This is a genomic window from Rossellomorea sp. NPDC077527 (genome assembly GCF_044542955.1).
Lineage (GTDB): Bacteria > Bacillota > Bacilli > Bacillales > Bacillaceae_B > Rossellomorea > Rossellomorea aquimaris_E.
Genome location: NZ_JBITVL010000002.1, coordinates 402,267 through 459,937, shown reverse-complemented (window position 1 = coordinate 459,937; position 57,671 = coordinate 402,267). Strand labels below are relative to the sequence as shown.

Sequence of the window (57,671 nt, the reverse complement as noted above, 5' to 3'; positions counted from 1 at the left end):
ATGAGGGAAACCATTAAGGATCTTGATTTTATTCTGTCAACAGAACACCCTCATAAAGTGAAAGAGGAACTGCTTAAATTGCCGAATATCGTTGAAACCATTGCGGCAGGGGATACGAAAGTTTCATTGACCCTTTCGTACCAATGGGACGTAAGCATTGATTTTCGGATCGTACAACCGGAAGAATTTGCGACGACCCTTCACCATTTTACCGGATCAAAAGACCATAATGTCCGTATGCGTCAGCTCGCGAAAGAACGTGGAGAGAAAATCAGTGAGTATGGTGTGGAAAATAGTGAAACAGGGGAAGTGACAACTTTTAAAACCGAAGAAGAATTTTACCATCACTTTAACCTTCCTCTGATTCCTCCAGAACTGAGGGAGGATGGAAGAGAAGTGGAAAAGTTCAGTAAGGACTATCCGCTGCTTACCTTAGAGGATATTAAGGGAGATCTTCACATGCACTCTACTTGGTCCGACGGTGCCTACTCCATTGAAGAGATGGTGGAAGCGTGCCGCGCCAAAGGATACCGGTATATGGCCATCACAGATCATTCCCAGTATCTTCGCGTGGCGAACGGACTTACAACAGAACGATTATTGAAGCAAATCGAGGAAATAAAAGAAATCAATGAGAAGTATGATGATATAGAAGTGCTGTCAGGTATCGAGATGGACATCCTTCCTGACGCTACCCTGGACTATGAAGACGACATCCTTGAGAAGGTGGATCTGGTGATCGCCTCGATTCATTCGAGCTTTTCACAGCCCCGGGGGAAAATCATGGAGAGACTCTCTACAGCCTTGGAAAGTGCCCATGTGGACATCATCGCTCACCCGACTGGCCGTATCATTGGCAGACGGGAAGGGTATGACGTCGATATGGATCTTCTTATCCAGCTGGCGAAAGAAACCGGAACGGCACTTGAGTTGAATGCAAATCCAAATCGTCTCGATCTGTCTGCTGACAACATCCGAAAAGCCCAGGAACAAGGTGTGAAGCTCGTAATCAACACCGATGCTCACAGTATCGATCACCTGGAATTTATGGAAGTCGGTGTCGGGACGGCCCGTAAAGGATGGATCAAGAAAGACACGGTCATCAATACGTGGGATACCAATGAGTTATTACAATTTATAAAGCGAAACTGATAAAAGGTGGAATACATTCCGTGAATTCTAAAGTATTAAAGACATTAGAGTTTGATAAAATCAAAGAACTATTAAAGCAATTCGCCGCTTCTGCGCTGGGGCATGCAAGGGTAGCTTCCCTTATGCCGTCTGTCGATTATGAAGAGATTACAGCTCTTCATGAAGAGACGGATGAAGCGATGACGATTCTGCGCTTAAAGGGTCATGCACCATTAGGCGGGATATTCGATATACGTCCTCACGTAAAGCGTGCTCAAATAGGCGGTATGCTTTCCCCTTCTGAATTCGTCCAGGTGGCGAGTACGATTCGGGCAAGCAGGAAACTGACCCTTTTTGTAGAAGAACTGTTGGAGGAAGAAGTGGATATTCCTCTGTTGCAAGAGAAAATGGGAACGGTCATTCCGTTGCCACAACTTGAACAGGAAATACGTAAAGTGGTGGATGATAACGGAGAAATCCTGGATTCAGCCAGTGAGACCCTTCGTACGATCCGGACGCAGCTCCGGGCCAATGAAGGAAGGATCAGAGAGAAGCTCGAAAGGATGATCCGTTCTTCGAATGCTCAAAAAATGTTATCCGATGCCATCATCACCATCCGGAATGACCGGTACGTTATACCGGTCAAACAGGAGTACCGGGGACAATATGGCGGGATCATCCATGATCAGTCTTCTTCAGGTCAGACATTATTCATCGAGCCTGAAGCGATTGTTCAGCTGAATAACCAATTGCGTGAGTTCCGGTTGAAGGAACAAACGGAAATCGAAAAGATTCTACAGGAACTCTCTGAACATGTTCAGGAGTCTGGAGAAGAACTGCTACTGATTGTCAACGTCCTGTCAGACGTGGATTTCATGTTTACAAAAGCGAAATTCGGACGGTCGATCAAGGGATCAAAACCGACGATCAATAATGAACGCCGTGTGAAGCTGAATAAAGCACGACATCCCCTTCTCCCTATCGAGGAGGCGGTGGCGAATGATATCGAACTTGGAAATGAGTTTTCTTCCATCGTGATTACCGGTCCGAATACCGGTGGTAAAACCGTTACCCTTAAGACACTGGGTTTAACAAGCCTCATGGCTCAGGCAGGACTTCCGATTCCTGCACTCGATGGATCGGAAGTCGGCGTATTCCGGACCATCTATGCCGATATCGGGGATGAGCAATCGATTGAACAAAGCTTGAGTACCTTCTCTTCCCATATGGTCAACATCGTCGACATCCTGAAAAAGGTCGATCATGATAGTCTTGTGCTGTTCGATGAATTGGGAGCAGGGACCGATCCTCAAGAAGGGGCGGCATTAGCCATTTCCATTCTTGATGAAGTCCATGGTACAGGGGCAAGAGTCGTCGCGACCACCCATTACCCCGAATTGAAGGCGTATGGCTACAATCGGGACGGCGTCGTGAATGCAAGTGTGGAATTCGATGTGGAAACATTAAGTCCAACCTATAAGCTCCTGCTTGGGGTCCCGGGAAGAAGTAATGCCTTTGACATTTCCAAGCGTCTTGGATTGTCCGATGGGGTCATCCAACGTGCAAAGTCCCATATTGGCACAGATAGTAAAGAAGTCGAGAATATGATTGCCTCGCTAGAAGACAGCAGACGTCAGGGTGAACGCGAGCTTGAGGAAGCCCATGAGCTGCTGAGGCAGGCAGAGAAGATGCATAAAGATATGCAGAAGCAAATGATGGAGTATTACGAGAAGAAAGATACACTCTACGAAAAGGCACAGCAAAAAGCCAGTGAAGTCGTTGAAAAGGCGAAGGCGGAAGCTGAGCAGGTGATCAAGGATTTACGGAAAATGCAGCAGGAAAAGTCGGCTCAGATCAAAGAACATGAATTGATCCAGGCGAAAAAGCAGCTTGAGGATGCAACACCTAAGCTAAAAACGGGTCAAAAGAAGAAAACCTCTCAAGTGAAACACGAATTGAAGCCCGGCGATGAAGTCAAGGTGTTAAGCTTTGATCAAAAAGGTCATTTGGTCGAAAGGGTGTCTGCGAAGGAATGGCAGGTTCAGATGGGTATCATGAAGATGAAAGTGAAGGAGTCCGACCTTGAATTCATCCAATCCCAGCAAAAGGTGGAAACCAAACCTCTTGCAACAGTGAAAGGGAAAGATTTTCATGTCAGCCTCGAACTTGATTTGCGCGGCGAGCGTTTTGAAAATGCCTTATCAAGAGTAGAAAAATACATCGATGACGCCTTGCTTGCAGGATACCCACGCGTTTCCATTATCCATGGAAAAGGGACGGGGGCATTAAGACAGGGAGTGCAGGAGTATTTGAAAAATCACCGTTCAGTGAAAAATATCCGTTTCGGTGATGCAGGTGAAGGTGGAACGGGCGTAACGGTCGTACAATTCAAGTAAATGAAAACGGAATAAAGGGAGCTTTACAATGGAGAACTTTTGGGAAAATGAATTTGTTCAAACGGCGGGGAATTATAGTGTGGTCATCCTTTGCCTGGTATTGTTCTTATCGATATTTGAACTGGTGACTAAATATCGAAATTGGGAGGAAATCAAAAAAGGGAATTTAGCTGTGGCGATGGCAACAGGCGGGAAGATATTTGGGATAGCCAATATTTTCCGCCATTCCATCAGTCATAATGATACCATCCTGACGACCATTGGATGGGGTGTGTTTGGCTTTGTTCTCTTGTTGATCGGATATTTCATATATGAATTTCTGACGCCAAAATTTAGAATCGATGAAGAAATTGAAAATGATAACCGGGCAGTAGGTTTCATCTCACTGGTCATTTCAGTTGGATTATCCTATGTCATAGGAGCCGGTATATCGTAAGGAGAGGGAAAATGGAAACATTGGCAAAGGTTCTGCTCACTTTGTGCGGACTGTTCATTGTGGTCGGGGTCATCTATATGCTATTCTTTACCTGACTAAAATGGGCAGAGAGATAACAATCCCAAAATAATAATATTGTACAAACAGACTGTCATATGGTGGATTAGGCAGTCTTTTTTCTTTTTATGAAACGTCTACAAGGAAGGTCAAGCCTTACGGATAGGAAGAAAGTATGGTCGACATTTATTTCAAATTGTAACTGAAGTCCCCTTATATTATAATAATGAATAGAAGAAATTTTCAAAAAATTAATAAGGAGGGATTACAATGAATAAACCATGGCTTGCTGAATATCCGGCAGAAATTCCGAAGGAGCTCGATCTTGTCGAGAAACCGTTACAGTCCTATTTGACTGAAGCCGCTTCTCTTTATGGAGAGAAAGCCGCGATTCATTTCATGGGGAAAGAAATGAGCTATAGCGAACTGTATGAATCGGCTCTCAAATTCGCCAACTACCTTAAAACACTAGGGATCAACAAAGGTGATCGGGTCGCCATCATGCTTCCGAATACTCCTCAATCTGTCATTGCCTATTATGGCATTCTATATGCAGGTGGAGTGGTGGTACAAACCAATCCATTGTATATGGAGAGAGAAATTGAATATCAAATGAAAGATTCCGGTGCCAAGGTGATACTCACATTAGACATCCTCTATCCAAGAGTATCGAAAGTCATGAAAAACACCGACCTTGAGCATATTGTTGTAACCGCTATCAAAGATTACCTGCCTTTTCCGAAGAATCTCATTTACCCATTTATCCAGAAGAAGCAATATGGTATCGTCGTGAAAGTAGATCATTCTGGTCAGAATCACTTATTCACGGAAATCATGAAAACGGCGGAGCCTGAAGTGATTCCAGAAGAAGGATTCGATTTTGAAAATGATCTTGCCCTGCTTCAATACACAGGCGGCACTACAGGCTTCCCTAAAGGAGTCATGCTGACCCATAAGAATCTTGTAGCGAATGCATCCATGTGTGATGCCTGGCTTTACAAGTGTAAAAAAGGGGAAGAAAAGATGCTCGGGATCCTGCCTTTCTTTCATGTGTATGGGATGACTGCCGTACTGATTCTGTCTGTCATGCAGGGATATAAGATGATCCTGCTTCCTAAGTTTGATCCTGAAACAACCTTGAAAACGATACAGAAGCTAAAACCAACTTTATTCCCGGGTGCCCCAACGATCTACATTGGCCTCCTAAATCATCCGGAATTAAAGAATTACGATCTGTCATCCATTGATTCATGTCTAAGTGGAAGTGCACCATTACCAGTGGAAGTACAGCAACAATTCGAGGAAGTCACAGGTGGGAAGCTCGTGGAAGGATACGGATTAACTGAATCGTCACCTGTCACTCACTCCAACTTTCTTTGGGATAAGGTGAGAATAAAGGGAAGCATAGGCGTACCTTGGCCGAGTACAGAAAGCGCAGTATTTTCATTGGAAACGGGAGAACCACTGCCACCAAATGAAATCGGCGAAATCGTCGTCAGAGGTCCACAGGTGATGAAAGGGTACTGGAACCGTCCCGAGGAAACGGAACAAACGTTAAAGGACGGCTGGCTGTTAACGGGAGATTTAGGGTATATGGATGAAAAGGGTTATTTCTATGTAGTAGACCGCAAGAAAGATATGATCATTGCCGGTGGCTTTAATATTTATCCACGTGAGATCGAAGAAGTGCTATATGAACATCCTGCCATTCAAGAGGTTGTCGCAGCAGGGGTTCCTGATGCCTATAGAGGTGAAACCGTCAAGGCATATGTTGTGTTGAAAGAAGGAGAATCCCTCACAGAGGAAGAACTCAACGAATACTCTCGTAAATACTTGGCCGCGTATAAAGTACCGAGAATATACGAATTCCGGAAAGAACTGCCTAAAACAGCTGTCGGGAAGATCCTGCGGAGAACCCTGGTAGAAGAAGAGCGGCAAAAGGTTGAAAACGAACAAAAAACAAGTTAACCTGAATTTCATTGAGCTTTATCCTTTTGACTCTGAATGGGACAAGGATCGATTCTTGACATTCGGTGCGAAACCTTTTATTATTGAAATATGAATGAATGGTCATTCATATTTTGTTAAGGCAGGTCAAAACTTATGAAACGAAATAAACCTAAATACATGCAAATTATCGATGCAGCTGTTATTGTTATAGCAGAAAATGGCTACCATCAGGCACAAGTCTCAAAGATTGCTAAACAGGCGGGTGTCGCAGATGGAACTATTTACCTTTATTTTAAAAACAAAGAAGATATCCTGATATCATTATTCAAGGAAAAAATGGTTCTCTTTGTCGAAAAAATCGAGGAAGTTATTGCAGGAAAACAGACAGTTTCAGAGAAATTATTAGTGATGATTGAAAATCACTGTAGGATTCTGTCGGATGATCATCATCTCGCTATTGTCACTCAACTGGAGCTCAGGCAATCGAATAAGGATATCCGTATGAAAATCAATGATGTACTAAAAGGCTATCTTGAATTAGTCGATAAAATCCTGATCAGCGGAATTGAATCAGGTGAGTTTTCAAGTGATCTCAATGTTCGTCTGGCCCGCCAAATGATCTTTGGCACTCTGGATGAAATGGCGACAACTTGGGTGATGAACGATCAGAAATATGATTTAGTCGATCAAGTCCCTGCTATTCACAAGCTATTGCTTCATGGCTGTGGAGGCGGGAACTAAATTAGTTTAGGAGGATATGAAATGGAAAGTTTATCATGGTCATTAGAAGGAAAGGTTGCAACAATTCTTATTCAAAGACCTCCTGCTAATGCATTAGCCAGTGGACTCATCAAGGAAATCGATGCCGTTCTTGATGAACTCGAGACGAATTCTGATGTACGGGTGATCTTACTGAAAGGTGAGGGACGCTTCTTCTCAGCAGGCGCAGACATCAAAGAATTCACAACGATTGAAAGTGGAGAAGAATTCTCTAAGCTTGCCAAAAAGGGCCAGGACGTGTTCGAGCGGATGGAGAATTTCCCGAAACCGATCATTGCAGCGATTCATGGAGCCGCTTTAGGCGGTGGATTGGAACTTGCCATGGGCGCTCACATCCGATTGGTCAGTGAAAATGCCAAGCTTGGATTACCTGAACTGCAATTAGGACTGGTTCCAGGATTTGCAGGTTCACAGCGCCTTCCGAAACTGGTTGGACGAGCGAAGGCGGCAGAAATGCTGCTGACGAGTGAACCAATCAGTGGGACAGAAGCTGTACAATGGGGACTCGCCAATAAAGCTTACCCTGAAGACCAGCTTTTTGATAAAGCAAAGGAAATGGCTGATAAGATTGCGAAGAAGAGCCCGGGTGCCATGAAGGCTGCCATTGATCTGTTAAGCTATACGAAAGATGACCGTTTCTATGAAGGCGTAAAGAAAGAATCGGATCTATTCGGTGAAGTATTCGTATCCGCTGATGCCAAAGAGGGTATTTCAGCGTTCATTGAAAAGAGAGAACCACACTTTAAAGGCTAGAATACATTCTAGTAATATAGTAAACTCTTATTGAGGGGCAGTATTGAATAACAATGCTGCCCATTCAAAGGGGTTAAATTGTCGAAATCTTTTTAAGGGAAAGAATGTTTACATTATTAGGAGGGACTTACGAATGAACATCTATGTACTTTTGAAAAGAACGTTTGATACTGAGGAGAAAATTTCGATCCAAAACGGTCAAATTGCCGAAGACGGAGCTGAATTTATCATAAATCCTTACGATGAATATGCAGTCGAAGAAGCCATTCAAGTCCGCGATGCACACGGCGGGGAAGTAACTGTCGTGACGGTCGGTGGAGAAGAAAGCGAAAAGCAATTGAGAACGGCTTTAGCCATGGGTGCTGATAAAGCAGTTCTGATCAATACAGAAGATGACCTTGATCATGGAGATCAGTTTACGACAGCGAAAATTCTTTCTCACTATTTAAAAGAGCAGGAAGTAGACTTGATCCTTGCAGGTAATGTTGCCATCGACGGTGGATCTGGACAAGTCGGACCACGTGTTGCAGAGCAACTTGATATTCCTTATGTGACAACGATCACAAAACTGGAAATCGACGGTGAAACAGTAACGGTTACGCGTGACGTAGAAGGGGATTCAGAAGTCATTGAAACTTCTCTTCCACTATTGGTGACGGCTCAACAAGGATTGAACGAACCTCGCTATCCATCCCTTCCAGGAATCATGAAGGCAAAGAAAAAGCCTTTGGATGAATTGGAATTGGATGATATCGATTTAGACGAAGATGATGTAGAAGCGAAGACCAAAACAATTGAAATTTATCTTCCACCGAAGAAGGAAGCCGGTAAAGTATTAGAAGGCGAATTGGATGCTCAAGTATCAGAGCTTGTTTCACTTCTTCGCAACGAAGCGAAAGTCATATAAGGCGGAATCACAGTAATAACTAACATTCAGGGGGTAATTTAACATGGCGAGAAAAGTATTAGTACTTGGAGAAGTTCGAGACGGATCATTACGTAATGTTTCCTTTGAAGCGATTGCGGCAGGTAAAACAGTATCTGAAGGCGGAGAAGTCGTTGGCGTTCTTATTGGCAAAAGTGTAAGCGCTTTAGGTGAAGAGATGATTCAATATGGTGCGGACAAAGTAGTAGTCGTGGAAGATGATAAGCTGGAACAATATACATCTGACGGTTATTCACAAGCGATCCTTTCTGTCATTAATGAAGAGAAGCCAGAAGGCATCATTTTCGGTCATACAGCACTAGGAAAAGACCTGTCTCCTAAAGTAGCAAGTAAACTTAGCACAGGATTGATTTCCGATGCAACGGACCTTGAGGAAGCGGGCGGTAACCTTGTTTTCACAAGACCTATTTATTCAGGAAAAGCGTTTGAAAAGAAAATCGTCACTGACGGAGTGATTTTCGCGACGATCCGTCCGAATAACATCGAGCCTCTGGCGAAAGATGAGTCTCGCTCGGGTGAGGTTACGTCCCTTTCAGTGGATATCAAGGATTTACGCACTATCATTAAAGAAGTCGTACGCAAAGCAAGCGAAGGGGTGGACCTTTCAGAAGCGAAAGTCATCATCGCCGGCGGACGCGGAGTGAAGAGCGAAGACGGATTCAATCCTCTTAAGGAACTTGCAGATGTTCTTGGAGGAGCTGTCGGGGCATCGCGTGGAGCGTGTGACGCAGACTACTGTGATTATTCATTACAGATCGGTCAAACCGGGAAAGTCGTAACGCCTGACCTGTATATTGCATGTGGTATCTCTGGTGCTATCCAGCATTTAGCCGGTATGTCAAACTCTAAGGTCATCGTGGCCATCAATAAGGATCCTGAAGCCAATATCTTTAACGTTGCTGATTACGGCATTGTCGGGGACCTGTTCGAAGTGGTACCGATGTTAACGGAAGAGTTCAAGAAACTAAAAGTATCCTCTTCTTAATCTGTTCCTATGTTTATAGGAACGATTATCGGGTAAAAGAATAATATGGATTATAAATAGGGACGTAGCTGAATCACAGGCTGCGCCTTATTTTTTCTTCCCGAGTATATTCCGTTTTCAAACGGGAATATTACCTACGAGCAGAAATATAGCATCCATAAAAAAACGGTGATATACTTACGTTACATTCAAAGATTTTAGGAGGCGCATATATATGGCTATTACACATGCTACTGATCAATCATTCACAACTGATACAAACTCTGGACTGGTACTTGCAGATTTTTGGGCACCTTGGTGTGGACCTTGTAAAATGATCGCTCCAGTACTAGAAGAGCTTGATAGTGAAATGGGCGACAAAGTGAAAATCGTTAAAGTTGACGTTGATGAAAACCAGGAAACAGCAGGGAAATACGGGGTTATGAGTATCCCAACTTTAGTTGTCCTTAAAGACGGCGAAGTTGTAGACAAAGTAATCGGTTTCCAACCTAAGGAAGCACTTGCTGAATTATTAAACAAACACGTATAAGAAGATACACGAAAACACCGGGGCTGGTTGGTCAGCTCCGGTGTTTTTTTGTTTCGATTAGAATGAGGAAATGGTTATGGTGGGGCTGTGGTAGTGTTGTTCACAATTTGGCCCAATACATTGTGGAAGTGGCCCAATAAACTGTTGGAGTGGCTCAATAACTGCTGAAAGTGGCCCAATAAACCTCGGAAGTGGCTCAATAAAAGGAAATAATCTTAGAATCTAACTGAAAATACCCATGAATTCCTCGATTCTCTCCCATTCAACTTACATTATTGACGTCATTCCTTTAAATCATCTAATACTACCCCAAAACACATGTTAATTTATACTAATCGGACCTCTTCAAGTGCTCTAACCATTTAGAAGTCATATTTTTCGTAAGAAACCGTTGACTATGAGAATCATTCTCGCTATAATTTAAATGGAATTGAAAATCATTATCATTTAAACAGTCGGGGGTTTATACATATGAGAAAGAGAGATTTAACGAAGATCTTTGCTGCATTTTTATTAACGGGTTCTGTCCTGGCAGGATGTGGAACCGATGAGAAAAGCAGTGATACAGCTGCATCGGATGAATCTAAACAAGTAGAAAAAGAAGATGAAAGCGAAGAAATGGATTTTTCTGCGTCATTTGAAGAAGCCAAGGCTGAGCTTTCAAAAGCGAAGCAAGACAAAGATGTTGATTTTGATAAAGTGACTTCCATCTATAAAGATGATCTGCAAGAGCTTGTGCAAAAACGTGATCAGGAATTTGAAGATACGGTTGATGAGCATATTTCTACCGCTCTAGAAGCAGGTAAGGATGGTTCCCTTGATCAAGTGGTTGTGGCACAATTATTCGATAAATTAATGCAAAAAGTATTCTATACAACAATGAAACATGAATTCACGGAAGTTGCCGAAAACTGGGGCAACACGGAAGAAGTGAATGAAGAAATAGAAGAAGCGAAAGAATTCTATGAAATCCTTGAGCCGACTGTCGAGAAGAGGGATCAGGCATACGGGACTAAGATGATGGATGCCATAAATGGTGGATTTGCCGAAATGGAGAAGGCGGTCGAAGAGGATGATGAACTCGGCTTCCAACTGGGGAAACAGGTTGTGGATAAAACGCTTATGAAGACGTTTTACCTTGCTGCAGGTGCTCTTCCGAACGGATATGCGATGAAAGCATCTGAAGAAGCAAAGGAAAATGCTGAAGCAGCAAAAGCTGAACAAGCAGAAGGATGGGCTTTCTATCAATCTCTTGAAAGCTATCTATCAGGAAACGCTCCTGAAGAAGCGGACAAGATCAACAAACAATTTGACCTGCAAACGGAAGTGACATCCATCGATCCTGAAGCAGTGAACCATGCATTTGTTCGTGGATTCTCTAAAATTGCGTTACACGAATATGAAGAGAGTGAAGAGTACTGGGGAGAAGATAAGTCAGCTATCACTGCATTGGAAGGTGCGCTGTTTATTGATCTGATCTCTTCCGATATTAAGAATCTGATGGATGATGCATCATATGAATCACTATCAACAGATGCTCAAAGCTACTTAGAAGCTGTTAAGTCACAGGATAAAGAAAAAGCAGAAACGCTAAGATCTAACATTGAAAAAATGTTGAATGATGTGATTGCGAAAGCGAATAAATAGTCATTTGGGTTGACCCTGTAAAGTGTTAAGTCCTCCTTCAAGTACATTGAGGGGTGGTGCTTTTTGAACACATGGGGGTCAACCCTTTTTCACTTTCTCTTCAAGGTAAGGTACAATATAGAGATGATTAAATCGTAATGGTTCGAGGTGTGAGGAATTGAAGATAATTGTTACAGGCGGTGCCGGGTTCATCGGATCCCATCTGTCGAGAAAGCTTATTGAAGAAGATCATGAGCTATTGATCATAGACAGTTTTCACCCCTATTATTCACCTGAAAGAAAAAAACGACAACTATCGTTTGTAAGGGAAGTGGGTTCTTTCAGCTTCTCTCAAAAAGATTTGTTAGTGGATGAAGAAGAGTTACAAGAGGTGTTTCGCGATTTTAAAGGCGACTGTGTCGTTCATTTGGCAGCGATCCCAGGGGTATCCCACTCTTTACAGGTTCCAAATGAATACGTCGATTATGATATCAAAGCGACGATCAATACCCTTCGACTGGCGGGGGAGAGCGGTGTCCGGAAATTTATCTTTGCTTCTTCTTCCTCTGTTTATGGAAATCAGAGTGACAAGCCTTCCAAAGAAGATGATTCAACGGGTGCGGTGATATCGCCGTATGCTGCGGCAAAGTATAGTGCCGAATCGTTTTGTAAAGCATACGCGTCCATTTACGGTCTGGACTTGACGATCCTCCGCTTTTTCACCGTATATGGACCGTGGGGAAGACCTGATATGGCTATCTATTCATTTATCCTGAAGCTTATGAACGGTGGGAATATTCCTATTTACGGATTGGAGAATAGTAGAGATTATACGTATATTGATGATATTGTGGATGGTACGTATAAGGCCATCATGAGTGATCAGTCTGGAACGTTTAATCTTGGAAATGGCAGGCCGATTTCCATGGACAGGCTGATCAGTGAACTAAGGACTCATTTTCCATCGTTGGAGTTACACGTTACCGACAGAAGGGTTGGGGATGTGACATCGACATGTGCGGATATTACGAAAGCGAAAGACGTTTTAGGCTATTCACCAGCTGTCTCCTTTGAAGAAGGAATCAAAAGAACCGTTCAATGGATGAAAGAACATGAACAAAACGTCCTATAAATTCGCAAAGAATGCTGTAAGAATCTTATTATTGGGTCTGTTTTTTATTTTGCTCTATTTCTATTTTGATAAAGAGTTTATGATGAAAGCCATACAACAGATGGTTGTGCATCCTATTATCATTTTAACGGTACTGGGAATGTATTTTTTGTCCTTTTTCCTGAAAGGAATCGCATGGAAACTATACCTGAATGCGAATGTGAGATTATCAAGCTGTTTGATCGGATTGTTTTATAGTTTACTGTTTAATCATTTGTTTCCTTTAAAAGTGGGGGACGGACTTCGGGTCATGGTGATGAACCAGCGTGAAAAGCAGGTAAGTGTTGAACAATCGTTTCATTCAGTGTTTGTTTTGAGAGTGATGGACACATTATTGCTCATGATCCTTGTAGGGATCGGACTGCCATTTTTTCCACTTTCACTAGAGATGCCCGCTCTGTTCTCCATCGGATTGTTTATCTGTTTCCTATTGGCAGGAGGATTTATCCTTAGGTATGTTCCTTCCGTATTCCTCTCCCGACAGGTAAGTATGCTGAAAAATGCCCTTTCTGGTGGCAGGGGACTCGTGGTCATCAGTCTAATCTTTCTTAGCTGGGTATTGGAGGGAGCGATTCTCTTTGGAGTTGCCGTCATCAGTTTAGAGCCGTTATCCATGGGAGCAGCGATTTGGGTCAATAGTGTGACGATCATCGGTCAGTTGTTTCAATTTGCCCCTGGAGGACTGGGTACCTATGAATCTGTTATGAGTTATACTCTGCTCACAGCGGGTATTCCCCTTGGAAAAGGGCTTTCCATGGCTATTTTGAGTCATGGGTTAAAGTTTGTTTTCTCTTTTGTAGTTGGAGGAATCGTAATCGCCGTATCCCCGGTTTCACTCAAAAACGTGAAACGGTGGAGCGGGATGAAAGGATGAATGAAATTGAAGAGCGCATCAAAATTCGAAAAAACGGCGGCCAGATGCTGGAATCTCCTGAATGAAGGAAAACCATTCACCCCTATTTTTGTCATTGGGACCATGATGATCTTTCATTTTCAGGAATTGCTTCATGGAGAATGGTTCCCATTCCTTATAAGCTTGTTATTTACCCTGCCGCTGTTTATTTTATATTTTTATTATGACTTTCCATTGTTCTTGCGGAACTATTTATGGATTCCGGTGATAGGGTATCTCCTACTCTTCGAATCACCTAATTTAGCTCTATGGGGATTTGGGATCGGTCTTTATTTCTTCTTTACCGTCTTTTTCTGGGGAACATTCTATTATCACCTGCGGATCGGAACGGACTGGCTGAATTTCACCCGGTTCTGGAAACTGGTATTGAAGAATAGTGACTCAACGAGCGGAAACGCACAGGAACAACTTCCGAAATTCCTTCTCTTGTTAGCGGTTTGGGACGGGATGATGACGAATCTGTCTACGGGTGAATTACTGCCTACGACTCACTATTTCATTTTTTGTGGTGCGGTATTCGCTTTAGCTTTCATTTTGCATCATTTCCTATTCGACTGGAAGCCGAAGCAGTATGACTCCTTTACTTCCGGTGTACCTTCCGCTGAAGCCCTTAATGATAAAGTGGTGGTCATTGTGATCGACGGGATGAGGAAAGAACGTTTTTATGAAGCGAATACGCCGTATCTGGATGGATTGGTGGAAAAGGGAACGGAGTATTTAAATATGGAAACCGTGTATCCTGCGAGAACCGTTGTGTGCTTCTCTTCCATGTTCACAGGTACGTACCCTAAAGAACATGGTATGAAATCCAATATGGTCTGGAAGTTAGGGATCAAAGTGGAGAGTATCTTTGATTCACTACGAAAGGTAGGGAAAAAAGGGAAGATGTTAGGGATCGCCCACCTGGTCGATTCATTCGGTCAAGACGTTGAAACCGTCACGGCCGTGATGCATAAAGACAAAGCGGATCGAAATATTATTAATAAAGCGAAAAAGATCATGGAAGAACAAGACCCGGATCTTTTTATCGTTCAATTAATCGGTACCGATCAAATTGGGCATAGTAGAGGGGTCTTATACGATGAATATATTGAGAAAATTGAAGAAGCAGATCGTTTAGTGCAAGAATACGTCGAGTGGCTGGAAGCGGAAGGGAAGATGGAAAACACGACCCTTATGATCTGTGCCGATCACGGACAGGCCGATGGAATCGGCGGACACGGTCATCTCGATGAAGGTGAAAGATTCGTTCCTTTCTTTATGGTTGGTCCTGGAGTGAAGCAGGGTGAGAAGATCCAGGAGAAACATAGCCTGGTATCCATGGCTCCGACCATCGCTCATTTATTGGGGGCACCATTTCCGGGGAACAGCAGGGGACCTGTGTTAAACGAAGCATTAAAGGAGAGTTGGATGCAACATGAATAAACAGAAAGTCATCGTTTTCATGCCTGCCCATAATGAAGAAGAGTCGATCGGGGACGTCATCAGACGGGTGCCCCGTTCCTTCCACCCTTCCGTTGAGGTGGAGGTATTGGTCATCAATGACGGCTCAAACGATAGGACGGTTGAGGTGTCGAAACGGGCAGGCGCTGATCACATCATCACCTTTGACCATAACCGGGGTCTCGGCGCTGCTGTGAGAGAAGGTTTGAAAGCATCCGTTGAATTGGGTGCCCATATCGGAGTCATGATTGATGCAGACGGAGAGTATCCTCCTGAACAGATCCCGGATCTATTACTGCCGATCTTCCAAGGAGAGGCGGATTACACGATGGGGTCGAGATTCCTGGGCACCATCAATGGGATGAAACTTCACCGGCGTTTAGGAAATTACTGCTTCACGGTTCTTCAATCTTTATTGCTTCGAAAGTGGATATATGATGGACAGTCCGGGATGCGGGCGTTCTCAAAACAGGCGATGGAACATGCTGAAATCATACACGATTACAATTATGCTCAAGTACTGACCTTGAATCTTGTCCGCAAAGGATTCAGGGTGATGGAGATCCCGATTCTGTATCATGTACGGACGACGGGCCGCTCCTTCATCAAGTTCCAATCCTATATGTCTTCTGTTCTTCCGGCCATTTTGAAAGAGATGAACAAGCCGGTGAAAAAAGTTTATGTAGAAGAGCAGGCGCATTTCATCCCTTCAGTTGAAGGAACGAATCATTTTGCAAAATAGCGTTTCGAATCGTATATTATTGTCCAAATCGTGAAAAATAAGCACTCTCCTCCAACGGAAGAGTGCTTATTTTTTATTGACAATACGAATGATAATCATTATCATTGAAAACAGGAGGGAACCATACATGAAAAAAACGTTCATAACGAGTGTACTCGTGTTTTTATTAATCAATATCATGCTGACTTCACAGGCTGCCGCTTATTCATACGGTGATCCAAGTGAAGAAAAAATAGCAGAAGCATATAAAGAAATGATGATCAAGCTTGATGAAAACCCTCCAAACTTTTCAGAATCGAAAAAGATTTATGAAACGGTTCAAGAAGAAGTGGACCAGCATATGGGAGAGGAACCTTCCAAGGTCATTCTGCAGAATCTGGATGACAAAGAAAAAGAACAAGCTATTGAAAACTTAGATGAACTCCTTGTCCTGAATATTGCCAGAAGACTTGAGAGCATTGATAAAAACTTTTCGGAATATGATACTAGTAAGCGATTACTCGCAAAAGGGTTTGCTACATATAAAACGTTATCTCCCAAGGTAGAAGGGAAGAATCCTGAATTAGATCAAAAGATCAGGACTGAATTTGATCAAGCGTTGGAATCTTTAGGGAATCCCGGATTGTTCGGAGTTGGTACGAAGAAAGCTGATCAGGATGCGTTTAAACAAAGTAAAACGTTCATAAAGGATTCCCTTCAAAAGGAATTTGACATTAAGAGTCTGGAAGTTGGGCATTTCGCTGAAAGTGCGACAGAGGATGCAAGCCAGAAACAGGAATGGACGGATATTTCCAACCTAAAGAATTGGCTTCCCATTATCATCATTGCAGGGATACTTGCAGCAGCGATCATTTATGCCGTCAGAAAACGTAAATAAGAGGAAGAGATAAATAATGCGTCACAGCTAGTAAGGGGGAACAACCGTGGAATTACAAGCTTTGCTGATCACCTTTCGTGAAGTCCTCGAGGCTTTATTGATCGTCGGGATCATTACCACCTATCTGAAGAAAACGGATCATGGTCGATATACTAAATTTGTCTGGCTTGGGGCCGGATTAGCGATTTTGGCCAGTGTCGGTGTCGCGATGCTCTTTCAGGTCGTCTTTACCGGATTTGCCGCCATGGGAAGTGAGATGTATTTGAAAATCGGGATTATGCTGATCTCATCCGTCCTGCTTACCCAAATGGTCTTTTGGATGGCAAAGCACAGTCGCGACCTGAAGGGGAATATGGAAGGAAAGATGAATCACTTCATCTCGACAGGGAACATTGTCGGTATGGTCATTCATTCGTTCCTCGTTGTTCTGCGTGAAGGTGTAGAGACTGTATTCTTCTTCGCCGCCATCACAGGTGGAGATATTGGAGCCGCCATGCAGGGCTGGGGAGCGATCACTGGTGTCGTCATCGGGAGTGTAGTGGCATACTTCTTCTTTAAAGGCACAATGAGAATTTCATTGAAGAGCTTCTTTAAAGTGACAGGTGCATTCATTATCCTGATCTCTGCAGGGCTTCTTGTACAGGCGATTTCCATGATGCAGGATATAGGATTGATCGGCAGTGTGATTCCGCATCTTTACGATCTGACATGGATACTCCCAGAGCATCCGATCGATTATGCCCACTTCCTGCGTGATACGGGGACTGCCCCGTTGATGTCAGGTGATGTCGGCATCTTCCTTAAAGCGTTGTTCGGATATTCTTCTATGCCATCCATCGAAGAGGTGATGGCGTACATCGGGTATTTCGTAGCCATTTACTTCCTTACGTCCTCTAAGCCGAAAACGGTGAAAGCTAAGGAAGAGGTCAAAGCGGGTGTCAAGGATTTGAGTCCGCAAGCTAAATAATGTATGTTTCGTACCAAACATCATTACCTTAAAGATTGAACACCCTTTTCGAAAGGTGTACACTCTATAGAGGAATGTATGTTTGGTACTTTTTTTTATCCTCTTTTGCAAAGTGTATTTTGATATTGATTCAGACTTGATTTACAGCTACTCTGTCAATAAGTTAGTAGTTGAGGGAGAGTGAAACTGCTCCGCTTTCCACGGACGTTCGGCCGAGCCTCCTCAGCAAATTTCGCTTCCGGGGTCTCAGCACGCCCGTTTTCCGTAGGAGTCTACGCAGTTCCCCTCTCCCTTTATAGAAGTTTTGGCTGACAGAGCTAAATGATTAAAAAACAAGGAGAGAGAGGATTTCACAAATAACTACATTTGATTACTTCAGTCTTTAAAAATGATTTGGTTTCTAGCGATTCTGACATTTTTTAGTTATAGTAACAAACTTACGCTTGGAAAGTTGATTGGAGCGGAAGGTGCTCGACTCCTGCGGGAAACGCTGGACAGGTGAGACCCCGCAGGGCTTTAGCCCGAGGAGGCTCACCGCCAGCCCCGCGGAAAGCGAGCACCTGGAGCGGAAATCAACCACTACTCGCTCCTTAAAAGTAACAATGTTTACGTAAACAGTCTTACTTGTTTGAATGAAGAATGAATATATATAATGTGTGAGGGTGAAGTTGGTGAGAGAGAAGATGGGGAAGTATGTTAGCCTGGCGAATGGTGTCGGGGCGTTTGCTGTGATAGCTGTTTTTGTTCTGCAGCTCATATGGGTTCCGTCCTTCGCGGCTACGTGGGACATGGTGGATTTCGCACTGGGTGTCCTGCACTTTGATATGTACCAGATGCAGCCCCATTTTCCTGGGTACCCTTATTTCATCCTGGGGGGGAAAGCCCTTCATCTGTTTGTGGATGACCCGGCTCAAGCTTTGACCCTCTTTAATATCTTCCTTTACGGAAGTGCGATCATTCCGCTTTTTCTATTAATAAAAAGAATGACCGGGCCGTCTTATGCAATGATGGCGACGGCGTTTATCTACACAAGCAGCTTTACGATCCTGATGGTGAATCAGCCCATGTCCGAGGGAGCTGCCCTCGGGATGATGTGGTGGTATATATGGAGTCTGGTGTTTGCGACAGAGAAATCCCATAACGCCTACCTCATTCTCCCACTGTTTCTATTCAGTCTCCTTCTTGGAATCAGGTTATCCTACCTGGTCCTTGGGATCGGCATCCTGCTGGTCCTTTATAGAAAATGGAAATCAGGTATGCTGAAGGTCATGGACATGCTCGTGTACATTCTGATTGCGATTCTCTTCCAGCTTCTTTGGGTTTCAGGGATCAGTATATCTGAAGGCGGATATGGGAGCTTTCTCCGCTTGGCGCTATCTTTCACGAATGGACATTTCCAGGAATGGGGTGGTGCGATCGGAGCGTCGGATCTCAGCATGTCGGAGAGGTTTATTAAATTGCTCTTTGTGAACACGATTTGGGTTGGAGGTGCGGGAAGATCGCTTCTCCTCTTCCTCTGTTTGGTTGTGGGTCTCTTAGTGTTCAGGAATTTTCCGGTGGGGAAGTATTATCTGACAAGACTGATGCTGATTCTTCTTGGCAGTTATTTTCTTTGGGCAATATTCGCCCAGAATGTGATGAAGCCCCGTCATGCCCTGCCTTTAATCGGGATGTGTTTGTTTCTGATTGCAGGAACGCTTTTTTCAAGAAGACGGTCCAGTGGGGGAACGCTTTTTCTACTCTTGTTCCTTCTGTTTCAGGTTTTCCATACAAGTAAGCTATTATATATTCATACATCAGAAACTCCTGCAGTCTATCAGATGGCCGATTATTTAGAAGGAGAAGATCGGCCACTTGTCGTTTATACATGGGAAGAGTCAAGAGTGCTCGAATATCTTGCCGTCCCATTTACTCATAAGAAAGTACAAACTTATGAAGTGTTTGCCACTGACTCAGGATATTACCCTGACCGAGATATCTATCTGACGGATAAAGTGGTGGAAGGCTTCAAGGATCAGGGAATCCCGGTGGAAGAATTCATTAAAGTAGAAAAGCATTTCCATTCAAGTGAGCTCACCGACCCGATCTATCATGACCTTACACTATACAAGTGGGAGAAACCTAGGAAGGGGGAAGAATGATGAATCAGAATATCACAAATAAATTAGCGCTGCTTCCTGACCAGCCTGGATGTTATTTAATGAAGGACAGGCAAGGGACGATCATTTATGTGGGAAAAGCGAAAGTGTTGAAGAACCGTGTTCGTTCTTATTTCAAAGGTTCCCATGATGCAAAGACCCAGCGCCTTGTAGGGGAAATCGAAGACTTCGAATACATCATGACGTCATCTGATCTGGAAGCCCTCGTGCTCGAAATGAATCTGATCAAAAAATATGACCCTAAGTATAATGTCATGTTAAAGGATGACAAAAGCTATCCTTTCATAAAATTAACGAATGAACGACACCCAAGGCTCATCACCACCCGTAAAGTCCAAAGGGGTAAGGGGAAATACTTCGGACCATACCCGAACGTGGGAGCCGCAAATGAAACGAAAAAGCTACTCGATCGCCTGTATCCGTTACGAAAGTGTACGACCCTTCCTGACCGTGCCTGTCTTTACTATCATATGGGGCAATGTCTCGCTCCCTGCATTAAAGAAGTGAGCAAAGACACTTACCGTGACATGACGGATGAAATAACCCGCTTCTTGAATGGCGGCTATAAAGATATCAAGAATCAGCTAACGGTGAAAATGAACGAAGCAGCAGAGAACTTGGAATTCGAAAGGGCGAAGGAGTTCCGGGATCAGATCCTGCACATTGAAGCAACGATGGAAAAGCAAAAAATGACGATGACGGATTTCACAGATCGTGATGTGTTCGGATATTCCGTCGATAAAGGCTGGATGTGTGTACAGGTATTCTTTGTGCGTCAAGGAAAGCTTATAGAGAGGGATGTTTCCCTATTCCCCCTATATAATGAACCAGAGGACGAGTTCCTGACGTTCCTAGGTCAGTTCTACTCAAAGTCCAATCATTTTAAGCCGAAGGAAATCTTCCTGCCTGAGGAAATCGATATCGATCTCGCTGAAAAGCTTCTTGAGGTGAAGATGACCCAGCCGAAACGCGGGAAGAAGAAAGATCTCGTAAAGCTTGCCGAGAAAAATGCCAAGCAGGCGCTCGGGGAAAAGTTCGCCCTTATTGAAAGAGATGAAGAAAGGACGATCAAAGCGATCGAACGTCTCGGGGAACACATGGGCATTTATACCCCATTCCGGATCGAAGCGTTTGACAACTCCAATATTCAAGGATCAGATCCTGTATCGGCCATGATCGTATTCGTGGACGGCAAACCTGCGAAGAAAGAATATCGCAAGTATAAGATTAAAACGGTAAAAGGCCCCGATGATTATGATTCCATGAGGGAAGTTGTGCGCAGAAGGTATACAAGGGTGTTGAAAGACGGACTTCCTTTACCGGACCTCATTATCATCGATGGTGGGAAAGGGCAGATCGAAGCTGCGAGAGATGTCATCGAGAATGAACTGGGCCTCGATATCCCAATCGGGGGACTTGCGAAAGATGATAAGCATCAGACGTCTGACTTGCTTTACGGGAACCCGTTACAAATCGTTCCACTAGAGAAACGAAGCCAGGAATTTTACCTCCTTCAACGGATCCAGGACGAAGTCCACCGCTTTGCCATCACCTTCCACCGCCAGCTGAGAGGGAAAAGCGCCTTCCAATCCACCCTTGACGAAATCGACGGCATCGGACCGAAAAGGAAAAAACAACTTCTCAAGCACTTCGGTTCAATGAAAAAGATGAAGGATGCGACAGCGGAAGAATTCATGGAAATTGGAATACCCGAAGCCGTCGCGAAGGTATTGGTGGAGAAGTTGAAGTAAGTGTTGCTTGAAAGTCATATTCTTTTACTTCAAACAGAAAGATTGTTCGGTTTATTTATTTCTTCAGCAGACACTAGTGAACAAGCAGAGTTGATTGGAGCGGAAGGTGCTCGACTCCTGCGGGAAATCCCGAAAAGCGGGGCTGGACAAGTATAGAACTCCCACTACAATAGCCCGAGAAGGCTCACCGCCAGCCCCGCGGAAAGCGAGCACCAAGAGCGCAAATCAACCACTACTTGCTCATTAGAAACGGCTTACCAACCAATAAAAAGGAAATATTGAATCAATTAATCATTGAATCAATATTTCCTCTGTGCTATAATTAACGAAAATTTATAACATTATCACTTTTAAAAGTGGTGATAGAGGTGCGAACTTCAAGAGTACAGGCAAAGAGGAGAATGAGCTCCATTGAGATGTCTGGAAAGGGGAGAATCGCCGAAGTGGCTATAGTCTCATGCTGTATCCGCTGGTTCTACGTTTAAGAAATGTAGGATTGTCAAGATGATTCAATCTTGGAGAGCTATCTCACAATGCCGATGAACCTATTTGTATGTTCTGCTGTATGTTCATAAAGCAATGAGATATTATTCTCATTGCTTTTTTTATTATCAGCGCAGGGTTTGGTCAAACAAATCCTGTTCTATGAACGTTTAGGATGATTGTGATTGTACTCTTCATCATCAAAAAGAGTAGCGAGTATGCGCTCAGAAAGAGGGAGAAGTCGTGAGTATTATTGTTCAAAAATTCGGAGGAACATCTGTAGGATCTGTGGAAAGAATTCAAAATGTTGCGTCAAGGATCATTGAAGAGAAAGAAAGGGGAAACGATGTGGTCGTCGTCGTTTCTGCCATGGGGAAAACGACGGATACACTCGTCGGACTGGCGAGGGAAATTACGTCACAGCCGAGTAAAAGGGAAATGGATATGCTGCTTTCAACCGGAGAGCAGGTGACCATATCCCTCCTGACGATGGCCCTCATCCAATCCGGGCATGATGCCATTTCATTCACCGGCTGGCAGGCAGGTATTGAGACGGAATCTGTTCATAGCAATGCGCGGATTACCAATATTCATACCGAAAAAATGTCGACTCACCTTCAGGAAGGCAGGGTGGTTATCGTAGCTGGATTCCAGGGGATGACTGAGGCAGGAGAGATCACCACACTTGGAAGAGGCGGATCCGATACTACTGCCGTAGCCATAGCGGCCGCCCTCAAGGCTGAACGCTGTGACATTTATACAGATGTGGACGGAGTATACACGACAGATCCACGATATATTCAAGGGGCAAGAAAGTTACCGTCCATTTCCTATGATGAAATGCTTGAACTTGCGAACCTTGGGGCGGGGGTCCTGCATCCAAGAGCAGTGGAGTTTGCCAAGAATTATCAGATACCGTTAGAAGTCAGATCCAGCATTGAAAGAGTGGAAGGAACGTATATTGAGGAGGAAGCAAGCATGGAACAGAACTTAATTGTGAGAGGCGTAGCCTTTGAAAATGAAATTACGCGTGTTACTGTATTTGGACTACAAAACGCTTTAACAGGACTTTCATCCGTATTCACCACGTTAGCAAAAAATCATTTAAATGTAGACATCATCATTCAGACCCAGACGGATCAAAATACAACGAATCTTTCCTTCTCCATCAAAGAGCAGGATCTTGAGGAAACCCTTGCTGTGCTGGAGCAAAATAAAGAGCAGTTGGATTTCACACATATCGAGCATGAAAGCGGGCTGGCGAAAGTATCGATCGTCGGTTCAGGAATGATTTCCAATCCTGGTGTTGCTGCGGAAATGTTTGAAGTACTGGCTCAGCATGACATTGTCGTGAAGATGGTCAGTACCTCTGAGATTAAGGTGTCTACGGTCGTAGACGGGGAAAATATGCAAAAGGCAGCCGGTGTCTTACATACTGCCTTCAATCTTGATGCAGTGAAAATGGAAGAAATCACGCTGTAAAATTATCATAAAAAAGGGTTGCCCTGGACATACAGAGCAACCCTTTATTAGAGATTGAACAGGCCTATTCAATTCGGTCTTTATCGTCCCATCTCACAACCACTTTCACTGATTTGTTTCGTTTATGTAATTCATCAGCAGCTTCTGCCACGCATTTTCTTTGAAGCTGAATTTGTTCGGCAATAAAGCCTGTTTCCAATTTGAAGTTTACATCTGTTTTCATAGACAGACGCCGTTCGATCACTGGTCCGTTTAACTCAAAGGTCATTTCGTTCTTTTTCTGTTCCAGAAGTGTAAGGACACCCCAGCCGGCCTCATTGAAAAAAGAGGATACTTCCTCCGTTGACTGCAGTGGGAATTTCCGGGAGAGTTGTTTTCCACCCCAGTAAAGAATGTCGGGCGTATGTTTCCCTAATATTTCTGGAATCAATATGTCGCGCAGCATTTCATATCCGAAGATTGGAACGGACGGTTCATGCACTTCTTCTTTTTTCTGTTCCAAGTAAATCCCCTCTTTCTATAAAACTATTATATACGTGAAAAGGGGAATTATCATCCCATATGTCGAAAAAAGAACCTTGGGATATTTTGGTGATATAATATTTATTGTCCGTTTATTAGAATTTTCGGACTTTTAATTGGACGAAACCTCGTCTTTTCTGTTATCAATATATTAAAAATATTTTTGCGGTATTGTCGAATTTATGTATACGTTTTCTTGACGCTTCCACTCCTTGGGAGTAAAATGAACATGTCACATTATTGTTACAATATAAAATATGTATCGTCGTCTAATAGGTAATGAATGGCATTAGAAAACGAATTCATATTTTATCATTAAGGGGGGTAAATCATGGCTGGAAATCGAGAATTTAATTATCGCAGGCTTCATTCATTGCTAGGTGTTATTCCAGTTGGATTATTTTTAACACAACATTTAGTCGTGAACCATTTTGCCACTGGTGGGGAAGAATCATTCAACCAAGCGGCACACTTTATGGAAAGTCTTCCTTTCCGTTATTTCCTTGAAATCTTTATCATCTTCCTTCCATTGTATTTCCATGCAATTTACGGAATTTACATTGCATTCACTTCAAAGAATAATGCAAGTAGGTTTGGATATTTCCGTAACTGGATGTTTTTACTTCAACGTGTATCTGGAGTGATCACATTCATTTTCGTAACATGGCATATCTGGGAAACAAGAGTCGCGGCAGCTTTTGGAGCTGAAGTGAACTTTCAAATGATGGAAAACATTTTATCTAATCCATTGATGCTAGGATTTTATGTGCTGGGTGTTCTTTCAACGATTTTCCACTTTGCAAATGGATTATGGTCATTCTGCGTTAGCTGGGGACTTACAGTTACACCACGTTCTCAATTAATTGCTACATATGTTACGATCGGGATTTTTGTTGCGTTATCGATTGTCGGTATGCGTGCAATCTTTGCCTTCGTATAAGCAGAAACGATATACGAGTCTGATAGATTAAGTAAGTGCTCTGAAGTATGGTAGGAAAAGGAGTGAGTCACGATGAGTAAAGGCAAAATCATCGTTGTCGGTGGCGGTTTAGCCGGCCTGATGGCCACAATTAAAGCAGCAGAAAAAGGAACGCAAGTGGATTTATTCTCACTGGTACCCGTTAAGCGTTCCCACTCTGTATGTGCACAAGGTGGTATTAACGGAGCCGTTAATACAAAGGGAGAAGGAGACTCTCCTTGGGAACATTTTGATGATACGGTATACGGTGGGGATTTCTTAGCGAATCAACCGCCTGTTAAGGCAATGACTGAAGCAGCACCAGGGATTATTCATTTACTCGACCGTATGGGAGTTATGTTTAATCGTACACCTGAAGGATTGCTGGATTTCCGTCGTTTCGGTGGAACACAGCACCATAGAACCGCTTTCGCAGGTGCTACGACTGGTCAGCAATTATTATACGCCTTGGACGAGCAGGTACGCCGTCATGAAGTAGCAGGTTTAGTAAGCAAGTTTGAAGGCTGGGAATTCCTTGGAGTCGTCATCGATGACGAAGGAGTCGCACGTGGGATTGTTGCTCAAAACCTTCAAACGATGGAAATCAAATCCTTCGCAGCGGATGCCGTTATTATGGCGTCTGGTGGACCGGGAATTATTTTCGGAAAGTCTACAAACTCTGTCATCAATACAGGTTCAGCTGCTTCGATCGTTTATCAGCAAGGTGCTTATTATGCAAATGGTGAGTTCATTCAAATTCACCCGACAGCCATTCCTGGGGACGATAAGCTTCGCCTCATGAGTGAATCGGCACGTGGAGAAGGTGGACGTGTCTGGACGTATAAAGATGGTAAGCCTTGGTACTTCCTTGAAGAGAAGTATCCTGCATACGGAAACCTTGTTCCCCGTGATATCGCAACACGTGAAATCTTTGATGTGTGCGTAAACCAGAAGCTTGGTATCAACGGTGAAAACATGGTGTACCTGGATCTATCTCATAAAGATTCAAAAGAGCTTGATATCAAGCTTGGTGGAATCATCGAAATTTATGAGAAGTTCATGGGTGATGATCCACGTAAAGTACCAATGAAAATCTTCCCTGCGGTTCACTATTCAATGGGTGGTCTATGGGTCGACTATGATCAAATGACCAATATACCTGGTTTATTCGCAGCTGGTGAGTGTGATTATTCTCAGCACGGTGGAAACCGATTGGGAGCGAACTCATTACTATCTGCTATCTACGGTGGTATGGTTGCCGGACCTAATGCCATTAAATATATTGAGGGTCTTGAGAAAACGGTTGAATCCGTTCCTTCATCCGTATTCGACCGCTATGTAAAACAGGAAGAAGAAAAATGGAACAACATCATGTCCCTGAATGGCACGGAAAATGCGTATGTCATTCATAAAGAGCTTGGTGAATGGATGACGGATAATGTTACGGTTGTACGCCATAACGACAAGCTGAAACAAACGGATGAGAAGATTCAGGAACTGATGGAACGTTACCAAAATATCAATATCAATGATACGGCTAAATGGAGCAACCAAGGAGCGACGTTCACACGTCAATTGTGGAACATGCTGCAGCTTGCCCGTGTTATTACAATCGGTGCATTAAACCGTAATGAGAGCCGTGGAGCTCATTACAAGCCTGACTTCCCTGAACGTAATGATGAAGAATTCCTAAAAACGACGATGGCTAAGTACAATGCTTCAACGAATTCACCGGAATTCCATTACGAGGAAGTGGACACTTCACTAATCGCACCGCGTAAGCGTGACTATTCTAAGAGCAAAGGGGGAAATAAATGATGAGTGAAAATAAAAAAGTCCGTTTTATCATTACTCGTCAAGAAAGCCCGGAAACTGCCCCTTTCCAAGAAGAGTTCGAACTTGATTATCGTCCGAATATGAACGTGATTTCCGCGTTGATGGAAATCCGTCGTAATCCGGTCAATGCAAAAGGGGAACACACGACTCCGATCAACTGGGATATGAACTGTCTGGAAGAGGTATGTGGAGCTTGTTCAATGGTGATCAACGGAAAGCCGAGACAATCGTGTACGGCGTTGGTTGATCAATTAGAACAGCCGATCCGTCTTGAGCCAATGCGTACTTTCCCTGTTGTTCGTGATCTGCAGGTAGACCGCAGTCGCATGTTCGACAGCTTGAAGAAAGTCAAAGCATGGATTCCGATTGATGGAACTTACGATCTTGGTCCGGGACCACGTATGCCTGAGAAGAAACGTCAGTGGGCATATGAACTATCAAAATGTATGACTTGTGGTGTATGTCTGGAAGCATGTCCGAATGTAAACAGCAAATCAGACTTCATCGGGCCTGCCCCATTATCTCAAGTTCGCTTATTCAATGCGCATCCAACGGGTGCCATGAATCAGGATGAGCGTCTTGAATCGATCATGGGCGACGGTGGACTTGCCAACTGTGGGAACTCACAAAACTGTGTGCAATCTTGTCCGAAAGGAATTCCTTTGACGACTTCAATTGCCGCATTGAACAGGGAAACGACATTCCAAATGTTCAAAAACTTCTTCGGAAGCGACCATATGGTTGACTAATCTATATTTCAATAGCACTCTCCTTCGGGGGAGTGCTTTTTTATTTCCTCATAAAACAAGGGTTTTTGATGCATAGTAGACACAAATGAGTTCATTGCAGGAGTGATGAAAGTGAAGAAGAACAGAATGTCATTAGCCATCCTACTTGTCATCATATTGACCACCGTACATCCATTAGTCCCAGAAGAAAAGGCAATAGCGATCGAAAAAGGGGGCTCGCTCCAATTAACGATATTACATACAAATGATGTGCATGCCCATTTAGAAAACACTCCATATCTGCACACGGCCATAAAGGAAGTGCGAGAAAAGGAGAAGGAAATCCTTCTTTTGGATGCTGGGGATGTCTTTTCAGGGACGCTCTTTTTTAATCAATATCTCGGACAAGCGGATGCCGAATTTATGAACAACATAGGGTATGACGCCATGACTCTTGGAAACCATGAATTCGACAAAGGAAGTAAGGTACTGGCAGATTTTATTAAATCACTGTCTTTTCCAGTGGTGAGCAGCAATGTGGATGTGCGTGCTGATCGTTATCTTGCCCCGCTAATGAAGGATCGGATCTCTGACTCTGCGGAAGGTGGCAGTATTTACCCTGCTATCATTCATTCTGTGAAAGGTGTGAAAGTTGGAATCATTGGTCTAACCACAGAGGATACAGTATTTCTTTCAAAACCAAATGAAAAGATTGTGTTCGAGGATGCTGAGAAAAAAGTGAGAAATGAGATAGCTCAACTGCAACAAAAAGGTGTGCATCATATCATATTGTTGTCACACTTAGGTTTATCCCGTGACAAACAATTAGCTCAAGATGTAAAAGGAATTGACATCATCATTGGAGGTCACTCTCATTCTAAATTAACCAGTCCACTTGTATATAACCTGAAATCTGAGCCAACGATCATTGTGCAAGCCAATGAGTACGGAAAGTTTTTAGGGGAGGTGGATGCGGTTTTTTCGAAAGAGGGTGTATTAACAAGTTGGAACGCTGGTTTGATCGATGTATTAGCAAAAGATAAAAAAGGAAATAACATATTCCGTCCTGATCCGTGGGCTCTCGAGCGATTGTCACAATTAAAGGAGCCGATTGAAGAATTAAAGAGCACTTTTATTGGATCTGCAAGCGTACCGTTAAACGGAAACCGTCATGACGTTCGGACAAAAGAAACCAATTTAGGCAATCTCATCACAGATGCCATGCTGGAAAAAGCGAACCGGTACGCCCCAACTCAAGCCGCTTTCCAAAATGGGGGAGGCATCAGAAATTCGATCGAGGCAGGGGACATCACATTGGGAGATGTGCTGGAAGTTCTGCCTTTTGGCAACAGCATTGTTACGCTGGAACTGACAGGAGAAGAAATCCTTCAAGCATTAGAACATAGCGTGGCAAAAGTGGATGAAGAAGCGGGGCAGTTCCTACAGGTATCAGGCATTTCATTTCACTTTAATCCGGAAAGGCCGGCTGGGGAACGGATCATGGACGTGAAGGTGCAAGGAGAAAATCTTGACACTGCGAAGTCATACAGGGTGGCAGTTAACGCATTTCTTGCCGACGGAGGAGATGGTTTTACCATGTTTCGGGAGGCAAAAGAAAGCGGGAGGGTTTCAGAGTTGTACTTAAATCTATACGAGTTGGTGAGTGAATACCTCACTAGCCACTCACCCAATTCCCCTGAAGTGGAAGGTAGAATCGTGGAAGAAGGGTGATAAAAGACAAGAGCCGGTTCTTTTATTTGGCTATTTCAGTTAATATGCCTCCTTCCAATCAAATCATCTTCGAAAGTATGAAGTAGTTTTTGAAAAAATGCTCTTCTCCATATTAACTTTCTATGAACCATCTAGCTCTGTCACCAAAGGCATCTATAGAGGATGAGGGGAACTGCGTAGACTCCTACGGAAAACGGGCGTGCCGAGACCCCGGAAGCGTTTTTTGCTGAGGAGGCCTCGGCCGAACGTCCGTGGAAAGCGAAGTAGTTCCCCTCATCCTCTAGCACACACTCAATGACAGAGCATTTAAGATGATTACCCCTGTAAAAATAACAAAGCAGACTTTTATTTATAAGGTTTCTTATTGTTCTGAAAAAGGGTATAATAAAATGAATCGCCATTCATTTTCATCATTCCATATTCTATTGATAAAAGGAGGAGCCAATTTGAAGCATTTTACATACATTGAAGATATAGAAACATGGCAAAAAGAATTCTCATTTTCTATCCATATAAAGGTCCGGTTTTCTGAGACTGATATGTTTGGCCATATGAACAATACGGTTCCATTCACATACTTTGAAGAAGCCAGGATCGAATATTTAAAACACATTGGATTTATGCAAAACTGGGTGAAGCCTGAACATGATTCGATTCCAGTCGTTGCAGACTTACAGTGTGATTTTGTAAAGCAAGTATTCTTTGACGAAACGTTGAAGATCTTTGTGAAGGCAAATCGTATTGGGCGTTCTTCAGTAGATTTACACTATATGGGACTTAATGAAGAAGGAGAGATTTGCTTTACAGGCAGAGGGACCATGGTGCAAATTTCGAAGCAAACCGGAAAAGGTGTTCCTTGGTCGGAAGAAATGAAGGCGAAGCTTGAGTGCGAAAGGGTCGTCTCGAGCCCGGTGTAGGATGTAAAGAAACGAATGCCTATTTTTCATTTAACTTCCTTCTCTATGTCACTCTAAACCCTACCTTCACATATGATATTCTGACGACCGACAATACCCATCCCCGCGGTTTAAAGCTGGCGAAGGCAAGGAGGGTTACCATAATTGAAGGACAATGATTTTACACACAAACCGTTGCTCACCAAAAGAGAAAAAGAAGTATTCGAACTGTTAGTTCAAGACAAAACAACTAAAGAAATTGCTAGTGATCTATTTATTAGCGAAAAAACAGTTCGAAATCATATTTCCAACGCCATGCAAAAGCTTGGAGTGAAGGGGCGATCTCAAGCTGTTGTAGAGCTTCTTCGCATGGGGGAACTCAAGCTTTAAATGTAAGGGACTGATTCTGATGACGAACAATTAACGGGTTTCTAAACACGATGCCTATTAATGTTTGAATGAGAGTCAGTCTCTTTTAGTTGTGTGCTTTCGAACTTGTCTTGAAATTTCACCTGAAAAAGGCGAAAATGCTAGTAAGGGTAATTTGGACTTACCCCATAATAGATAGAGAAACGAAACAGGAAGGCTGAAGCGTTCCCGTTTTTCATAGGAGTACTTGTTCAGTTTCTGAAGTAAAAGGAGAGAAATCATGACGAAACCTAAAGACCAATCCATTGGAGATTTACAAGTTGTTGCAGATATTGAGAAAGACCTCCGATACATATCATCCATCATCAAACAAAAAGGAAGAGAGATATTAAGCCAATATACCATCACGCCACCTCAGTTCATCGCACTGCAATGGTTATTTGAATATGGGGACATGACGATTGGAGATCTTTCGAATAAAATGTACCTCGCATGCAGTACGACGACAGATCTGGTTGATAGAATGGAGAAAAACCAGTTAGTTGAACGTGTAAAAGATGAAAATGACCGCCGCGTCGTCCGCATTCATATGTTAAAAGAGGGCGAAAGAATTATTGAAGAAGTGATCAAGAAAAGGCAGAATTATCTCCAGAGTGTCTTAACGGATTTCTCGGATCAGGAAGTGCTATTATTAAAAGATAATTTAGCGAAACTTCATCAAGAAATTAAACCAGAGTGAGGGAATAATGTGATTCAACCAATCGGTATCATCGATTCTGGGGTAGGGGGTCTGACCGTCGCGCGGGAAGTGATGCGACAGCTGCCGAAAGAAACCATCTATTATCTTGGCGACACAGCCCGTTGTCCCTACGGACCCAGATCAGCTCAAGAAGTCAAAATGTTTACGTGGGAAATGACTCAATATCTTCTGAAATATGACATCAAAATGCTGATCATTGCCTGCAATACAGCCACAGCGGTGGTCCTTGATGAAATTCAGACTCACTTGGATATTCCCGTGATAGGGGTCATTCACCCTGGAGCGCGTGCAGCGATCAAGCATACTCATAATAAGAGAATCGGTGTCCTTGGAACAGTGGGGACGATCAATAGCGGCGCCTATGTGGACGCCCTTCACTCCCTCCACGGGAGCTTGGACGTCACTTCACTCGCCTGCCCGAAATTTGTTCCTTTAGTGGAAAGTGGAGAGTACGATAGCTCCATGGCTGATGAAATCGTGCGAGAGACCCTGCATTCGATTAAAGATTCCGGCGTAGATACCTTGATCTTAGGTTGTACTCATTATCCGTTGTTACAGCCGAAGATCCAGGAGTATATGGGTCCTGAAGTCAGTGTGATCAGCTCCGGGGACGAAACGGCCCGTGAAGTCAGTACGATTCTTGATTATTACAACCTCCTGTACAGGGGTGTCCAGCAGCCTGAGCACCGCTTCTTTAACACAGGATCCTCTTCCATCTTTTCAACAATTGCCTCCGATTGGCTGACAATCGGGGAAGTAAAAGCAGAAACCATTCGATTGCAAGAGTAGAATCTTGTGATCGGGTGGTTTTTTTGATGATTGGAGGGTGGTTGGAAAAGGAGATATCGACCTTTATTTAAATTTATCGATCGTTATTCTGATTTATAGACCCTCAAATGAATTTATCAACCGTTTTTTCATTTTATCAACCTTGTTTTCATGATATAGACCGTTCTATCAAATTTGAAAAAATCCGGTTTGCTGTTTCAGCTGTCTAATCTGGTCAAGCCTCCTTCGCTTTTGTAACATCCAGCTGCGGCGGCTAGAGGCTCGAGGTCATAAGCCAAGAACACCAAAAAGGCAAAAGGCGCCTTTCCGGTGTTCTTGTCATATGCTTGTCGCCTCTGTCCAAGCCGCCTCCGCTTTTGTTTGTACTATTTTCAAAAAGTTTCGGTCTATTTTTTGGACGGGGCTCGTATATATGTTAGTACAAACTGTCTTTTAGGAGGTTTCCCAATGGCAAAAAAAGCAAAAGTGTCAATAGCGGTAACGGTTTTAGCTTCTTCAGTATATCTTTCAGGTTGTGGGCTGCTCAGTTTCGGCGATGATAAAGAAAAGATTGATCCTCCTCAGGACTTATCCTATTTAAAAGAAGGGGAGAAAGTTGATACAGCTAAAGGAGAGGATTCAGAGAAAAAGGTGAGCAAGGAAGAAGCGGATGCACAAACCGTGATGACAGAATTGTACTTAATCGATAAAAACGGGTATGTCGTTTCCCAGTCCATCCCTTTGCCAGGTCAGGAAAGCGTGGCGAAACAAGCGCTTGAATATCTTGTGAAGAATGGTCCCGTTGAAAATATCCTACCAAACGGATTCAGGGCTGTATTGCCGGCTGATACACAAGTAACGGTGGATATTAAAGATGGAAAAGCAATAGCGGACTTTTCACCGGAATTCAACAATTACCAACCGGAAGATGAGCAGAAGATTCTTCAATCCGTCACGTGGACATTGACACAGTTCGATTCGGTGGAAAAAGTCGAGCTTCGTGTAAACGGATATCCTTTAACGGAGATGCCTGTCAATGGTACACCGATCGATGAAAATGGATTAACGCGAAAAATCGGAATTAACGTGGATACCTCAGGGGTTGTGGATCCAACGAGTACAAAGCCGCTGACGGTTTATTACGTCTCGCAAACCGATGATAAAACGTATTATGTCCCAGTCACAAAACGGGTCAGTTCGAAATCAGTGGATGAAGTCAAAGCAGTGGTGAAAGAGTTGATTGATGGACCAGGATATTCATCATCTCTTGCAAGTGACTTTACCGGGGCGAAGTTATTGGATGATCCGAAGCTTGAGGATGGTACAGTTACTCTAAACTTTAATGAAGCGGTTTTTGGTAGCTTGGAGGAAAAATTGGTTTCTGAGCACATGCTGAATTCCCTCGTCCTTTCATTAACAGAACAAAAAGGGATCAAAGGCGTCTCGGTGTTGGTCAATGGGGAAGCCACCAAAGTGTCTAAAGACGGTGAAACGGTAACCGAGCCCGTGACGAGACCGGAAAATGTCAACGCAATTAGTTTTTAAATACCGATTTTTTGATATACTATTATAGAATCACTTAAAAAGAGGTTGGCAGAATGCCACCTCTTCTATTTTTGATTAGAACTTCTTACATAACATACGAATTTACAGGAGGGAAATAAATGAGAACAGACGGCAGAGAAAAAAATCAATTGCGTCCAATCGAAATTGAAACAGATTATGTCAAACACCCGGAAGGTTCAGTATTAATCACGGTGGGAGAAACGAAAGTCATTTGTAATGCCAGCATCGAAGAAAGAGTGCCTCCATTTATGAGAAACAGTGGGAAAGGATGGATCACGGCAGAGTACTCCATGCTTCCTAGAGCGACAGAAACAAGGAATATCCGTGAATCATCCAAAGGGAAAATATCAGGAAGAACGATGGAAATTCAGCGATTGATCGGACGTGCCCTAAGAGCGGTTGTGGATTTAGATGCACTGGGTGAGCGCACGATCTGGATCGATTGTGATGTCATACAAGCAGATGGCGGAACCAGAACGGCATCGATTACCGGGTCATTCGTTGCCATGGCACTGGCCCTTGCGAAGCTGCAGGATAATAAAAAGATTTCATCCTTCCCATTGAAGAGCTTTCTGGCAGCGACAAGTGTCGGTATTGTAGAAGAGCACGGGGCGGTCCTTGATCTGAATTATATTGAAGATAGCAGTGCATTGGTGGATATGAACATCATCATGACGGGCGAAGGTGAATTTGTCGAGCTTCAGGGAACCGGTGAAGAAGCGACTTTTACAATGGACCAATTACAGGAATTATTGAAGCTTGGGCAAGAAGGAATTCATGAACTATTCCAAATCCAGAAGCAAGCATTAGGAGAAATAGTAAATAGATTTCAATAAAGGGATGAGAGATCGATGACTAAACGAGTGATCATAGCGACGAAGAACAAGGGTAAAGCAAAAGAATTTCAACATATGTTTGCACCATACGGATATGAGGTACAAACATTACTAGACCTTCCGCATATTGAGGACGTGGAGGAGACCGGCGTTACGTTCGAGGAAAATGCGGTATTAAAGGCAGAAACCGTAGCAGCGGAATTAGGAGCATTGGTGATAGCGGATGACTCAGGCCTCTCCATCGATGCGCTTGAAGGGCGTCCCGGCGTCTATTCTGCACGTTATGCAGGTGAAGAAAAAAGCGATGATGCGAATATGGAAAAGGTTCTAGGAGAACTTGAAGCTGTTGAAGATTCCGATCGCACGGCCCGTTTTTACTGTGTACTGGCCATTGCAGGGCCTGAAATGGAAACGAAGACAGTCACTGGGACTTGCGAAGGGATGATTTTACGCGATAAGAGAGGAACGAATGGTTTCGGTTATGATCCGATCTTCTTCGTGCCTTCCCTACAGAAAACCATGGCCGAATTAACACAAGAAGAGAAGAGCGGAATCAGTCATCGCGGCCATGCATTAAAAAAGCTAGGAAATATGATTTCAGACTTAGTTTAAAGGGTGAGCTGAATGAAACTATTAGTAGTGAGTGATAGTCATGGATCCAAAGAAGAGTTGGTGGATCTTTCGAAGAAATATCAGTCGGATGTCGATGCCATGATTCACTGTGGTGACTCCGAATTGAGTGCAGATGACCCTGCCTTATCATCTTACCTTATCGTTCGGGGAAACTGTGACATGGATGCACGATTACCGGATGATCTGGTAGAGGATGTCGATGGTCACTCCATCATGGTGACCCACGGTCATCTCTATGGGATCAAAATGTCATTGATGAAGCTCCGTTACAGGGCAGAAGAGGTCGGGGCAAAGTTTGTGTTCTTTGGACATTCGCATACACTCGGGGCAGAATTGAATAATGGCATACTATTCTTAAACCCAGGTAGTATTTTGTTGCCACGGGGAAGAAGTGAACGAACCTATGCATTGGTGAATGCCGAGGAACAAGAAATAAACGTAACATTTCTCACTCATGATCACGTGGTGCTGGATGAATTGACGCAAACATTCCAACTATAAAACAAGGAATGAGGACCCGTATAATACGGGTTCTCTTCAATTGTTGAAGATTGAGAAATGAGAAATGAAAAATAAAATTAATCTTTTTTAAATAACCTGTTGACTTATTGATGCTATGTGAATATAATAAATATTGTCCTTGATAAACAAATCAAGAAAAACAAAACAAGTCCCAGTAGCTCAGCAGGATAGAGCAACGGCCTTCTAAGCCGTCGGTCGGGAGTTCGAATCTCTCCTGGGACGCCATACTCATTACATAAATACCTTGATTTCAGGGTTTTGACCAACAAGGGATACTGACACAGTAAACTGTGAGGGTATCCCTTTTTTTATCCGATGCTTGGTTCGATAACTTATATTCTATGAGTTATCATATTATACCGAATATGTCCCAGTAGCTCAGCAGGATAGAGCAACAGTTTCCTAAACTGTAGGTCGGGAGTTCGAATCTCTTCTGGGACGCCATCAATCCTACATACCAAAGCTTACCTTGCAGAAGGTAAGCTTTTTTTGTTATCCAATAGATATCGTGCTAAACTTAAGGCAACTAAACAGTATAGGCAGGTACGTTTTATGAATAAGGGAAACCAAGAAGGAAAAGGAAAGATTGTACATTTTCCAGGATTGAAGGATCGGCTGCTGGAAAAAGGGGTGCTGGCACTGGAACAGGGTGAGGTCCATGAAGCGTCGGAACTCCTCGCACAAGCCTATGAATTTGACCCGGATAACCCGGATATCAATACAGCACTTGTATTATCCCTCTATGAAAGCAAGCAATATGACGAAGCGGGATCCATATGTAAAGAGATGCTCCTTGAAGGGATCGGTGACTACTTCGAGGTTGTTGATATGTATTTAATGATTCTCATTCAGCTTCATCAGCATAAGGAAGTGATCGATACGATCAATGCCCTTTTTGATGAAAAAGAAGTTCCGATTGAAAAGGAAGAACATTTCAGGAAGCTTCTTCAATTCAGTGAAAAGGTCGTGAGTGGGAAAGCGACGATCCCTGAAAAAGAAGAGCCGGAAGAGGAACAAATCCTGGCTGGAAAGAGCCTGGAGGAGCAGACGCTGATCGTGGCACAGCTCGTTCATCGGAATATTCAACCGTTTCGACGGGAGTTGGTAAGGGTATTAAGGGACCCGGATGCCCATCCGTTTTTACAAACGATGATCTTAAATGTTTTAAGAGAGCACGGAATGGATAAACAAGTAGTCGTGGTGAAGTTTGATAAGGAAGAGAAGGTATATCCATCAGGATTGACCGATGTATTCGAATCTGGGTTCTTCAAAGGTGTTACAGACTCTCTGGATGACCTCCTGGCGCAAACGAACCCTACTCTATTTCAGCATGCGTTGGAACTGGTGAAGCGGCATGCCTTCCTTCTCTACCCTTTTACGCTTGAAGGGGATCCGGAAGAAATCGCCTCGGTTTATGCCTACTACACAGCGGGGATGTTTGCCGATTCGATCCTTGAGGAAGAGTTGGAAGAGCAAGTTGAAAATGCACAATCCAAAGGGATTTTGGCCAAAGTAGAGGAACTAGAGGAAATTTCCTCTCCCAATATTTAAACGCTCTCTGTTGAAAGACAGTGGCTGTATGTTATAATGTAATGGTTGTAATGTAAAAGTTTTTCATATATTTACGATGATAGTGCTAGATTCACACGGGACTATCTACTACTATGCGTAAAAAATTTAAGATCAATCATAGATTGTTGGAGGGAACAGTATGTCTGCAAAATGGGAAAAGCAAGAAGGAAATCAAGGAGTTCTTACAATTGAAGTAGAAGCTGCGAAAGTAAACGAAGGTTTAGACGCGGCATTCAAAAAAGTTGTAAAACAAGTTAACGTACCAGGATTCCGTAAAGGGAAAATGCCTCGCGGTATGTTCGAAAAACGTTTTGGAGTAGAATCACTTTACCAAGACGCATTAGATTTCATCCTGCCTGAAGCATATGCGAAAGCAATCGAAGAAACTGGAATCGATCCAATCGACCGTCCGGAAATCGATGTTGAGCAAATGGAAAAAGGCAAAGATTTAATCTTCACTGCGAAAGTACAAGTGAAACCAGAAGTGAAACTTGGCGAATACAAAGGTCTTGAAGTAGAAAAAATGGAAACGGAAGTAACAGCTGAAGACGTTGAAGCTGAACTTACTTCACTTCAAGAAAAACAAGCTGAGCTTGCGGTTAAAGAAGAAGGAAAAGCTGAAGAAGGCGATACTGTAACAATGGATTTCGAAGGATTCGTTGACGGTGAAGCATTCGAAGGCGGACAAGCTGAGAACTATTCACTTGAATTAGGTTCTGGTCAGTTCATCCCAGGCTTCGAAGAGCAATTAGTGGGTGTAGCATCAGGAGAAGAGAAAGAAGTAGAAGTAAACTTCCCTGAAGAATACCATGCAGCTGAACTTGCTGGAAAACCAGCTACTTTCAAAGTGAAAGTTCACGAAATCAAAGCGAAAGAACTTCCAGCACTTGATGATGAGTTCGCGAAAGACGCTGACGAAGAAGTTGAAACGCTTGCTGAACTGAAAGAAAAAATCGAAAAACGTCTTCAAGAGTCTAAAAAGAATGAAGCTGAAACAGCTGTTCGTGAAACTCTTGTAAATAAAGCTTCTGACAATGCTGAAGTTGAAATTCCAGAAGTAATGGTAACAGCTGAAGTAGACCGCATGATGCAGGAATTCGGTCAACGTCTTCAAATGCAAGGTATGAACCTTGACCTATACTTCCAATTCTCTGGTCAAACAGAAGAAGATCTTCGCGGTCAAATGACAGAAGATGCCGGCAAACGCGTTCGCACTAACCTGACACTTGAAGCTATCGCAGCAGCAGAAAACCTTGAAGTGACAGACGCAGAAGCAGAAGAAGAAGTAAACAAAATGGCTGAACAATACAACATGTCTGCTGACAACATCAAACAAGCACTAGGTGGTCTAGACACACTTAAAGCTGACCTTAAAGTTCGTAAAGCAGTAGAATTCCTTGTAGAAAACAGCAAAACTGTAGCATAATAAAAATAGCAAACAAGGCGCGAATCTTCGTGCCTTGTTTTGTACAATGAAGCATAGAAACTTCATGATTTTGACTCATTCGTGTGAAACGAATGTTTCACACGCTTTTCAGCTATGCTGAAAAGTAGCCACCATCATTACTATGCTAAGCTTGATTTGGTAATTTTTTACCCTGGCGCTCAAATTTTCTACAACCGTTTTTTATAGAAAAAAGGACCAAAATATTGTACTCTATAGAATAAGAAACTTTTATCGCCCCAATAAGAATAAGAACCACTATTTTTGGAAAAAGCTTATGAAACGGGGTTGCATTACTTTCACCAGGAACATACATAATCAGATTCCTTACATTACCTGACTTCAATTGGACAAGCTAGACATTAGCAATGTAAAATATTTGCTAAAATGCGTATTACATAATAAGATGATTCTTAAGAATCGTATCCATTTCTTTACGAACATATAATATGATAAAATGCAGTACATAACTTTAGGTAATAGGGATGCAAGGAATCGTTCGTTTGATGAAACAAAGCACGATTTTATGAAGTTTTAACGAAGGGGTGAAAATCATTGTTTAAATTTAATGATGAAAAAGGGCAATTAAAATGTTCTTTTTGCGGAAAAACACAAGACCAAGTTCGTAAACTAGTCGCTGGACCAGGTGTGTATATTTGTGATGAGTGTATCGAGCTTTGCACGGAAATCGTAGAAGAAGAGCTTGGTACAGAAGAAGAAGTAGAATTCAAAGACGTACCAAAACCACGTGAAATCCGTGAAATCCTGGACGAATATGTCATCGGTCAGGACCAAGCGAAGAAATCACTCGCTGTAGCGGTTTACAACCACTACAAGCGTATCAACTCCAGCAGCAAAGTGGATGACGTCGAACTGTCAAAGAGTAATATTGCCATGATTGGACCGACTGGTAGCGGTAAAACCTTACTTGCCCAAACATTGGCTCGTATTCTTAACGTTCCTTTCGCCATCGCTGACGCCACTTCACTAACTGAAGCCGGTTATGTTGGGGAAGACGTAGAAAATATCCTATTGAAATTGATCCAGGCAGCTGACTACGATGTAGAAAAAGCTGAAAAAGGAATCATCTACATCGATGAAATCGATAAAGTGGCAAGAAAATCTGAAAATCCGTCTATCACAAGAGATGTTTCAGGTGAAGGGGTGCAACAAGCCCTATTGAAGATTCTTGAAGGTACGGTAGCAAGCGTTCCACCACAGGGCGGACGTAAACACCCTCATCAGGAGTTCATTCAAATCGATACGTCCAATGTACTATTCATCTGTGGTGGGGCATTTGACGGCATCGAGCAAATCATCAAACGCCGTTTAGGTCAGAAGGTCATCGGCTTCGGTTCTGATCCTAAAAATGCTGAAGTAAAAGAAGATAAATCCCTTCTTTCTAAAGTTGTACCTGAAGACCTGTTGAAATTTGGTTTGATTCCTGAATTCATCGGTCGTTTACCAGTCATTTCAAGCCTAGAGCCTCTAGATGAAGAAGCGCTGGTTGAAATCCTGACAAAACCTAAAAATGCATTGGTAAAACAATACCAAAAAATGCTTGAATTAGATGATGTCGAACTGGAATTCACAGAAGATGCACTGCTTGAAATCTCTAAAAAAGCCATCGAGCGTAAAACAGGAGCACGTGGATTACGTTCTATCATCGAAACGATGATGTTGGATGTCATGTTTGATCTTCCTTCCCGTGATGATATTAAAAAATGTATCATTACGAAAGAAACGATCCTTGAAGATGCAGCTCCTCACCTCATGCTTGAGGATGGAACGATGATCGATCCAAATGAGGAAAAGACATCAGCTTAATACCTTAACGTAAAGCCAAGAATGATCCTTCATTCTTGGCTTTTTTTACGGATGAAGATGAAATAGATAGGAGATGGAAGAATTGGATCGGAAGAAAACAAAGGTGGCCATTAGCTGGAGTGGGGGGAAAGATGGTTGTCTCGCTTTGTACCGTACCTTAAAAGAAGAAAAAGAAGTAGAGTGCCTTGTCTCCATGGTCTCTGAAAAATATGAACGAAATCATGCACACGGTCTGCGATTGGACATCTTGAAGCAGCAAGCAGAAGCATTGAATATTCCTCTTGTACTGGTGAATTCCGGAGAAGATTATGAACAAGCACTGATTCAAGCATTATATGATATAAAGCAGGATAGAGGTGTGGACGAAATCGTCTTTGGAAGCTTATATGCTGAAGAGGATAGAAAGTGGAACGAAGAAGTAGCTATGAAAGCGGGACTGACATCCTCGTTTCCTGTATGGATTTCAGAGAATGAAAGCAGTCTATTACTAAAAGAATTCATAACACTAGGCTTTTCTGCAGTCGTATGCAGGGCTTCTGACAAAGTATTCGATCCATCTTGGGCTGGCAGGATGCTTGATCGGGATTTCTTTGAAGATATACACAACAAAAAAGACTGTTGTGTCATGGGAGAAGCAGGAGAATACCATACATTTGTCCTGGACGGACCAATCTTTTCTAAAACAATTCAGCTTGAAAAATCTGGAGTGGTATTGAATTCCGGACTCTGGTCACTGGACATTGAGGATTGCCAATTATTAGAGAAAAAAAGCGAAATGGAGGGCATAAACCAACTTTAGAGATAGTCGAATTTAACATAAAAATGTAAGGGAAAAAGAAATTTAAAATAATAACTTTTAATACACAAAAGATGAAGATCAAGATGTTGATTGGAACGGAAGGTGCTCAACTCACGCCCCGCGGAAAGCGAGCACCTGAAGCGGACATCAACCAGCACACGCTAGGTATGAAATTGAAGTTCTATACATTCTTTTTACCCCTTCTTGAACCATCCATTCACCGAACTTTTTTGTTTATTCCCACAAGGTCAAGGAGATACTAACCGATAACAACTTGTATCTACTTGGAGGGAGACGAATGAGCTTTACTAGCATCGCTTTATTCATCCAATTATTCTTCGGAATTATCATTGGATTGTATTTCTGGAACCTGTTAAAGAACCAGCGAACTCAAAAAGTTTCCATTGACCGTGAATCAAAAAAAGAGATGGAAGAACTCCGAAAGATGAGATCCATTTCATTAACCGAACCCTTAGCTGAAAAAGTAAGACCATCAACCTTTGAAGATATTGTCGGTCAAGAAGATGGGATAAAAGCATTGAAAGCGGCACTATGCAGTCCCAATCCTCAGCACGTCATCATCTATGGACCTCCTGGTGTCGGAAAAACGGCAGCAGCCCGATTGGTCCTAGAAGAAGCCAAGAAAAATATGAAATCCCCGTTTAAACCTTCTGCTGTTTTTGTTGAGTTGGATGCCACGACCGCAAGATTCGATGAACGTGGAATTGCCGATCCGTTGATTGGTTCCGTCCATGATCCTATTTATCAGGGAGCGGGAGCCATGGGACAGGCCGGGATTCCACAGCCAAAACAAGGGGCCGTGACAAATGCTCATGGTGGCGTATTATTCATTGACGAAATCGGAGAGTTACATCCTATTCAATTGAATAAGCTCTTAAAAGTGTTAGAAGATCGCAGAGTGTTCCTTGAGAGCGCCTATTACAATGAAGAAAATCACCAAATCCCGACTCATATTCATGATATTTTCAAGAATGGCCTTCCCGCTGATTTCCGTTTAATTGGTGCAACGACACGTACACCAAGTGAACTCCCTCCTGCCATCCGTTCAAGGTGCATGGAAGTTTTCTTCAGGGAGCTAGAGCACGATGAAGTGAAAAAAGTTGCGGCAGGGGCCGTGGATAAAGTTGGGATGACTATCAGTGAAAAAGGTCTCGACACCCTTGCGTCTTATGCACGAAATGGGCGTGAAGCCGTTAATATGGTGCAAATCGCGGCTGGAGTCGCCATTACAGAAAATAGAAAAGAAATCTATGATCATGAGCTTGAGTGGATCATACAATCCAGCCAGCTGTCCCCCCGTTATCAGAAAAAAATCAACGAAGAAGCAACGATTGGTCTGGTCAATGGTTTAGCCGTTACAGGACCAAACACCGGATCACTGCTTGAAATCGAAGTGAACGTCATTCCTTCAAGTGATAAAGGGACCATTAATGTAACGGGTATAGTAGAAGAAGAAAGCATCGGTGATCGAAGCAAATCAATCAGGCGTAAGAGTATGGCGAAAGGATCGATTGAAAATGTCATAACAGTCCTTCGCTCCATGGGTGTTCCTGCCGATCAATATGATATTCATGTGAACTTCCCGGGTGGTGTGCCGGTTGACGGACCTTCCGCTGGGATCGCCATGGCACTTGGCATCTATTCGGCCATTTACCGAATCCCTATCAAACACACCATTGCTGTAACAGGTGAAATCAGTATTCATGGATCCGTTAAACCTGTCGGCGGGGTATTCCCAAAGGTGAAGGGTGCAAAATTAGCAGGCGCGACCATGGCCATCATCCCTTACGACAATCAACAAGCCATGTTAAGTGAAATAGAAGGAATTGAAGTGGTTCCTGTCAAACAACTAAAGGAAGTGCTTGATCTGGCCCTGATGAAGGACCACTTACCGCAAACCGATCTTGTTCCAGAACAAAATAAGAAAAGTGTATAGACTGTTGACCGATTCGGGTCTATCCGAATCGGTTTGTTTTTGAATCGGGTGGTAACAGGAATATGCGCTGGTCCATCCGAATAAAGTTGTAAATACCTATTTAATAGACACTACCTAGTAAATAAGTTAGAATTGTACAAAGACTAGAAGAGCATAATCCGGAGGTGTTATATGTGACAAAACAAAATAATTTAACGGTTCCCCTCCTTCCATTAAGAGGCTTACTTGTGTATCCAACAATGGTCTTGCACTTAGATGTTGGACGTGAGCGCTCCGTTCAAGCTTTAGAAAAAGCTATGATGGATGATCATTTAATTTTCTTAACGACTCAAAGAGATATGAACATAGATGAGCCTACCCAGGAAGATTTCTATGAAATGGGAACCCTCACGAAGGTTAAGCAGATGCTTAAACTTCCTAATGGTACCATTAGGGTACTGGTAGAGGGATTGAACCGGGCGTCGATCACCTCATTCACCGAGGAAAAAGAATTCTATGAAGTATCGGTGAAGGAATTTCATGATTCCCAAGAGAAGGAATCGGAAACTGATGCCTTAATGAGAACGTTATTGAACTATTTCGAACAATACATAAAGCTATCCAAAAAGGTTTCAGCTGAAACCTATTCGACTGTTTCTGATATCGAAGAACCAGGGAGGCTCGCGGACATCGTAGCGTCTCACCTGCCCCTTAAAATGAAGGAAAAGCAGAACGTCCTGGAAACACTTGATATTAAGAAGCGTCTTCAAATGGTGATCGAAACGATCAATAATGAAAAAGAAGTGCTGAGCTTAGAGAAAAAAATCGGCCAGCGTGTAAAGCGTTCAATGGAAAGAACCCAAAAAGAATACTATCTGCGTGAGCAAATGAAAGCCATTCAAAAAGAGCTAGGCGATAAAGAAGGAAAGACCGGAGAAATTGAAGATCTGACGTTGAAGATCGAGCAAGCCGACATGCCGGAAGATGTGGAACATACGGCATTAAAAGAGCTCGCCCGTTATGAGAAAGTGCCTTCAAGCTCAGCTGAAAGCTCCGTGATCAGAAACTATATCGAATGGCTTGTATCCTTACCGTGGTCCACTGAAACAGAAGATCAATTGGACATCAAACGCTCTGAACAGATTTTGAACCGTGACCACTACGGACTTGAAAAGGTAAAAGAACGAGTTCTTGAATACCTGGCTGTTCAGCAATTGACTCAATCGCTAAAAGGACCGATCCTGTGTCTTGCCGGACCTCCAGGGGTAGGGAAAACAAGTCTTGCCCGTTCCGTAGCTGAATCACTGGGCCGGAATTTTGTCCGCATTTCACTCGGAGGCGTTCGAGATGAGTCGGAAATCAGGGGGCATAGGCGTACGTATGTAGGTGCCATGCCTGGAAGAATTATTCGCGGCATGAAAAAAGCAGGAACCATCAATCCTGTTTTCCTACTCGATGAAATCGACAAAATGTCCTCGGACTTCAGGGGAGACCCTTCCTCAGCTATGCTCGAGGTACTCGATCCAGAACAGAATTCGAACTTCAGCGATCACTATATCGAGGAGACTTACGACTTATCAAAGGTCATGTTCATTGCCACGGCAAATGATTTATCGACCATTCCGGGACCATTGAGAGACAGAATGGAAATCATTACGATTGCCGGATATACAGAACTTGAAAAGTTGAATATCGCCAAGCATCATTTATTGGAGAAACAAATCAAAGATCACGGTCTGACGAAATCGAAGCTTCAAGTAAGAGACGAGGCCATCGTTGATATCGTCCGTTACTATACAAGGGAAGCCGGTGTGAGGAGCCTCGAGCGCCAGCTTGCAGCCCTATGCCGAAAGACGGCGAAGATCATTGTCTCAGGCGATAAGAAGCGCGTAGTGATTACGTCAAGCAATATTGAAGAGTTCCTGGGTAAGAAGAAATTCCGTTACGGGCAGGCAGAAGTGGAAAATCAAGTCGGTGTATCAACAGGTCTTGCCTATACTACAGTCGGTGGGGATACCCTGCAGATCGAGGTTTCCCTTGCACCAGGTAAAGGAAAGCTTGTCCTGACTGGAAAATTAGGGGATGTCATGAAGGAATCGGCTCAGACTGCCTTTAGTTACGTACGCTCGAAGGCGAAGGCGCTAGGCATTGACGAGTCTTTCCATGAGAAATATGATATTCACATCCATGTTCCGGAAGGTGCAGTCCCGAAAGACGGACCATCAGCCGGTATTACCATCACAACGGCTCTCGTATCAGCGTTGACTGGGAAATACGTGAACCGTGAAGTGGGGATGACGGGTGAGATGACCCTGAGAGGAAGAGTCCTTCCAATCGGAGGAGTGAAAGAAAAAACATTAAGTGCTCATCGTGCCGGAATTAAAACGATCATCCTTCCGAAAGATAATGAAAAGGATATCGAGGACATTCCTGAAAGTGTAAGGGGAGAATTAACGTTCATTCTTGTCTCCCACATCGATGAAGTCTTAGAGAAAGCATTAGTAGGTGAAAAGAAGTGAAAGTAAATCAAGTTGAGTTAGTCATCAGTGCAGTCAGGCCAGAACAATATCCTGGCGATTATCTTCCAGAGTTTGCCTTGGCTGGACGCTCGAACGTAGGGAAATCTTCGTTCATCAATAAAATGATCGGTCGCAAGAGCATGGCAAGGATTTCTTCCAAGCCGGGTAAAACCCAGACGCTGAATTTTTATAAAATAGAGGAGACTCTCTATTATGTCGATGTTCCTGGTTACGGATTTGCCAAAGTGTCAAAAACAGAACGTGAAGCATGGGGGAAGATGATTGAAACGTATATCACTTCCCGTGAACAGCTAAGGGCGGTCATCATGATCGTAGATCTGCGCCACCCTCCAACGAATGATGATGTCATGATGTATGATTTCCTCAAGCATCACGAGCTGCCTTGTATCGTCATTGCCACTAAAGCCGATAAGATTCCGAAAGGCAAATGGCAGAAACACCTGAAAGTCACAAGAGAAACATTGAATATGGACAGTGAAGATGACCTTATTATGTTCTCTTCCGAAACGGGCCTTGGGAAAGACAAAGCCTGGGACGCGATCAAGTCTTTCTATAAATAAGTATTAAAAAGAACCGTTCTCCGCATGAGTGGAGAACGGTTCTTTTCGTTGCAAACAATATTGCTTCAATGGGGCGGATAGTGGGTGATTTCTGCTTCCACTCACCCTCCACCACACTCTCGTTCACAGAGCGTTAATAATAAATGTAACAACACTCAACAAAGAAAAAGTTTTTAATATTACTAAATAATGACAGCAACTGAAAACAGGAATGTAGTCTGAAAGAAGGAATACCGAAGTCCGTATAAGGTTCATGGACCTATATCGTCCAAGCATATGAAAGGAAATGAAAGGATAGGGACGCATATCTATCAATATCAAAGCTGAATTCGTTTCATCCACTAAAATGGAAAATTATAAGCTGCAGAAGCTCTATTTGAATTTTGAGAATTTTCTCTTTTGTTGATAAAATTATGAAAGATTAAAAATATTACAAGCTACATAAGGGGGACTCTAGACAGTGAAGAATTGGAAAAGCCTAGTCTTGCTAGTACTTGCTGCACTTCTTCTATCCGCTTGCGGAGACAAAGCCACAACAGAAAGTGGTGCGAAGTTAGTGGAGGAAGGCAAATTCGTTTATGCAGCTTCAGGTGAATTTAAGCCATTTAGTGTAACGAATAATGATGGAACCATGTCTGGTTTCGATATTGAAGTGGCAGAAGCTGTTGCCAAAGAAATGGGTCTTGAACCCGAACAGAAGAAATTTAAATTCGCAGGAATTGTAGAAGGTGTGAAATCCGGACGATTCGACGCCGCGGTAGCCAGTCATACGATCACGGAAGATCGTTTGAAAGAAGTGGACTTCTCAACTCCTTACTACTATTCTGGACCACAGATTTTTGTTCGTAAAGACAGCGATGTAGAAACGCTGGACGATTTGAAGGATATGGAAATTGCCGTTTCAAAAGGTTCTACCTATGCGGACACAGCAAAGGAAGTAACGGATAAGATCCAGGCGTATGATAGTGATGTTGTAGCCCTTGAGGCGTTAAATAAAGGGAAGCATGATGCCGTCATCACAGATTTTATCACAGGGAAAGAAGCGATTGCTTCTGGACTCGACATTGAAGCTCGTGAACTGATCGGCCGCAGTGAACAGGCAATCGCTGTAAGTAAAGACAATGAAGCACTGCTTAAAGAAGTCAATAAAGCTCTTGAATCATTAAGAGAAGACGGTACATTAAAGAAAATCAGTGAAAAATATTTCAATACAGACATTACATCAGATCCCGAGAAAGAGTAAAGCAGCATGACACAGAGCGAATGTGCTTCTATGCGCATTCGCTTTTTGTCTTAACGGGGAACTAAAACGAACGGAGGGAAGCTCATGCACTTTTTAGAAACCTTTGCCGGTACATATGATGTTTTTCTTAAAGGGATGTTGTTAACATTCCAGTTGACTTTTGTTTCGATCCTGATTGCGATTGTGATCGGTTTGTTCTTCGCTTTCCTAAAGATATCAGGGATCAAACCTTTGTCTCTTCTAGCGGATTTATACATTTTCGTTGTAAGGGGTACGCCATTGATCGTTCAGATCTTCATATTCTATTTCGGTTTGACTTCATTGAATATATCAGGCTTCTGGTCTGTCGTCATGGGGCTTGCTTTCCATAATGGGGCTTACATTGCAGAGATTTTCCGCGGTGCCATTCAATCCATTGATAAGGGACAGATGGAAGCGGGCCGTTCCCTTGGGATGTCTTTGGGGCTTTCCATGAGAAGGATCATCCTGCCTCAGGCATTCAGGCGAGCCCTGCCGCCCCTTGGAAACCAGTTCATCATTGCTTTGAAGGATTCGTCCCTTGCTTCCTTCATCGGAATGTTCGAATTGTTCAGCGTGGCGACGACACTCGGATCGAATAACTTTGATTATATGACATACCTGCTTGTTGTAGCGATCTACTACCTGGTTCTTGTATTACTATTCTCGACGATCGTCAATATTATCGAAAAACGTATGTCTATCAGTGATTAAGAATGATGCGGGAGGGATGAGAATGAGTCAGGAAATGATTAAAGTAGAGAAATTAAATAAATCCTTTGGTGATTTGCATGTATTGAAGGATATTGATATCAGTGTAAGAGAAAGTGACGTTGTTTGCCTCATCGGAGCCAGTGGATCAGGAAAGAGTACATTGCTCCGCTGTCTTAACTTCCTTGAACTGAAAGATAATGGGAGGGTTGTCATCGAAGGTGATGAAGTCAATCAGGATACCCATGATCTGAACAAAATCCGTCAAAAGGTAGGAATGGTATTCCAGCATTTTTACCTCTTCCCTCACAAAACCGTTTTGGAAAATGTGATGGAGGCACCGGTTTATGTAAAAGGGATGTCAAAAGCGGATGCAAAGAAAGATGCGCAAAAACTGTTGAAGAAAGTCGGCCTTGGGGATAAAGAGGGAGTGTACCCTTCTAAGCTGTCAGGTGGACAGAAGCAGCGTGTGGCCATCGCAAGGGCTCTTGCCATGAAGCCGGATATCATGCTGTTTGATGAGCCTACTTCGGCCCTGGATCCTGAATTGGTGGGTGAGGTCCTCGCAACCATGAAGGAGCTTGCCTTAGAAGGGATGACGATGGTCGTCGTGACCCACGAAATGGGCTTTGCCCGTGAAGTAGCCGATTGGGTCGTCTATATGCATGATGGCCGCATCGTAGAAGTAGGGCCTCCGCAGGAGCTGTTCCATTCACCAAAAGAGCAGCGGACGAAAGAGTTTTTAGACTCGGTACTCTAATAGACACGAGAAAAGCCCGGATGACGTTCCGGGCTTTTTTTCGTATGGGTTACTTTTTCCTTACAAACAATAGATAGACACCGATAGCGATGATGACGATCGGCCAGAATTCCCAGGCCGTCCCTACACTTCCCTCGATAAAGCCTAACCAGCGCACTACTTTATCATAGAAAAGGAGAATGATAGAGAGCGTCAAAAAGAGCACCCCTTGAAATAAGCCTGCCCGAGTTTTCTGGTATCTCAGCAGGAATCCCAGTGCGATGATAAGAATGAATGTCCCCATATGATCCGGCCAGATATCTAGCTTATTGACAACATGAAAGTGTAAGCCGAATCCTACAAGAATTGTACCTGGAAGGATGGCTTCATAATCCCTTGCTCCATACCCCTGACCAAGAAAGGCAAGTCCGACAATGATCAGCAGAGTGGGCCATGTGAAAAATTCCTGAAACAATACTATATTTGCTTGCTGTAGATAAAAATAAGCCCCAAAGCCAATTAATATGATCCCCGGGAAAATTCGTTGTTGTTTCATACTCTTCCTCCTGAACAATAGTGAAAATAAGGATTGAATCCTATTTTTTAAGGGAAAAAGACACATACTATACTAAACGGATCCCTATATGACGATAAATAGTGAGAAACCTTTCCATTACTTGATTCTTTAGGCTTGTTTTGGTACCCTACATTAGTAGGGAATGTCGAAATATAAGAGATTTCTTGAGAAATGAAAATGCTTACAAGCGTTTTTCTTTCTTCCTCTTAAATGTAATGATGAAATGAATGTTTAGCAAGTCCCGTAAGAAGCAGTAGTTTCTACCCTTTTAATGTATCATATTTAGGTTTCATTTTCTGTTCACATTTCGGGGTCAGGCTCTTATTCGGACATGTTATAATAAAAGTAATGATTTTACTTGGGGGTGTAGTGCATAGCATGTATACAATAGTCGTTGGTATAAATTACAAAACGGCCCCTGTAGAGATTCGCGAACGTTTATCTTTCAATGAAACTGATCTTCCTTTAGCAATGAAAGCATTAAAGGAAAAGAAAAGCATTCTTGAAAATGTGATTGTTTCTACATGTAATCGGACGGAAGTTTATGCGGTAGTTGATCAGCTTCATACAGGTCGTTATTATATTAAAGATTTTTTATCTCAATGGTTTGATATAGATAAAGAGGAGTTCACACCTTATTTGTTCATTTATGAACAGGAAGGGGCAGTCGAACACCTTTTTAAAGTTGCATGTGGATTGAACTCCATGGTTCTCGGGGAAACCCAGATCCTTGGACAAATCCGCTCGAGTTTCCTGAATGCTCAGGAATCAGGGGCGACTGGTACAGTCTTCAACCACCTGTTCAAACAAGCAGTGACGGTTGCGAAGAAAGGCCACTCTGAAACAGAGATCGGCTCAAATGCGGTATCTGTCAGCTATGCAGCAGTTGAATTGGCCAAGAAAGTCTTTGGAAGCCTGGATAAAAAGCACGTCCTTATCCTTGGAGCTGGTAAAATGGGGGAACTTGCCATCCAGAACCTTCATGGCAGCGGAGCCACCAAGGTGACGGTGATCAACCGCACATATGAAAAGGCACAAACCCTTGCAGAGCGTTTCAGTGGAAATGCGAAGACGATGCAGGAGCTTCAATGTGCCCTGGTGGAAGCCGATATCATGATCAGCTCAACAGGTGCAAAGGATTTTGTCATCACGAAAGAAATGATGGCCCATGTCGAAAGCATGAGAAAGGGTCGTCCCCTTTTCATGGTGGACATTGCCGTGCCAAGGGACTTAGATCCAGCCATTGGTCAGCTTGAAAGTGTATTCCTTTATGATATCGATGATTTGGAAGGAATCGTCCAGGCAAATTTGGCTGAACGGAAAAAAGCGGCTGAGCAGATCGAACTCTTGATTGAAGCTGAAATAGTTGCATTTAAAGAATGGCTGAATATGCTGGGCGTGGTTCCTGTCATTTCTGCCTTAAGACAAAAAGCACTGTCCATTCAGGCGGACACAATGGAAAGCATTGAACGGAAAATGCCTGATTTGACAGACCGTGAACGTAAAGTGTTGAATAAGCACACGAAGAGTATTATCAATCAGTTATTAAAGGATCCGATCCTGCAGGCGAAGGAATTTGCCGGGCTTCCGGATGCTGATGATAAATTGGACTTATTCATCAACATTTTTAACATTGAACAACAAGTGCTAGAGCAGAAACAACTGAAAGCAGCCAACGAAAAGACTGAGAGCAATCATGGCTTTACACCACAACCCTCTTTTCAAGCATAAGTGAGGTTATTGTCGATGTTTGAACAAACGATGACTAGGCTGCACGAACTTATGATTGTTCTGTATGCTATTAGTATTCTCTTTTATTTTATAGATTTCTTAAACAAAAACCGGAAGGCGAATCTATTTGCCTTCTGGTTACTTGCGATTGTTTGGGTCCTTCAAACAATCTTTTTATTTCTATACATGAAGAATACCGGCAGGTTCCCTGTTCTCACCATCTTTGAGGGACTTTATTTTTACGCATGGGTTCTCATTACCCTGTCCCTTGTTATCAATCGACTGTTGAGTGTGGACTTCACCGTGTTTTTCACAAATGTACTCGGTTTCATCATTATGGCGATCCATACATTCGCCCCGGTACAGGTAGAGTCCCAGGCAATGGCAGAACAATTGGTGTCTGAATTATTATTGATTCACATTACGATGGCGATCCTGTCGTATGGTGCCTTCAGTTTATCCTTTGTGTTTTCCCTTCTTTATCTCCTGCAGTTTAAATTATTAAAGGAGAAAAAATGGGGGCAGAGGTTATGGAGGATCAGTGATTTGTCCAAGCTTGAAAAGATATCTTATATCTCTAATTCCATCGGTGTAGCGATGCTGTTGTTGAGCCTGATACTGGGGCTTCAATGGGCTTATATCAAACTGCCGGAATTTCTGTGGTATGACCCGAAAATAGTGGGATCATTCATTCTATTAATTTTATATAGCAGTTACTTATACCTTCGCATCAAAAAGAATGTATTTGGTAAATCATTAGCGTATTTGAATGTTGCAGCCTTTTTGATTATATTAATCAACTTTTTCTTAGGTAGCCGGTTGTCTTCATTTCATTTCTGGTATTCATAAGTTTTCAGGAGGTCATTATGAGAAAAATTATTGTTGGATCAAGACGAAGTAAATTAGCCCTTACCCAGACCAATTGGGTAATCGATCAATTGAAGGCACTGGACCCTTCTTTCGATTTCGAAGTGAAGGAAATTGTCACGAAAGGGGACCAGATCCTTGATGTTACCTTGTCCAAAGTGGGCGGTAAAGGGTTATTCGTAAAGGAAATTGAGCAGGCGATGCTGGATAAAGAAATCGACATGGCCGTTCACAGCATGAAGGACATGCCGGCTGTTTTACCAGAAGGACTGACCATCGGAAGCATACCGGTGCGTGAGGATCATCGTGATGCATTTATCAGTAAGAACCATGTGGCCCTTAAAGACCTTCCGAGTGGAGCGATTGTCGGAACGAGCAGTCTCAGAAGAGGGGCCCAAATCCTTTCTGTCCGTCCTGATCTAGAAATCAAATGGATTCGCGGTAACATCGATACGCGTCTTTCTAAGCTTCAAAATGAAGATTATGATGCGATCATACTGGCAGCAGCAGGGCTATCACGCATGGGATGGACGTCGGATGTTGTCACAGAATTCCTGGATCCAGACCTTTGTTTACCTGCAGTAGGTCAGGGAGCCCTGTCGATCGAGTGCAGAGCAGACGATTCTGAAGTTCTTGAGCTTCTTGGGAAATTCGCCTGTGAAGAAACGACGATTACGGTTACGGCAGAAAGAGCGTTCCTTCATAAAATGGAAGGCGGTTGTCAGGTTCCGATTGCCGGTTTTGCCGAGTTGAAGGACAATGGAGACGTTGCCTTAACCGGGCTTGTCGCTTCTCCTGATGGAAAAACGATTTACAAAGAGTACATGACTGGTAAGAATCCAAAAGAAGTTGGAGAAAAAGTAGCTGAAAGCTTAACAAAGCAAGGTGCGAAAGCCTTGATTGATCAGGTGAAAGAGGAGCTAGATCAATAATGAAGGGTAAGGGGCCTTTAGAACATGTAAAGGTTTTGATTACTCGTGGAAATGAGGGGTCCAGTGATACGGGTTCCCTCATCGAAAGCGAGGGAGGGGTGCCCATTTTGGTTCCCCTCCTTCACTTTCAGTCCCATATAGACCCGTGGGAGAATGAACTCCAAACCAGGATACATACATATGATTGGATTATTTTCACCAGCAAAAACGGCGTGAAGTTCTTTCTGGAGGCATTGGAAAGACAAGGGATCCCTTTAACATCCTACACCGGGAAGTTCGCTGCAGTCGGGAGCAAAACAGAGCAGTATTGCCATAAGTACGGAATGCCGGTTTCATTCGTACCACAGACGTTCACTGGAGACGAATTTGTCGAAGAATTCATAGCGAAAGTGAAGCCTTCTGGGCCCGTTTTGATCCCAAAAGGGAATCTTGCAAGGAATGTGGTTGCAACTGAATTACATGCATCTGGTATCGTGTGTCAGGAGTGGATTGTTTATGAAACAATCCTTCCGAAAGAAAGCATGAAGCAGTTGAAAGAAATCATTGAAACAGAACAAGTGGATATTATCACGTTCACGAGTTCATCTACGGTGCATCATTTTATGAAGGTCATCCGTCAATATTCACTCCATGAACACATCCAGGACATACCCATTGCATGTATTGGTCCAATTACAAAAAATACAGCTGAACAATACGGATTGAATGTAAAAATCTGTCCAAGCGTTTATACTGTAACTGAAATGGTGAAAGAGATGAAGTCCTTCATCTCTTCCCGCTAGACATATAACTTAGGAGGCTTTTTATTATGAAAGACCTGCAATTTAACCGTCACCGCCGCTTGCGTCAATCGGAAACGATGCGTTCGCTGGTTAGAGAGACTCATCTGCGAAAAGAAGATCTGATTTACCCATTGTTTGTCGTGGAAGGGGAAAACATCAAGAATGTCGTTCCGTCCATGCCGGGTGTTTATCATATTTCACTGGATAACCTGAAAGCTGAAATGGATGAAGTTGTTTCACTAGGGATTAAATCCATTATCCTGTTCGGTGTTCCAGCTGAAAAAGACGAACTCGGAAAACAGGCCTATCATGATCACGGAATCGTCCAGGAGGCAACACGCTTTGTGAAGGAACATTATCCTGAACTCGTTGTCATCGCCGATACATGTCTTTGTCAGTATACTAGCCATGGTCATTGTGGCATCGTCAAAGATGGAAAAGTATTGAACGACCATACGCTGGACCTTCTAGCGAAAACAGCGGTCAGCCAAGCTGAAGCCGGTGCAGATATCATTGCCCCGTCCAACATGATGGATGGATTCGTCGCGGCCATACGCCACGGCCTAGATGAAGCGGGATATCATGATGTGCCGATCATGTCTTACGCTGTGAAATATTCATCCAGCTTCTATGGTCCTTTCCGCGATGCGGCTCATTCAACGCCGCAATTCGGAGATCGCAGAACGTATCAAATGGACCCTGCGAACCGTATGGAAGCTCTAAGGGAAGCCCAGTCTGATATGGAAGAGGGAGCGGATTTCCTTATCGTGAAACCGGCCTTGTCTTATCTCGATATCATGCGCGAAGTGAAAGATCGATTCAATGCTCCTATCGTTGCATATAACGTCAGCGGGGAGTACAGCATGGTGAAGGCAGCAGCTCAAAACGGCTGGGTAAATGAACAAGAGATTGTGATGGAGAAACTGACGAGCATGAAACGTGCAGGAGCAGATCTTATCATTACGTATTTCGCAAAAGACGTAGCGAATTGGTTATCCTAATTGGTGGAAAGTTCGTATAAGGATGACTGAAAGATCACTAAAGGAGGAAACCATATTGCGTTCATATGAGAAATCGAAACAAGCATTCAAAGAAGCAGTCAAATTGATGCCAGGCGGCGTGAACAGTCCGGTCCGTGCATTCAAATCCGTCAAGATGGATCCCATCTTCATGGAAAGAGGAAAAGGATCAAAAATATACGATATCGATGGGAATGAGTACATCGACTATGTACTGTCATGGGGACCGCTGATTCTCGGTCACAGCAATGACAGGGTTGTAGAAAGTATTAAAAAAGTGGCCGAAAATGGAACAAGCTTCGGTGCACCGACAGAAATTGAAAACAAACTGGCTCAACTGGTGATTGAGCGCGTACCGAGTATCGAAGTCGTACGTATGGTGTCTTCTGGTACAGAAGCGACGATGAGTGCGCTCCGTTTGGCCCGTGGGTATACAGGTAAAAATAAAATCATAAAATTCGAAGGTTGTTACCACGGTCATGGGGACTCTTTATTGATCAAAGCAGGCTCCGGAGTAGCAACACTCGGTTTACCGGATAGCCCGGGTGTACCTGAAGGCGTGGCAAAGAACACGATCACAGTCCCTTACAATGATTTAGATAGCATCCGCTATGCGTTTGAACAGTTCGGTGATGACATCGCCGGTGTAATCGTCGAGCCGGTTGCGGGAAACATGGGCGTCGTACCTCCGCAACCCGGCTTCTTGGAAGGCCTGCGTGAGGTAACGGAAAACCATGGTGCCCTTCTGATCTTCGATGAAGTCATGACCGGTTTCCGTGTAGGATATGGGTGCGCTCAAGGCTATTACAATGTTACGCCTGACTTAACCTGCTTAGGGAAAGTGATCGGTGGGGGACTTCCTGTTGGTGCATACGGCGGGAAAGCGGAAATCATGGAAAGAATCGCGCCAAGCGGTCCGATTTATCAAGCGGGTACCCTGTCAGGGAATCCTTTGGCCATGACGGCTGGATATGAGACACTCGGTCAGCTGACTCCAGAAACATATGAAGAGTTCTCCCGTAAAGCAGATCGATTGGAGGAAGGTTTAAAGCAAGCGGCTGAAAAGCACAACATTCCTCACAGAATTAACCGTGCAGGCTCCATGATCGGTATTTTCTTCACGAATGAAGAAGTATCGAACTACGAAGGTGCCAAGTCATCGGATCTTGAGATGTTTGCTGATTACTACCGTGAAATGGCTCATGAAGGCGTATTCCTGCCTCCTTCTCAATTTGAAGGACTCTTCTTATCGACAGCCCATACGGATGACGATATTGAAAAGACCCTTCAAGCTGCAGAAAAAGCGTTTGAAAAGATTAGTAAGAAGTAATGAGGTAGCCGATCCTTTTTGAGGGGTCGGCTATTTTTTTTGGGGGAAAGTAGTGTGTATCGGTGTCGAAATTTGCAGAATGGTCGATATCGTGAAAATACGGTTGATAAAATGAAAGAACGGTCGATAAAACCATTTGAGGGTCGATAAATGGAATTAACGGTTGAAAAATCCCGATAAAAAGTTGATAAATCAAAAATCAATCTTTCATCATGGGCAACACCCGCGTTTCTAAAATACCGAAACCTCACCACAACTTTTCGTTTTCCTATCATATTCCTCCTTTCCGTTTCATAAAGTGATAATGGCATTGTTTACTATTTCTTTGTTTGGAACCTGAAAGGAGGAATTTCTTTGTCACAAGAGCAACAATCGTGCTTACGATTTTCTTTGGAAGAATCAATTTGGTTTAAAAAAGGACAGGAAGTTGAAGAATTGCTATCTATCTCCTTAGATCCTCATATAACGATACAAGAGCAAGAACAGTACGTACTTATCAGGGGGAGCCTTGACCTGACCGGTGAATATTTACCATCGTCACCCAGGGATGAAGTGGAAGATGATTTTGAAGCAAGTGGAAAGTTTGTGCAAACAGTAGAAAAGCGGGAAAAGGGTGAATATGAATTTGTTCACAGGTTCCCGGTGGATGTGACGATCCCGAAAAACAGGATTGCCAATCTAGGTGATATCGATGTGTATGTCGAGTCATTCGACTATATCGTCCCTGAAAATGCCTGCTTAAAGCTGAATGCGGATCTGACCATCACGGGAATTTACGGTGAGCAGCAAGCGCACACACCTTTTGAAACGGAATATCAAAGAGAGGAAGAATTTGAGCCTCTTTACCGGTCAAGTGCCGTCGCAGAGGTAGAGGAAGAAGTGGAAACAGAAGAAGAGGAAGATCGTGAAGAAGTGTACGAATACGAAAATTATGATGAAGATGAATTGACCACCTATGATGATGAAGAAGAAGAGGATGATGATACGGCTGACGACGAGTATCAGCCGTTCAACCTGGAAGGAAGGACTCCTCCTTCAGAGCAGGATGATGAAATTCCCGTCCAGATTCAGTATGATGCAAATCCGGCTCTCTCTTATGAAGAAGTGGATTACCGTAAAGAGAATGTATTCGAGCTACCACAGCATGAGCTGAGTGAATCTTCGGAGGAACAGCACGCTGAACCGAAGGCTGCCTATACGCCTCCACCTGCACCTAAATACAAGGAGCAGGAAGAGGAAGAAGAAGAGTCATCCTCCTCATCCTCAGCCGTTGAAGCAGAGATGGAAGAGGAAGAGGAAGAAAAGAAAAAGACCAAGAGTAAAAAGAAGTACGAATCCATTT

General features: G+C 43.3%; 51 protein-coding genes, 2 tRNA genes and 1 riboswitch (2 of these 54 cut by a window edge). Of the genes, 51 read left to right on the top strand and 2 right to left on the bottom strand.

Annotated elements, in window-relative coordinates; translation table 11 throughout:
• The 20 genes from polX to ACIGG7_RS07420 all read left to right on the top strand — a co-directional run.
• On the top strand, nt 1-1,152 hold the 3' portion of the coding sequence (gene polX / locus ACIGG7_RS07515; protein ID WP_397549300.1) for a DNA polymerase/3'-5' exonuclease PolX. The gene continues 558 nt to the left of window position 1, outside the view; the window shows 1,152 of its 1,710 coding nt (coding positions 559-1,710); its start codon lies off the left edge, out of view; the stop codon is at nt 1,150-1,152.
• 20 nt (nt 1,153-1,172) lie between these two features.
• Entirely contained in the window at nt 1,173-3,527 is a 2,355-nt protein-coding gene (locus ACIGG7_RS07510; RefSeq protein ID WP_397549299.1) for an endonuclease MutS2, read from the top strand.
• 28 nt (nt 3,528-3,555) lie between these two features.
• The gene (locus ACIGG7_RS07505; RefSeq protein ID WP_224939930.1) at nt 3,556-3,963 is read left to right on the top strand and encodes a DUF350 domain-containing protein; all 408 of its coding nucleotides are present in this window, start codon (nt 3,556-3,558) and stop codon (nt 3,961-3,963) included.
• A gap of 327 nt (nt 3,964-4,290) precedes the next feature.
• Nucleotides 4,291-5,988: a long-chain-fatty-acid--CoA ligase gene (locus ACIGG7_RS07500; RefSeq protein ID WP_397549298.1), complete on the top strand. Its 1,698-nt coding sequence runs from the start codon at nt 4,291-4,293 to the stop codon at nt 5,986-5,988.
• Between the two features lie 135 nt (nt 5,989-6,123).
• A complete protein-coding gene (locus ACIGG7_RS07495) occupies nt 6,124-6,711 on the top strand; it encodes a fatty acid metabolism transcriptional regulator FadR (RefSeq protein ID WP_397549297.1) in 588 nt (195 codons plus the stop codon).
• Nucleotides 6,712-6,732: 21 nt separating this feature from the next.
• Nucleotides 6,733-7,503 carry an enoyl-CoA hydratase gene (locus ACIGG7_RS07490; RefSeq protein WP_397549296.1) on the top strand — a complete coding sequence of 257 codons (771 nt, stop codon included), beginning with the start codon at nt 6,733-6,735 and terminating at the stop codon, nt 7,501-7,503.
• Nucleotides 7,504-7,636: 133 nt separating this feature from the next.
• Nucleotides 7,637-8,410 carry an electron transfer flavoprotein subunit beta/FixA family protein gene (locus ACIGG7_RS07485; protein ID WP_224939933.1) on the top strand — a complete coding sequence of 258 codons (774 nt, stop codon included), beginning with the start codon at nt 7,637-7,639 and terminating at the stop codon, nt 8,408-8,410.
• A gap of 43 nt (nt 8,411-8,453) precedes the next feature.
• Nucleotides 8,454-9,434 (top strand): electron transfer flavoprotein subunit alpha/FixB family protein, encoded by a 981-nt coding sequence (locus ACIGG7_RS07480; protein WP_397549295.1) that lies wholly within the window; start codon nt 8,454-8,456, stop codon nt 9,432-9,434.
• 214 nt (nt 9,435-9,648) lie between these two features.
• Nucleotides 9,649-9,963 carry a thioredoxin gene (gene trxA / locus ACIGG7_RS07475; RefSeq protein ID WP_034757073.1) on the top strand — a complete coding sequence of 105 codons (315 nt, stop codon included), beginning with the start codon at nt 9,649-9,651 and terminating at the stop codon, nt 9,961-9,963.
• Nucleotides 9,964-10,434: 471 nt separating this feature from the next.
• Nucleotides 10,435-11,610 (top strand): hypothetical protein, encoded by a 1,176-nt coding sequence (locus ACIGG7_RS07470; protein WP_397549294.1) that lies wholly within the window; start codon nt 10,435-10,437, stop codon nt 11,608-11,610.
• Between the two features lie 157 nt (nt 11,611-11,767).
• On the top strand, nt 11,768-12,721 hold the full coding sequence (locus ACIGG7_RS07465) for an NAD-dependent epimerase/dehydratase family protein (protein WP_397549293.1): 954 nt from the start codon (nt 11,768-11,770) through the stop codon (nt 12,719-12,721).
• Complete coding sequence (locus ACIGG7_RS07460) at nt 12,702-13,634, top strand: lysylphosphatidylglycerol synthase transmembrane domain-containing protein (protein WP_397549292.1); 933 nt, start codon at nt 12,702-12,704, stop codon at nt 13,632-13,634. The genes ACIGG7_RS07465 and ACIGG7_RS07460 overlap by 20 nt, the downstream gene beginning before the upstream one ends.
• A 6-nt stretch (nt 13,635-13,640) precedes the next feature.
• On the top strand, nt 13,641-15,098 hold the full coding sequence (locus ACIGG7_RS07455) for an alkaline phosphatase family protein (protein WP_397549670.1): 1,458 nt from the start codon (nt 13,641-13,643) through the stop codon (nt 15,096-15,098).
• A complete protein-coding gene (locus ACIGG7_RS07450) occupies nt 15,091-15,858 on the top strand; it encodes a glycosyltransferase family 2 protein (RefSeq protein WP_224939938.1) in 768 nt (255 codons plus the stop codon). Before ACIGG7_RS07455 ends, ACIGG7_RS07450 begins: the two co-directional genes overlap by 8 nt.
• Before the next feature lie 127 nt (nt 15,859-15,985).
• Entirely contained in the window at nt 15,986-16,735 is a 750-nt protein-coding gene (locus tag ACIGG7_RS07445; protein ID WP_224939939.1) for a hypothetical protein, read from the top strand.
• Nucleotides 16,736-16,781: 46 nt separating this feature from the next.
• On the top strand, nt 16,782-17,702 hold the full coding sequence (locus ACIGG7_RS07440; protein WP_224939940.1) for an FTR1 family iron permease: 921 nt from the start codon (nt 16,782-16,784) through the stop codon (nt 17,700-17,702).
• 671 nt (nt 17,703-18,373) lie between these two features.
• Nucleotides 18,374-19,843, top strand: a complete 1,470-nt coding sequence (locus ACIGG7_RS07435; RefSeq protein WP_397549291.1) for a hypothetical protein — start codon at nt 18,374-18,376, stop codon at nt 19,841-19,843.
• Entirely contained in the window at nt 19,843-21,612 is a 1,770-nt protein-coding gene (uvrC, locus tag ACIGG7_RS07430) for an excinuclease ABC subunit UvrC (protein WP_397549669.1), read from the top strand. The genes ACIGG7_RS07435 and uvrC overlap by 1 nt, the downstream gene beginning before the upstream one ends.
• Nucleotides 21,613-21,768: a hypothetical protein gene (locus tag ACIGG7_RS07425; RefSeq protein WP_224939942.1), complete on the top strand. Its 156-nt coding sequence runs from the start codon at nt 21,613-21,615 to the stop codon at nt 21,766-21,768.
• A 199-nt stretch (nt 21,769-21,967) separates the two neighbouring features.
• Nucleotides 21,968-22,146: riboswitch (Lysine riboswitch) on the top strand.
• A 192-nt stretch (nt 22,147-22,338) separates the two neighbouring features.
• Nucleotides 22,339-23,577 carry an aspartate kinase gene (locus tag ACIGG7_RS07420; RefSeq protein ID WP_397549290.1) on the top strand — a complete coding sequence of 413 codons (1,239 nt, stop codon included), beginning with the start codon at nt 22,339-22,341 and terminating at the stop codon, nt 23,575-23,577.
• A 64-nt stretch (nt 23,578-23,641) separates the two neighbouring features.
• On the opposite strand, the gene ACIGG7_RS07415 is transcribed toward ACIGG7_RS07420, so the two are convergent.
• Nucleotides 23,642-24,022: a YslB family protein gene (locus ACIGG7_RS07415; RefSeq protein ID WP_397549668.1), complete on the bottom strand. Its 381-nt coding sequence runs from the start codon at nt 24,020-24,022 to the stop codon at nt 23,642-23,644.
• A 408-nt stretch (nt 24,023-24,430) separates the two neighbouring features.
• Between ACIGG7_RS07415 and ACIGG7_RS07410 the strand changes: the two genes are divergently transcribed.
• From ACIGG7_RS07410 to ACIGG7_RS07295, 24 genes are all read left to right on the top strand, one after another.
• A complete protein-coding gene (locus ACIGG7_RS07410; RefSeq protein ID WP_098439694.1) occupies nt 24,431-25,039 on the top strand; it encodes a succinate dehydrogenase cytochrome b558 subunit in 609 nt (202 codons plus the stop codon).
• Nucleotides 25,040-25,111: 72 nt separating this feature from the next.
• On the top strand, nt 25,112-26,875 hold the full coding sequence (gene sdhA / locus ACIGG7_RS07405) for a succinate dehydrogenase flavoprotein subunit (protein ID WP_224939945.1): 1,764 nt from the start codon (nt 25,112-25,114) through the stop codon (nt 26,873-26,875).
• Nucleotides 26,875-27,642 (top strand): succinate dehydrogenase iron-sulfur subunit, encoded by a 768-nt coding sequence (gene sdhB / locus ACIGG7_RS07400; protein WP_060671328.1) that lies wholly within the window; start codon nt 26,875-26,877, stop codon nt 27,640-27,642. Before sdhA ends, sdhB begins: the two co-directional genes overlap by 1 nt.
• A gap of 111 nt (nt 27,643-27,753) precedes the next feature.
• Nucleotides 27,754-29,352 (top strand): bifunctional metallophosphatase/5'-nucleotidase, encoded by a 1,599-nt coding sequence (locus ACIGG7_RS07395; RefSeq protein WP_397549289.1) that lies wholly within the window; start codon nt 27,754-27,756, stop codon nt 29,350-29,352.
• 446 nt (nt 29,353-29,798) lie between these two features.
• Complete coding sequence (locus tag ACIGG7_RS07390) at nt 29,799-30,269, top strand: acyl-CoA thioesterase (protein ID WP_224939947.1); 471 nt, start codon at nt 29,799-29,801, stop codon at nt 30,267-30,269.
• Nucleotides 30,270-30,413: 144 nt separating this feature from the next.
• Complete coding sequence (locus ACIGG7_RS07385) at nt 30,414-30,638, top strand: helix-turn-helix domain-containing protein (RefSeq protein WP_032087424.1); 225 nt, start codon at nt 30,414-30,416, stop codon at nt 30,636-30,638.
• 259 nt (nt 30,639-30,897) lie between these two features.
• The gene (locus ACIGG7_RS07380) at nt 30,898-31,356 is read left to right on the top strand and encodes a MarR family winged helix-turn-helix transcriptional regulator (protein ID WP_224939948.1); all 459 of its coding nucleotides are present in this window, start codon (nt 30,898-30,900) and stop codon (nt 31,354-31,356) included.
• A 9-nt stretch (nt 31,357-31,365) separates the two neighbouring features.
• Nucleotides 31,366-32,166 (top strand): glutamate racemase, encoded by an 801-nt coding sequence (gene racE, locus ACIGG7_RS07375; protein WP_397549288.1) that lies wholly within the window; start codon nt 31,366-31,368, stop codon nt 32,164-32,166.
• 447 nt (nt 32,167-32,613) lie between these two features.
• Complete coding sequence (locus ACIGG7_RS07370; RefSeq protein WP_224939950.1) at nt 32,614-33,690, top strand: GerMN domain-containing protein; 1,077 nt, start codon at nt 32,614-32,616, stop codon at nt 33,688-33,690.
• 119 nt (nt 33,691-33,809) lie between these two features.
• Complete coding sequence (rph, locus tag ACIGG7_RS07365) at nt 33,810-34,547, top strand: ribonuclease PH (RefSeq protein WP_397549287.1); 738 nt, start codon at nt 33,810-33,812, stop codon at nt 34,545-34,547.
• A 15-nt stretch (nt 34,548-34,562) separates the two neighbouring features.
• Nucleotides 34,563-35,159 (top strand): XTP/dITP diphosphatase, encoded by a 597-nt coding sequence (locus ACIGG7_RS07360; protein WP_397549286.1) that lies wholly within the window; start codon nt 34,563-34,565, stop codon nt 35,157-35,159.
• 12 nt (nt 35,160-35,171) lie between these two features.
• Nucleotides 35,172-35,681 (top strand): metallophosphoesterase, encoded by a 510-nt coding sequence (locus ACIGG7_RS07355; RefSeq protein WP_224939953.1) that lies wholly within the window; start codon nt 35,172-35,174, stop codon nt 35,679-35,681.
• Nucleotides 35,682-35,850: 169 nt separating this feature from the next.
• Nucleotides 35,851-35,927, top strand: a tRNA-Arg gene (locus tag ACIGG7_RS07350).
• A gap of 142 nt (nt 35,928-36,069) precedes the next feature.
• Nucleotides 36,070-36,146: transfer RNA gene (locus ACIGG7_RS07345), tRNA-Arg, on the top strand.
• 108 nt (nt 36,147-36,254) lie between these two features.
• A complete protein-coding gene (locus ACIGG7_RS07340; RefSeq protein ID WP_397549285.1) occupies nt 36,255-37,253 on the top strand; it encodes a tetratricopeptide repeat protein in 999 nt (332 codons plus the stop codon).
• 160 nt (nt 37,254-37,413) lie between these two features.
• Nucleotides 37,414-38,700, top strand: coding sequence for a trigger factor (gene tig / locus ACIGG7_RS07335; protein ID WP_397549284.1), 1,287 nt, complete (start codon nt 37,414-37,416; stop codon nt 38,698-38,700).
• 573 nt (nt 38,701-39,273) lie between these two features.
• Entirely contained in the window at nt 39,274-40,545 is a 1,272-nt protein-coding gene (gene clpX, locus ACIGG7_RS07330) for an ATP-dependent protease ATP-binding subunit ClpX (protein ID WP_113969530.1), read from the top strand.
• Between the two features lie 82 nt (nt 40,546-40,627).
• Nucleotides 40,628-41,344 (top strand): Dph6-related ATP pyrophosphatase, encoded by a 717-nt coding sequence (locus ACIGG7_RS07325; RefSeq protein ID WP_397549283.1) that lies wholly within the window; start codon nt 40,628-40,630, stop codon nt 41,342-41,344.
• Nucleotides 41,345-41,642: 298 nt separating this feature from the next.
• Nucleotides 41,643-43,301 (top strand): ATP-dependent protease LonB, encoded by a 1,659-nt coding sequence (gene lonB, locus ACIGG7_RS07320; protein ID WP_224939957.1) that lies wholly within the window; start codon nt 41,643-41,645, stop codon nt 43,299-43,301.
• A 173-nt stretch (nt 43,302-43,474) separates the two neighbouring features.
• Entirely contained in the window at nt 43,475-45,799 is a 2,325-nt protein-coding gene (gene lon / locus ACIGG7_RS07315) for an endopeptidase La (protein ID WP_397549282.1), read from the top strand.
• Nucleotides 45,796-46,380: a ribosome biogenesis GTP-binding protein YihA/YsxC gene (yihA, locus tag ACIGG7_RS07310; protein WP_224939959.1), complete on the top strand. Its 585-nt coding sequence runs from the start codon at nt 45,796-45,798 to the stop codon at nt 46,378-46,380. The genes lon and yihA overlap by 4 nt, the downstream gene beginning before the upstream one ends.
• A 460-nt stretch (nt 46,381-46,840) precedes the next feature.
• Nucleotides 46,841-47,623: a transporter substrate-binding domain-containing protein gene (locus tag ACIGG7_RS07305; protein WP_224939960.1), complete on the top strand. Its 783-nt coding sequence runs from the start codon at nt 46,841-46,843 to the stop codon at nt 47,621-47,623.
• An 84-nt stretch (nt 47,624-47,707) separates the two neighbouring features.
• Entirely contained in the window at nt 47,708-48,355 is a 648-nt protein-coding gene (locus ACIGG7_RS07300) for an amino acid ABC transporter permease (RefSeq protein ID WP_219166796.1), read from the top strand.
• Nucleotides 48,356-48,377: 22 nt separating this feature from the next.
• Nucleotides 48,378-49,112 (top strand): amino acid ABC transporter ATP-binding protein, encoded by a 735-nt coding sequence (locus ACIGG7_RS07295; protein WP_318246397.1) that lies wholly within the window; start codon nt 48,378-48,380, stop codon nt 49,110-49,112.
• A 49-nt stretch (nt 49,113-49,161) separates the two neighbouring features.
• Here the strand turns inward: ACIGG7_RS07295 and ACIGG7_RS07290 are convergent, their stop codons facing one another.
• Nucleotides 49,162-49,647 (bottom strand): LiaI-LiaF-like domain-containing protein, encoded by a 486-nt coding sequence (locus ACIGG7_RS07290; protein WP_224939961.1) that lies wholly within the window; start codon nt 49,645-49,647, stop codon nt 49,162-49,164.
• Nucleotides 49,648-50,046: 399 nt separating this feature from the next.
• Here ACIGG7_RS07290 and hemA point away from each other — a divergent pair, with 399 nt between their 5' ends.
• The 7 genes from hemA to spoVID all read left to right on the top strand — a co-directional run.
• Nucleotides 50,047-51,399: a glutamyl-tRNA reductase gene (hemA, locus tag ACIGG7_RS07285; RefSeq protein WP_397549281.1), complete on the top strand. Its 1,353-nt coding sequence runs from the start codon at nt 50,047-50,049 to the stop codon at nt 51,397-51,399.
• A 15-nt stretch (nt 51,400-51,414) separates the two neighbouring features.
• Nucleotides 51,415-52,248 carry a cytochrome c biogenesis protein CcsA gene (gene ccsA, locus ACIGG7_RS07280; RefSeq protein ID WP_224939963.1) on the top strand — a complete coding sequence of 278 codons (834 nt, stop codon included), beginning with the start codon at nt 51,415-51,417 and terminating at the stop codon, nt 52,246-52,248.
• A gap of 17 nt (nt 52,249-52,265) precedes the next feature.
• Complete coding sequence (gene hemC / locus ACIGG7_RS07275) at nt 52,266-53,198, top strand: hydroxymethylbilane synthase (protein ID WP_224939964.1); 933 nt, start codon at nt 52,266-52,268, stop codon at nt 53,196-53,198.
• Nucleotides 53,198-53,980, top strand: coding sequence for a uroporphyrinogen-III synthase (locus ACIGG7_RS07270; protein WP_397549280.1), 783 nt, complete (start codon nt 53,198-53,200; stop codon nt 53,978-53,980). The genes hemC and ACIGG7_RS07270 overlap by 1 nt, the downstream gene beginning before the upstream one ends.
• 26 nt (nt 53,981-54,006) lie before the next feature.
• Complete coding sequence (gene hemB / locus ACIGG7_RS07265) at nt 54,007-54,981, top strand: porphobilinogen synthase (RefSeq protein ID WP_397549279.1); 975 nt, start codon at nt 54,007-54,009, stop codon at nt 54,979-54,981.
• 55 nt (nt 54,982-55,036) lie between these two features.
• Nucleotides 55,037-56,329, top strand: a complete 1,293-nt coding sequence (gene hemL / locus ACIGG7_RS07260) for a glutamate-1-semialdehyde 2,1-aminomutase (protein ID WP_397549278.1) — start codon at nt 55,037-55,039, stop codon at nt 56,327-56,329.
• 354 nt (nt 56,330-56,683) lie between these two features.
• Nucleotides 56,684-57,671: the 5' portion of a stage VI sporulation protein D gene (gene spoVID, locus ACIGG7_RS07255; RefSeq protein WP_397549277.1), read on the top strand. 215 nt of this gene lie beyond the right edge of the window; only the first 988 of its 1,203 coding nucleotides appear in the window; it begins with the start codon at nt 56,684-56,686; the stop codon falls past the right edge of the window.

Coding starts and splice junctions, on each gene's coding strand:
- ACIGG7_RS07505 (WP_224939930.1), top strand. CDS start 3,556: ATGGAGAACTTTTGGGAAAATGAATTTGTTCAAACGGCGGGGAATTAT.
- ACIGG7_RS07500 (WP_397549298.1), top strand. CDS start 4,291: ATGAATAAACCATGGCTTGCTGAATATCCGGCAGAAATTCCGAAGGAG.
- ACIGG7_RS07495 (WP_397549297.1), top strand. CDS start 6,124: ATGAAACGAAATAAACCTAAATACATGCAAATTATCGATGCAGCTGTT.
- ACIGG7_RS07490 (WP_397549296.1), top strand. CDS start 6,733: ATGGAAAGTTTATCATGGTCATTAGAAGGAAAGGTTGCAACAATTCTT.
- ACIGG7_RS07485 (WP_224939933.1), top strand. CDS start 7,637: ATGAACATCTATGTACTTTTGAAAAGAACGTTTGATACTGAGGAGAAA.
- ACIGG7_RS07480 (WP_397549295.1), top strand. CDS start 8,454: ATGGCGAGAAAAGTATTAGTACTTGGAGAAGTTCGAGACGGATCATTA.
- trxA (WP_034757073.1), top strand. CDS start 9,649: ATGGCTATTACACATGCTACTGATCAATCATTCACAACTGATACAAAC.
- ACIGG7_RS07470 (WP_397549294.1), top strand. CDS start 10,435: ATGAGAAAGAGAGATTTAACGAAGATCTTTGCTGCATTTTTATTAACG.
- ACIGG7_RS07460 (WP_397549292.1), top strand. CDS start 12,702: ATGAACAAAACGTCCTATAAATTCGCAAAGAATGCTGTAAGAATCTTA.
- ACIGG7_RS07450 (WP_224939938.1), top strand. CDS start 15,091: ATGAATAAACAGAAAGTCATCGTTTTCATGCCTGCCCATAATGAAGAA.
- ACIGG7_RS07445 (WP_224939939.1), top strand. CDS start 15,986: ATGAAAAAAACGTTCATAACGAGTGTACTCGTGTTTTTATTAATCAAT.
- uvrC (WP_397549669.1), top strand. CDS start 19,843: ATGAATCAGAATATCACAAATAAATTAGCGCTGCTTCCTGACCAGCCT.
- ACIGG7_RS07415 (WP_397549668.1), bottom strand. CDS start 24,022: ATGCTGCGCGACATATTGATTCCAGAAATATTAGGGAAACATACGCCC.
- ACIGG7_RS07410 (WP_098439694.1), top strand. CDS start 24,431: ATGGCTGGAAATCGAGAATTTAATTATCGCAGGCTTCATTCATTGCTA.
- sdhA (WP_224939945.1), top strand. CDS start 25,112: ATGAGTAAAGGCAAAATCATCGTTGTCGGTGGCGGTTTAGCCGGCCTG.
- sdhB (WP_060671328.1), top strand. CDS start 26,875: ATGAGTGAAAATAAAAAAGTCCGTTTTATCATTACTCGTCAAGAAAGC.
- ACIGG7_RS07380 (WP_224939948.1), top strand. CDS start 30,898: ATGACGAAACCTAAAGACCAATCCATTGGAGATTTACAAGTTGTTGCA.
- ACIGG7_RS07370 (WP_224939950.1), top strand. CDS start 32,614: ATGGCAAAAAAAGCAAAAGTGTCAATAGCGGTAACGGTTTTAGCTTCT.
- rph (WP_397549287.1), top strand. CDS start 33,810: ATGAGAACAGACGGCAGAGAAAAAAATCAATTGCGTCCAATCGAAATT.
- ACIGG7_RS07360 (WP_397549286.1), top strand. CDS start 34,563: ATGACTAAACGAGTGATCATAGCGACGAAGAACAAGGGTAAAGCAAAA.
- ACIGG7_RS07355 (WP_224939953.1), top strand. CDS start 35,172: ATGAAACTATTAGTAGTGAGTGATAGTCATGGATCCAAAGAAGAGTTG.
- ACIGG7_RS07340 (WP_397549285.1), top strand. CDS start 36,255: ATGAATAAGGGAAACCAAGAAGGAAAAGGAAAGATTGTACATTTTCCA.
- tig (WP_397549284.1), top strand. CDS start 37,414: ATGTCTGCAAAATGGGAAAAGCAAGAAGGAAATCAAGGAGTTCTTACA.
- lonB (WP_224939957.1), top strand. CDS start 41,643: ATGAGCTTTACTAGCATCGCTTTATTCATCCAATTATTCTTCGGAATT.
- ACIGG7_RS07300 (WP_219166796.1), top strand. CDS start 47,708: ATGCACTTTTTAGAAACCTTTGCCGGTACATATGATGTTTTTCTTAAA.
- ACIGG7_RS07295 (WP_318246397.1), top strand. CDS start 48,378: ATGAGTCAGGAAATGATTAAAGTAGAGAAATTAAATAAATCCTTTGGT.
- ACIGG7_RS07290 (WP_224939961.1), bottom strand. CDS start 49,647: ATGAAACAACAACGAATTTTCCCGGGGATCATATTAATTGGCTTTGGG.
- hemA (WP_397549281.1), top strand. CDS start 50,047: ATGTATACAATAGTCGTTGGTATAAATTACAAAACGGCCCCTGTAGAG.
- ccsA (WP_224939963.1), top strand. CDS start 51,415: ATGTTTGAACAAACGATGACTAGGCTGCACGAACTTATGATTGTTCTG.
- hemC (WP_224939964.1), top strand. CDS start 52,266: ATGAGAAAAATTATTGTTGGATCAAGACGAAGTAAATTAGCCCTTACC.
- ACIGG7_RS07270 (WP_397549280.1), top strand. CDS start 53,198: ATGAAGGGTAAGGGGCCTTTAGAACATGTAAAGGTTTTGATTACTCGT.
- hemB (WP_397549279.1), top strand. CDS start 54,007: ATGAAAGACCTGCAATTTAACCGTCACCGCCGCTTGCGTCAATCGGAA.